The sequence below is a fragment of the Acidovorax sp. JHL-9 genome (assembly GCF_000426205.1).
Classification (GTDB): domain Bacteria; phylum Pseudomonadota; class Gammaproteobacteria; order Burkholderiales; family Burkholderiaceae_C; genus Acidovorax; species Acidovorax soli.
This window is the reverse complement of sequence record NZ_AUEX01000017.1, coordinates 31,210-85,235: the sequence shown is the minus strand read 5'-3', so window position 1 is coordinate 85,235 and position 54,026 is coordinate 31,210. Positions and strand designations below refer to the sequence as shown.

The following is a 54,026-nucleotide window of genomic DNA, read 5'->3' as shown; positions in this document are numbered from 1 at the left end:
CCCTTTGGTCATGCGGGCTTGCCTGGAGGAGATGGTGCGGGGGTGAGGTCTTTTTAGGCTCTGGTGCTTGTTTATCAGGCGCTGTCAGCTATTGTTTTGATGGTTTGTGGTGTGCCTTGGTTGAGGTCGGAGGCCGGGTTTCGGCCCGGCGGCCGCCTCACTTTCTTTTGCTTCGCCAAAAGAAAGTAAGCAAAGAAAAGGCGACCCACAGCCTGCGACCCCTTCGGGGCAGACCTGCGTCGGTGCGGTGGCGGGGTGCGCCGTGGAACTCGCTACGCGCTGGCGCGCTGCGCTCGGACAGCCACGGCGAGTCAGATAACGAGGCATGCGCGCTGCGACGCGCATGCTCACCCCGCAACCGCCCCGCCGCAGGCGCAGCCAGATGGGGTGGAGAAAAAACATCCAAACAACCCACGGGCCATCGCTGCGCTCGGCCCCAATCTCGCGGGCGCAAGCGCCTCGCGCCACGCGCTGCACAGGCAGGGCCGAGCGCAGCGATGGCCCGTGTGGATGTTTGGCTTTCCCTCCCCTTCTGGCTGCGCCTGCGGCGCACAGGGGATGGCGGATCAGGGCTCGCGATTGTTTGAGCGCCGTAGGCGTGAGTTCGAGCGAGACCCCGCCAGCACCGAGCACCGCAGGTTGCCCCGCAGCGCAGCGAAGGGGTCGCAGACAGCAGGGTCGCCTTTCTTTTGGGTACTTTTCTTTGGCGAAGCAAAGAAAAGTACCTCGCCCGCCGGGGCGAGACCCGGCCCCCGCCCTCAACCAAGGCCCCCCACCCCTTCCCTCTCATCCGCCGCAAACTCCCGCTTCCCCCGCAGCCGCTCATAAATCGGCGCAAAGTCCCCCGCCGTCATGTCAAACAACTGCTCAAAGCTGTCGATCACAAAGTACGTCTGCTGGTACGTGTCAATCTTGTAGCGCGTGCGCATCGTGCGCTCCAGTTGCAGGGGCAGGCGCTGGGGTTCGGGGCTTTGTACCGCATACGCCAGTTCGCCCGATGAACTGAGAATGCCTGCCCCATACGCCCGCAGCCCACCCGCCTCGCGGATCAGGCCGAACTCGATCGTGTACCAGTACAGGCGGCTGAGCATTTCGCAGGCGCCCAGTTGCTGCGCCTTCAGGCCACCCTGGCCGTAGCGCTGCACGTAGTCGGCAAACACCGGGTTGAACAGGAGCGGCACGTGGCCGAACAGGTCGTGAAAGATGTCGGGCTCGACGATGTAGTCGAACTCGGCGGGCGTGCGGATCCAGTCCGTCACCGGGAATTGGCGGTTCGCCAGCAGGGTGAAGAACGGCACTTCGGGAATCAGCCCTGGCACGGCCACGATCTCCCAGCGCGTGGCGCGGTACAGGCGCTCGTTGATTTCCTCGAAGCGCGGGATATGGTCCTTGATGCCCAGCGAGGGCAGGGCCGCTACGAAGGCCTCGCTGGCCAGGCCGGGCAGCAGGGCCGACTGGCGCTCGTACAGGCGCCGGTAGGTGTCGTGGTCGGCGGCGGTATAGGCCGCGAAGTTCTGCGGGCAGGTGTAGTCGGCGGCGGCGCGCGTGTAGTCGCCGCGCGGAGGGCGCGCGCTGGCGCCATAGACGACGGGTTCGGTGGCCATGGCCGGCTCCCGTTCAGTCTTTCCTGCCTTCGAGCACGCCGCGCCGGATCTGGTCGAGCTCGATGCTTTCGAACAGCGCCTTGAAGTTGCCGTTGCCAAAGCCATCGTCGCCCTTGCGCTGGATGAACTCGAAGAAGATCGGGCCCAGCTGGTTCTCGCTGAAGATCTGCAGCAGCAGCTTGTCGGCCACGCCATCGATGAGGATCTTGCGCTGGTGCAGCGCTTCCACCGGCTCGCCGTGGCCGGGGATGCGTTTTTCGACCAGCTCGTAGTAGGTGTCGGGCGTATCGAGCAGGCGCACGCCGCTGGCGCGCAACGCATCGACCGTGTCGTAGAGGTTGTCCGAGCCCATGGCGATGTGCTGGATGCCCTCGCCTTTGTACATGTCCAGGTATTCCTGGATCTGGCCGGCCTTTTCCTTGCCCTCTTCGTTGATGGGGATGCGGATCTTGCCGCAGGGACTGGTCATGGCCCGGCTCTTGACGCCCGTGACCTGGCCCTCGATGTCGAAGTATTTGATTTCTCGGAAGTTGAACACGCGCTCGTAGAAGTCGGCCCATTCGTTCATGCGGCCACGGTGCACGTTGTGCGTGAGGTGGTCGATGTAGGTGAGGCCGTGGCCAACGGGGTTCAGGGCCTCGTTGGCCGACACGCCGGGCAGGGGCTCGAAGTCCACGTCAAAGAAACCGATGTTGCCGATGTCGCCGGGCTGGGCGCCGTTCTTGCCGCGCCAGCGGTCCACCAGGTAGATCAGGCTGTCGCCCACGCCCTTGATGGCGGGGATGTTCAGCTCGCCCGGGCCGGCCACGCCCGCGTAGCCCCAGGCGCCCAGGCCCAGCGCGCGCTCGTAGGCGGCCTTGGTGTCGTGCACGCGAAAGGCAATGGCGCAGACGCTGGGGCCGTGCAGGCGGGCAAAGCGCTGGGCAAAGCTGTCGGGCTCGGCGTTGATGATGAAGTTGATCTCACCCTGGCGGTACAGCAGCACGTTCTTGTGGCGGTGGCGCGCCACCGGCTTGAAGCCCATGCCCTCGAACACCTTGCCCATGGCTTGCGGATCGGGCGCCGCGAATTCGATGAATTCGAACCCGTCCGTGCCCATGGGGTTCTCCCAGGCGGCGGTGTCCTGCGTGGCTTGTTGCGGCAATGCTGCGTTCATGTTGTCTCCGGCCAGAAATGTGGAATGCTGTGCACTGTAGGCGCGCAAGCCCTCATGTTTCTGGCGAATTGAAGACGCAGTGGCGTGCTGTTTGCAGGAATCATGCGCCAAATCAATATTTGACGAATGAAGGATGTTGATAATTTCGCGCCGTTTTTTGGAGCTATTCGCCGGCTTTGGCGACGTGCCGCAGCGGTGGGTTGCAGTCCGCGCAGGGCCGGGGCGTGCGCCGCCTCTTCGCCGCAATGGGCATTGCGGGTGTTCGTTCGTAGAATCCTGCGCAATGAACGATGCCAACGCACTCGACAAGCTGGACAGGGCCATCCTGCGCCGCCTGCAGGACAACGGGCGCGAAACCTACGACGTGATTGGCGAGCAGGTGGGCTTGTCGCCGAGTGCCGTGCTGCGGCGCGTGAAGCGCCTGGAGGACAGCGGCGTGATCGCCCGCTATGTGGCCCTGGTCCGGCCCGAGGCCGTGGGGCTGGGGCTCACGGCCTACCTCAATGTGCGCCTCGAAAAACACACCGAAAGCCACAAGCGCAACCCCATGGACCTGTTCCGCGCCAGCGTGCAGACCTGGCCCGAAGTGGTGGAGTGCGCGGCGCTCACCGGCGAGATGGATTACCTGCTGCGGGTGGTGGTGGCCGATATGGCGCACTACAGCCGTTTCATCATGGACACGCTGCTCAAACACCCCAGCGTGCAGGACTGCAAGACCAGCTTTGTGCTCGACCGGGTCAAGGCCACCACCGCCGTGCCGGTGTGAGTCCCGGGGCGCTCGGGGCGGGTTTTTTTGTAACAGTGGCTATCAATTCAATAGCTTATGGCGCATTGTCTGTGTTGGATATCACGGTTTTTGTCCTGATTGGATGCTTGTCTCTATTTTGTTGCAGCGCAGCAAAAGTGCTGGAATAAATGAGGGAAAACCCTTAAATTCCATACCATGATCGCAACCAAAGATTGGCTCAGGGCTTCGTGGGACGCCAGCAAAGAAATGCTGGCGCCCTTTGCCGGCCCTTCGCTGGATGATGCCCCCCCATCCACTCCGCTGATGGTGCCCATCCGTTCGCTGGGCCCGTCCTACCGCGAGCGCATCACGCAGCATCTGCTGCGGCTGGAGCCGCCCGACCGCTACCTGCGCTTTGGCTATGCCGCCACGGACGAGCAGATCCGCCGCTACACCGAGCGGCTCGATTTCGACCGTGACGAAATCTTTGGCATCTACAACCGCCGTCTGGAACTCATCGCCATGGCCCATCTGGCGTTTGCCGAGCACCCCGAGCACAAGCAATGTGCCGAGTTTGGCGTGTCGGTGCTCAAGCAGGCACGGGGCCGGGGGTTTGGCGCACGTCTGTTTGACCGCGCCATCATGCATGCCCGCAACGCGGGGGTGAGCATGGTGTTCATCCATGCGCTGACGGAAAACACCGCCATGCTCAAGATCGCTCGCAATGCGGGCGCCACGGTGCAGCGCGACGGCTCCGAATCCGAGGCCTACCTGCAGATTCCGCCCGCCAGCCTGGACACGCGCATGACCGAAATCGTCGAGCAGCAATTCGCCGAGATGGACTACCGCCTCAAGCGCCAGGCCAAGCAGTTCTGGGACTTCCTGGCCGGGGTGCAGGAAGTGCGCAAGGGCGTGCAGCACGGACGCCACCAGTCGGCCGAATAGGGCCGTTGCCCGCCTGCGGCGCGGGCGGTGTCATGACAATCCGCTATCCTAGGGGTCTGTTCAACTACCGCACGTCCTGCACTCCAAGACAGTGTCTGACCCGCACCCCCAGCGCTTGCCCGAAAAGGAAGACAAGCGCACTTTCCTGCAAAAGGTGGCCGAGTTCATCCATCCCGGACCGGACTCCACCGAAGAACTCATCGAGACGTTGGCCGAGGCCGAGGACAACGAAGTCATCGGCGCCGACTCCCGCGTGATGCTGGAGCGTGTCATCCGCATGGCCGACATGACGGCCGGCGACGTGATGGTGGCCGCCCCCCGCATGGACCTCGTCAACATCGATGCGCCCTTTGACGAGTTGCTGCGCCTGGTGATCAACACCGCGCACTCGCGTTTTCCGGTGTACCAGGGCGAGCGGGAAAACATCATCGGCATCCTCATGGCCAAGGACCTGCTCAAGCTGCAGCGGGCGCCCGAGCTGAACATCCGCGCCCTGCTGCGCCCGGCTGCCTTCGTGCCGGAAAGCAAGGGCCTGAACGACCTGCTGCGCGAGTTCCGCGGCAACCGCAACCACCTGGCCATCGTGATCGACGAGTTCGGCCGGGTGGCGGGCCTGATCACCATCGAAGACGTGCTGGAACAGATCGTGGGCGAGATCGAAGACGAGTTCGATATTCCCGAGGACGAGGGCGACATCTTCGGCCTTGCCGACCATACCTACCGCGTGAGCGGCGACACCCCCATCGAACGCGTGGCCGAAGCCTTTGGTATCACCCTGCAAGGCAGTGATCCCGAGGAAAGCTTTGACACCGTGGGCGGCCTGATCGCCCACGAAATGGGGCATGTGCCCAAGCGGGGCGAACACCTGCAGCTGTGCGGCCTGCACTTTGTGGTGCTGCACACCAAGGGCGGCGCCGTGCGCTGGTTCAAGGTGTCGCGCATCGACGAAGACAGTCCCCCCGGCTGATGGTCCGGCTGCAACGCCTGCCGGGTGCTGCGCTTGCGGGGCAGGCCTGCCTGGCCGCTGCGGCGGGCGTGGCGCAGGCCCTGTCCCTGGCCCTGCCGTGGAGCGGCGAGCCGCAATGGTGGTTGCAGATCCTGTCGCTGGCCGTGCTGGCGTGGCTGGTGCGGGCACCAGCGCCCTGGCGCCGTGCGGCGGGCCTGGGCTGGGTGTTTGCCACGGCCTGGATGGCGGCCACCTTCTGGTGGCTGTTCATTTCCATGCACCACTACGGTGGCCTGGCGGCGCCACTGGCGGTGGTGGCCGTGCTGGGGCTGGCGGGCTTTCTGGGTGCCTACTATGCGGCGGTTCTGGCGCTTTTTGCGCGTCTGGCACCAACCCATCGTGCGCTGGCAGCTATTGTTTTCGGAGCGATCTGGATGCTGGCGGAGCTGGCACGCGGCACGCTGTGGACGGGCTTTCCGTGGGGCGCCGGCGGCTATGCCCATGTGCAGGGGCCCCTGAGCGCGCTGGCACGTACCGTGGGCGTGTACGGCGTCGGTTGCGTGGCTGCGGTGCTGGCCATGCTGCTGGCGCAGGCGCGCCCCGGCGATCTCCTGCGCCTGCGTGCCTGGGCGCTGGTGGCGTTGGGTGCGCTGGTGCTGGTGGGCGCAGGCCTGCAGCGTCAATGCGCCATTGAGTTGTGCCACACACCGACGGCGCCGCAGTCCGCCCCGATCAGCCTGGCGCTGCTGCAGGGCAATATCCCGCAGGACGAAAAATTCCAGCCCGGCAGCGGCGTGCCGTTGGCCCTGCAGTGGTATGCCGATGCATTGCTCAATGCCAGGGCATCCCTCGTCGTGGCGCCCGAAACCGCCATTCCGCTCTTGCCGCAGCAACTCATGCCGGGCTATCTGGAGGGCTTGGCGACGCATTTTGACCAGGGAACGCAGGCGGCGCTGTTGGGGATTCCGCTGGGTGATCCGGAGCGGGGCTACACCAATTCGGTGCTGGGCCTGCAGACCACCCAGCCATCGCCGTACCAGTACGACAAGCACCACCTGGTGCCGTTCGGGGAGTTTATTCCGCCGTTTTTCCGGTGGTTCACGGCCATGATGAACATCCCGCTGGGCGACTTCAACCGGGGCGCCATCGGGCAGCCGTCCTTTGCCTGGGCGGGCCAGCGCATTGCCCCCAACATCTGCTACGAGGACTTGTTTGGCGAAGAGCTGGGCGCGCGTTTTGCCGATCCGGCCAGTGCACCCACGCTGTTTGTCAATTTCAGCAATATTGGCTGGTTCGGCAACACCGTCGCCATCGACCAGCATCTGCAGATCAGCCGCATGCGCGCGCTGGAGTTCGAGCGCCCCATGGTGCGCGCAACCAACACCGGGGCCACCGCCATCATTGATCACCGGGGCGTGGTCACCCATGCGCTGGCGCGCCACACCCGTGGCGTGCTGATCGGCGAGGTGCAAGGGCGCGGGCTCAACGCACAGCAGGGCTGGGGCATTACGCCGTATGCCTGGTGGGTGGCACGCTGGGGTCTGGCGCCTTTGTGGGTGGCGGGTGTCTTCGTGGTCGTCGGGGCGGCGTTCACGCGGCGTCGGCAACGCTAAACATACAGCACGGCACGCGGCCGTGCGGCATGGCAGGCATTGATTCAGGTCATGTCGCGGGGTGCTGTCGCGGTCGGCCAGCGGGTCAATCGGCAGGTCTGCGGGCGATCGGCCTGGATGTGCCTTGATAATGGAGCCCTGCAACCGGTAGCAGGGGTTGCGAACGGTGAATATTTGAAGCGGCACGGCCGCGGTTCTGGAGCACGACTGAAAATGGCAGATTCCTTTTCCTACGAACAACTGATTGCCTCGGGCGAGGGCCGGCTGTTCGGCGCTGACAGCGGGCGTCTGCCGCTGCCACCCATGCTGATGTTTGATCGCATCACCCACATCGACAGCGATGGCGGCGCGCACGGGCTGGGAAAAATCCGGGCCGAGCTCGATGTGCGTCCTGATCTGTGGTTTTTTGCCTGCCACTTCCAGGGCGACCCGGTCATGCCCGGTTGCCTGGGGCTCGACGCCATGTGGCAGCTCATCGGTTTTTACCTGACCTGGCTGCAGCTGCCAGGCCGTGGCCGTGCGCTGGGTGCGGGTGAGGTCAAGTTCACGGGCGAAGTGGGCCCTGACGTCAAGCTGGTGACCTACGAAATCGACATCAAGCGCGTCATCAAGCGCAAGCTCGTCATGGCGATTGGCGATGCCCGCCTGCTGGCCGATGGCAAGGAAATCTATGTGGCCAACGACCTGCGCGTGGGCCTGTTCAAGAAGGACGAAGCGGCAAAAGACGGAGCGCCGCAAGGAGAGGCAGCATGAAACGCGTGGTGATCACGGGCACGGGCATCGTCTCGTGCATTGGCAACGACATGGCCACCGTCACAGAGGCCCTGCGTGAAAGCCGCTCGGGCATTCGCGCCATGCCGCAGTTCGCCGAGCTGGGCATGCGCAGCCGCGTGGCAGGCGTTCCCCAGATCGACCTGGAAGCGCTGATCGACCGCAAGCAGCTGCGCTTCATGGGCGATGCAGCGGCCTATGCCCACATCTCGCTGGCCAACGCCATTGCCGAGTCGGGCCTCACGCCCGAGCAGGTGTCGCATCCGCGCACCGGCCTCATCATGGGCTCGGGCGGCGGTTCGCCCGCCAACCAGATCGAGGCGGCCGATATTTTGCGCAGCAAGGGCATCCGTCGCGTGGGGCCTTACCAGGTCACCCGCTGCATGAGCTCCACCGTGTCTGCCTGCCTGTCCACCAACTTCGGCATCAAGGGCATCAACTACTCCATCACCTCGGCCTGCAGCACCTCGGCGCATTGCATCGGCGCGGCCGCCCAGCAGATCGCCTGGGGCATGCAGGACGTGATGTTTGCCGGCGGTGGCGAAGAAGTCACCTGGGGCATGGGCCTGCTGTTTGACGCCATGGGCGCCATGTCCAGTGCCTACAACGACACGCCCGAGAAAGCCTCGCGCGCCTACGACGCCAACCGCGACGGCTTCGTGCTGTCGGGCGGTGGCGGTGCCGTGGTGCTGGAAAGCCTGGACCATGCCCTGGCGCGCGGCGCCACCATCCTGGGCGAAGTCATTGGTTTTGGCGCCACGTCCGATGGCGCCGACATGGTGGCCCCCTCGGGCGACGGTGCCATCGCCTGCATGCGCCAGGCCATTGCCGGCGTGAGCGAGCCCATCGACTACATCAACACCCACGGCACCTCCACGCCCGTGGGCGATGTGCCCGAGCTGCGTGCCATCCGCGAGGTGTTTGGAGACGCCATTCCACGCTTTTCGTCCACCAAGTCGCTCACCGGCCACTCGCTGGGCGCCACGGGTGTGCAGGAGGCGATCTACTGCCTGTTGATGCTGCAGCAGGGCTTCATCGCCGGCTCGGCCAACATCGAGACACTGGAGCCCGCCGCCGAGGGCATGCCCCTGGTGCGCGAGACGGTGGATGCGCCGATTCGCACCGCGCTGTCCAACAGCTTCGGTTTCGGTGGCACCAACGCCAGCCTGGTGCTGCGCCGCTGGGACGGCCAGTAAGACGCCCTGCGGGGGCAGGAATGCGGGCGCCAGGCCCATGAAAAAGAGAGCCTCGGGCTCTCTTTTTCATGCCCGTTGCCTCCACCGTTTCTCTGGGGCCTTCAGGGCACAGCCTGTGCTTGGGCTGCGGCACGGGCCGCCACGGCCTCGGCGCTCTCGCCCACCAGTTGCGCATAGAGCTGGGGGTCGGTTGCGGCTTCGCTGCCAAAGAACAGGAGGCGGCTGTCGGCCGTGAGGCCCAGCGCCTGGCGCGTCGCATCGCTCTGGCAGGCCGCCACGGCCGCCGCCACACCGGCCACGGCGGATTCGCCCGCGACGATCACCGGGTCGTTGCCGAGCGGGCGGGCCAGCAGGCGCATGGCCTCGACGGCAGCCTGGTCGTTGATCACGCAAAAACCGTCGGTGCCGTGTTCCAGGATCTCCCAGGCCAGGTGCGACACCTCGCCGCAGGCCAGGCCCGCCATCAGCGTGTCGAGGTCGCCGGTGATGGCGGTGAGCCGACCCGCCTTGGCGCTTTGCGCCAGGCAGTCGGCACGGTCGGGTTCCACCACCACGAACACCGGGCGCTCGCTGCCGTCCCGCTCCCAGAAATAGCCGCACACCGCCGCGGCCAGGCCGCCCACGCCGGCCTGCACAAAGAGGTGCGTGGGGCGCTGCGCGAGCTGTTGCGCGGCTTCCTGCACCATCAGCTGGTAGCCCTGCATCACGTCGCGCGGCACGTCCATGTAGCCGGGGTACGAAGTGTCGGAGATGACGAAGCGGCCATGCAGCCTGGCGTCGGCATCGGCCTGGCGCACGGCGTCGTCGTAGTTGCCGGGCGTGCGCACCACCTCGGCGCCATAGCGGGCGATGGCGGCCTTGCGGCCTTCGCTCACCGTGGCGTGGATGTAGATCACGCAGCGGCAGCCCAACAATTGCGCGCCCCAGGCCACGGACCGGCCATGGTTGCCGTCGGTGGCGCAGGTGACGGTGATGCCGGCGCACAGCGCGCGCAGTTCGGGTGTCCGCAGGTCCTGCGTGGAAAGCGGGCGGGCCAGGCGGGCGCCCAGCTCGCGGCACAGCAGGCGCGCCACCGCGTAGGCGCCGCCCAGGGCCTTGAAGCTGCCCAGGCCGAAGCGGCTGCCCTCGTCCTTGTAGTGCACGGCGGCCACGCCCAGGGCCTGCGCCAGCGCGGGCAGGCTGTGCAGCGGCGTGACTGCATAGCCCTGCCAGCTGGTCAGCTCGCGCTCGGCCTGCGCCAGTGCCGGTGCGTCCAGGATGGCGCTGCGGCGCTCGCCATACGGGGCCTGGCGGTCGGCTGCAGGGTTGGCCAGGCATTCAGCGGTGAGGGCGGGGGGTGGTGGCATGGGGGATCTTTCTGTCAAACCAAAGATAAGGCTCAGGGCATTTGGCATCGCCACGCGGCGCGGCCTTGAAGCGGCAGAGCCAGTGCAGCCCTCCCCATCAAACAGTCCAGCGCGCACGCCGGCGCCGCAATGCCCAGGAGGGCGCTGGAGACGTGTGCCGCATGCGCCATGGTGGTGCCATTCCAGAATTTACAGGGGTTGCAGGGCCGGCGGCGACGGTCGCGGCATATCGCTGTGCTGCACCTTAAAATCACCGTTTGCGCAGCGCGGACTGCCACTCTTTTTCATAGCCGCAGGCCCGGCCTGTGGCAAGCCAGAATCGATCCATGCTGACCTTCCAACAAATCATTCTCAAGCTGCAGACCTACTGGGACGCCCAGGGTTGCGCGCTGTTGCAACCTTATGACATGGAAGTGGGCGCCGGGACATCGCACACCGCTACGTTTTTGCGCGCCATCGGCCCCGAGCCCTGGAAGGCCGCCTACGTGCAGCCCAGCCGCCGCCCCAAGGACGGCCGCTACGGCGAGAATCCCAACCGCCTGCAGCACTACTACCAGTTCCAGGTGGTGCTGAAGCCCGCACCGGCCAACATCCTGGAGCTGTACCTGGGCTCGCTGGAAGCGCTCGGCTTCGATCTGAAGAAAAACGACATCCGCTTTGTCGAGGACGACTGGGAAAACCCCACGCTCGGCGCCTGGGGCCTGGGCTGGGAGGTCTGGCTCAACGGCATGGAGGTGACCCAGTTCACCTACTTCCAGCAGGTCGGCGGCATTGACTGCAAGCCCGCCACCGGCGAGATCACCTACGGCCTGGAACGCCTGGCCATGTACCTGCAGGGCGTGGACAACGTCTACAACCTGACCTGGACCGAAGGCGCCGACGGCAGCAAGCTGAGCTACGGCGACGTGTACAAGCAAAACGAGATCGAGCAGTCCACCTACAACTTCGAGCACAGCGACGCCGACTTCCTGTTCACCGCATTCAACGCGCACGAGAAGCAGGCCCAGCACCTCATGGAGCAGCAGCTGGCCCTGCCTGCCTACGAGCAGGTGCTCAAGGGCGCGCACAGCTTCAATCTGCTCGATGCGCGCGGCGCCATCAGCGTGACCGAGCGCGCCGCCTACATCGGCCGCATCCGCAACCTGGCCCGTGCCGTGGCCAAGAGCTATCTGGACAGCCGTGCGCGCCTGGGCTTCCCCATGGCGCCCAAGGAGTGGGCCGCCGAGGTGCTGGCCGACCTGGCCCGGGCCGAGCAGCAGCAACAGCACAAGAAGGCCGCCTGAAGGCGCAGCGCGGAGCACTGAAACCACCATGACCCACCCGAATCTTCTCGTCGAACTGTTTGTCGAAGAACTGCCCCCCAAGGCCCTGCAGAAACTGGGCGACGCCTTTGCCGGCGTGCTGCTGGAGCAGCTCCAGGCCCAGGGCCTGGCGGCTGCCGGCTCGCGCCTGACCGCCTATGCCTCGCCGCGCCGTCTGGCCGCGCACATCACCGAAGTGGCCGCCAGCGCGGCCGACAAGGCCGTGTCGCAAAAGCTCATGCCCGTGGCCGTGGGGCTGGGCGCCGACGGCCAGGCCACACCGGCGCTGCTCAAGAAACTGGCTGCGCTGGGCGCCGATGCGTCTGCCGTGGCAAGCCTGGAGCGTGTGCACGACGGCAAGGCCGACGTGCTGTTCTACAACAGCACCGCCAAGGGCGCGACGCTGGCCGAAGGCCTGCAAAAGGCGCTGGACGAGGCCATTGCCAGGCTGCCCATCCCCAAGGTGATGCGCTACCAGCTGCAGGACGGCTGGAGCAGCGTGCACTTCGTGCGCCCCGCGCACGGCCTGGTGGCGCTGCACGGCACCGAGGTGCTGCTGTCGGTGCAGGCGCTGGGCCTGGCCGCGGGCAACGCCACGCACGGCCATCGCTTCGAGGCTGCGGTGGACCCGGTGGTCATCACCAGCGCCGACAGCTATGCCCAGCAGCTGGCCAGCCAGGGCGCCGTGATCGCCAGCTTTGCCGAACGCAGGGCCGAGATCGCCCGCCAGCTTGCCGCCGCCGCCGCGAAGGTAGGCAACGGCGCGCGCCCGATTGACGACGACGCGCTGCTCGACGAAGTCACTGCGCTGGTCGAGCGGCCCAACGTACTCACCTGCTCGTTCGAGAAAGAGTTTCTCGACGTGCCGCAGGAATGCCTCATCCTCACGATGAAGGCCAACCAGAAGTACTTTCCGCTGCTCGACGCCGCTGGCAAGCTCACCCACCAGTTTCTGGTGGTCAGCAACATCACGCCCGCCGATGCCAGCCTGGTCATCGGCGGCAACGAGCGCGTGGTGCGCCCGCGCCTGGCCGATGCCAAGTTCTTCTTCGACCAGGACCGCAAGAAAACCCTGGCTTCGCGCGTGGAAGGCCTGGGCAAGGTGGTTTACCACAACAAGCTGGGCACGCAGGGCGAGCGCGTGGAACGCGTGCGCTCCATCGCCAAGGCCATCGCAACGCAGCTGGGCGACGCCGCCCTGGTCGCCGATGCCGACCAGGCCGCGCTGCTGGCCAAGACCGACCTCGTGACCGACATGGTCGGCGAGTTCCCCGAGCTGCAGGGCACCATGGGCCGCTACTACGCGCTCAATGACGGCCTGGGCGAAACCATTGCCGACGCCATCGAAGACCACTACAAGCCCCGCTTTGCCGGCGATGCGCTGCCGCGCAACACCGCGGGCGTGGTGGTGGCCCTGGCCGACAAGCTCGAAACACTGGTCGGCATGTTCGGCATCGGCAACCTGCCCACGGGCGACCGCGACCCGTTCGCGCTGCGCCGCCACGCGCTGGGCGTGCTCCGCATGCTGGTCGAAAAGGACCTGCCGCTCGACCTGCACGCCCTGCTGGCCAGCGCCGTGCCTGCCTTTGGCGACAAGATCACCGATGCCTCGGCCGCGCTGGCCGACTTCATCTACGACCGCCTTGCCGGCAGCCTGCGCGAGCAGGGCTACAGCGCGCAGGAGGTCGATGCCGTGCTGGCCCTGCGCCCGCAGCGCCTGGCGCAGGTGCCCCAGTTCCTGGCCGCCGTGCGCGCCTTTGCCGCGCTGCCCGAAAGCCCGGCCCTGGCCGCGGCCAACAAGCGCGTGGGCAACATCCTCAAGAAGGCCGAGCTCGAAAGCCCGGTGGACGCCCACGTCAACCCCGCCCTGCTGCAGGAGCAGGCCGAGCAGGACCTGTTCGCCGCCCTGCAGCGCTTTGTGCCCGAAGCCAATGCGCGGTTCGCAGCCGGCGACTACACCGCCAGCCTGCAGACCCTGGCCGTGCTGCGTGCGCCGGTGGATGCCTTCTTTGACGATGTGATGGTCAACGCCGAGCAGCTCGACCTGCGCCTCAATCGCCAGGGCCTGCTCAAGACGCTGCACGAAGCCATGAACCGCGTGGCCGATCTGTCGCGCCTGGCCGTGTGAGCCTGGTGCTGATAGGCTGGCGGCTCTCACAAGGGAAACCCACCCCATGAAACTCGTCATCCTCGACCGCGACGGCACGCTCAACCCGCAGGGCGATGATTTCATCACCTCGCCGGATGAGTGGAGCGCCCAGCCGGGCGCGCTGGAGGCCGTGGCCCGGCTCAACCATGGCGGCTGGCGGGTGGTGGTGGCCACCAACCAACCCGGGCTGGGCCGGGGCTTGTTCGACGTGGTGTCGCTCAACGCCATCCACGCCAAGATGCTGCGGCAGGTGGCTGCGGTGGGCGGGCGCATCGACGCGGTGTTTTACTGCCCGCACGCGCCCGATGAGGCCTGCCATTGCCGCGCGCCGGCGCCCGGTTTGCTCGAACAGATCTGCGATCGCTATGGCGTGGAGCCTTTCGATGTGCAGGTGGTGGGCAGTTGCGCGGAGCATCTGCAGGCGGGGGCCGCGCTGGGTGCGCAGGTGCATCTGGTGTGCACGGGCCGGTCGGCCCATTGGCAGCCCGGACAGGCCTTGCCCATCGACTTTCCCGCCACGACGCAGGTGCATGCCAGCCTGGGGGCGTTTGCCGAACAACTGCTGCCTGCGGCGCCTGCGCCGTCCCCAACACCTGCGCCGCCCCTGGCGGCTTGATCCTGCTCATTTGATCGCTTGCAGCGCCTGTCTGGCAAGCGCCATCTTCCGAAAACACTTGCAAAACATATGGCCCTGATCCGTTCCATCCTCCACATGCTCTGGATGGGCATCACCGTGGTGCCCTACACGCTGGCCATCCTGCTGGTGCGCATGCTGGGCGCCAGCAGCCGCACGCGTTACCGCATCGCGCGGGCCTGGCTCAAGCTCAGTGTGGATTCGGCGCGCGTGATCATGGGCATCCGCACCCGCATCACCGGCATGGAGCACCTGCCCGCCGCGGAAAACCAGGGCGTGGTGCTGCTGGTCAAGCACCAGTCCACCTATGAGACCTTCCTCATGCCGGCCATCATGCCGCGCCCGCTGGCCTATGTGTTCAAGAAGGAGCTGCTGCGCGTGCCCTTCTTCGGCTGGTCCATCGGCAGCCTGGACATGATCCACATCGACCGTGGCCAGAGCGCGCGCGCCTTCGTCAAGGTGGTGCAGCAGGGCCGGGCGCTGCTGGCCCAGGGCACCTGGGTCATCATGTTTCCCGAGGGCACCCGGATAGAACGGGGGCAGGCGGGGCAGTACAAGAGCGGCGGCACGCGGCTGGCCATTGATACCGGGGTGCCCGTGGTGCCCGTGGCCGTCACCTCGGCCCGGGTCTGGCCGCGCAAGGCCTTCATCAAGCGCCCCGGGGTGGTGGATGTGTCGATCGGCCAGCCCATCCCCAGCGTGGGCCGCAAGCCCGACGAGCTGATGCAGGAGGTCGAGGCCTGGATCGAATCCGAAATGCGCCGCCTCGACCCGGAGGCTTACCCCGAGGCCGTTTCTTCCAATCCGTGAGGGCGCCATGATGCAGCGGCTGGTGCAGCTGGCGCTCGATCTGTTCGACCCTCCTGGTGCGGATCGCCAGGCGGATGAGGCGCCTGTGGTGCCAGAGCCTCCCGCGCAAGAAATCAAGCCAAGAAGGCCATTAGCGCCGGTGGGTGCTGCGCCAGATGCGCCTGAGAGCGTAGCGATTGATCCGTGCCCGGTGCCTCCTGACGCAGCGGCCCTGCCGTCGCTGCTGTCCCCCGCCGAGTTCCGCCACCCACGGGCCAACCGCGAGGTGCTGCTGGGCGATGCCGTGGTGGCCTATGCGCTGCAGCGCGTGCGCCGGCGCAGCATCGGCTTCACGGTGGGGGCCGATGGCCTGGCCGTGCGGGCGCCCACCTGGGTCACCCTGCCGGCCGTGGATGCGGCGCTGCGCGAAAAATCGGGCTGGATCCTGCGCAAGCTCGATGAAGCCCGCGCGCGCCAGCAGCGCAGCGAGGGGGGGCGCATCGTCTGGGCCCACGGAGCGCAGCTGCCCTATCTGGGCGAACCCCTCACCGTGGTGCTGGACCCCACCCACGGCTTCACCGGCAAGGGCGGCGCCCTGCACGCCGGCAGTGAAGGCGCCGGGGGGGCGCACCTGCGCATCGGCCTGTCCCACAGCGCCAGCCCGGCGCAGATCCGCGATGCCGTGCAGGCCTGGCTGATGCGCGATGCGCGCCGCCATTTCACCGACCGGCTCGACCACTTTGCGCCGCTGCTCGGTGTGCGCTGGACCAGCCTGCGCCTGTCGAGCGCCCAGACCCGCTGGGGCAGCGCCAAGGCCGATGGCTCCATCCGCCTGAACTGGCGCCTGCTGCACTACCGCCCGGCCATCATCGACTATGTGGTGGCGCACGAGCTGGCCCACCTGCGCGTGATGGATCACAGCCCACGCTTCTGGGGCACCGTGGCCACGGTGGTGCCCGACTACCCGGTGCTGCGCCACGCCCTGCGCGAACAGCCGGCACCGCTGTGGGAATAAGGGCAACGCTGAACAAGTCCCTCGCGTGCCGCGCATCCCTGTTTTGGGCGGTCTGCGGCGCTGCAAATGCTCGCAATAGCGATGGCTATTGCTGTGCTTTGCGCCTTGCAGCCCATCCCAAACCAGGGCGCGCGCCATCGCGGGGACTTATTCAGCGTCGCCCAAGCGCGCAGAGGCACTCTGGCCGCGTTTGAAAGCCAGGGCGGCTGGCGGCAAAATGACAGTTCGTTCCGCATGGATCTCACCGTCAGGATGCCCACCATGATTCCCCTGCAGCTGTTCGACCCTGCTTCCAGCACCTACACCTACATCCTGCACGACCCCGCCACCCGCGATGCCCTCATCATCGACCCGGTGGACGAGCAGCTCGACCGCGACCTGGCAGTGCTGCAGGCGCACCACCTCACGCTGCGCTGGGCCGTGGAAACCCATGCGCACGCCGACCACATCACCAGCGCCGGCCGCCTGGCCGAGCACACCGGGGCGCACACGGCGGTGCCCGCGGGCTGCGGCATCGGCACGGCAGCGGTGCAGCTGCTCGACGGCGAGACGCTGGCCTTCGGTGGCGAAACCCTGAGCGCGCTGCACACCCCCGGCCACACGGCGGGCGGCATGTCGTACCGGTGGCGCAACCATGTCTTTACTGGCGACACCTTGCTCATCAACGGCTGCGGCCGCACGGATTTCCAGTCGGGCAGCGCGGCCGACCTGTACCAAAGCATCACCGGCGTGCTGTTTGCGTTGCCGCCGGAAACCACTGTCTGGCCCGGCCACGATTACCACGGGCGCAGCCACTCCACCATCGCCGCCGAAAAGGCCGGCAATGCCCGCGTGGCCGGCCGCAGCCAGGCCGAGTTTGTGGCGCTGATGGAGTCGCTGCACCTGCCGCGCCCGCGCCGCATCGACGAAGCCGTGCCCGCCAACCTGCATTCGGGCCTGCGGCACGACGCCGATGGCGCCACCCTGCAGGCACCGCGCACGGCCGAGGGCTATGCGGGCGATGTGTCAGCCCAGCTGGCCTGGCAATGGGTGCAGAGCGGGCAGGCCGTGCTGATCGATGTGCGCAGCGATGCCGAGCGCGAATGGGTGGGGCAGGTGCCCGGCGCCATTGCCGTGGCCTGGAAGCAATGGCCCGGCATGGCGATGAATGCCGATTTCGACGCCCAGCTGCGCGCCGCCGTGCCCGAGGGCGGCCGCGCCGTGCTGCTGTGCCGCAGCGGCGTGCGCTCGGTGGCTGCCGCGCGGCGCGCCACCGAGCTGGGCATCACCGCCTACAACATCCTCGAAGGCTTCGAGGGCGACCCCGATGGCCATGCGCAGCGCGGCAAGAGGGGCGGCTGGCGTTTTCAGGGCCTGCCGTGGAAGCAGGGTTGAGGTGGCCAAAAAAATAGCCGCCAGCGCTTGCATGTGAAGCGCTGCCAGCTGATTTCTCAAATTCGGCTTGCTCCCGCGCCGCATCCATCGGCAGCGCTTGAGCTACCACTGCCCACACCAGTGCACCAGTGCACCCGTGGAACCGGCTTTGCCGGGCCACCGGGTGCGTCCCCCTCGGGGGAAGGCGCCGCAGGCGACTCAGGGGGCTACTTGACTGCCGGAATGCGCAGCTTCTGCCCGGGGTAGATCTTGTCGGGGTGCGTCAGCATGGGCTTGTTGGCCTCGAAGATCTGGGGGTACTTGCCGGCATCGCCGTAAAACTTCTTGGCGATGGCCGAGAGCGTGTCGCCGCGCACCACGTCGTGGTACTGGCCTTCGGGCTCGGGGTTGGTGACGTCCATCTGGTTGTCCACGCTGGTCACGTTGGCCACGTTGCCGCAGCACAGGGTGATCTTTTCCTTGACCGATTGCGTGGGTGCCGTGCCTTTCACGGTGACCTTGCCCTGCGTTCCATCAAAGGCCACCTGCACGTTGCTGGCGCCCAGGTTCTGGGATGCGATGTAGGTCTCGATGGCCTTGGCGGCATTGGCGTTGAGTTCGTCCGTGGCGGCCGGGCTGCCCGGTGCCGCCTGCGCGTCCTTGCCGCCAAAAAGTTTCTCGCCGGCTTCCTTGATGAAACTGAATAAACCCATGTCGATTCTCCTGTGGTTGCAGAGTGGGGGGAGGGGCCACTGTATCCCCGCGACTGCCGTGCGGCATGTCGGACAAATGCCCGATCTCGCGCGCAGTGCCTGCGCAGTGCGGCACCTGCCGTGGTGCCCAAAGGGGCGGGTGAAAAACTCTGGATAATCCGCCGCATGACATTCTTGGCCATCGACGTCGGCAACACGCGTCTCAAATGGGCGCTGTACGACGCCCACCGTCCGGGTGCTGCCTTGCTGGCGCATGGCGCCGAATTCCTCGACCATATCGACCGCCTGGCAGAAGGCTCGTGGGCGCAGCTGCCCGCACCGGCCAAAATGCTGGGCTGCGTGGTGGCGGGCGACGCCGTCAAGCGCCGCGTGCAGGACCAGATGGAGCTGTGGGATGTGGCGGCGCAATGGGTGGTGTCGTCGGCGCAAGAGGCGGGCGTCACCAATGGCTACGACTACCCCTCGCGCCTGGGCTCGGACCGCTGGGTGGCCATGATCGGGGCGCGCCACCATGTGCTCGCGCAAGGCCCGGCGCGCCCCCTCGTGGTGGTGATGGTGGGCACGGCGGTCACCGTGGAATGCATCGACACCGAAGGGCGTTTTCTGGGCGGCCTGATCCTGCCGGGCCACGGCATCATGCTGCGCGCCCTGGAGGCCGGCACCGCCGGGCTGCATGTGCCCACGGGCGACGTGCGCCTTTTCCCTACCAACACCAGCGATGCACTGACCAGCGGCGGCACCTATGCCATTGCCGGGGCGGTCGAGCGCATGGTGCAGCATGTCATGGCCCACTGCGGCGCCGAACCCGCCTGTGTGATGACCGGCGGTGCGGGCTGGAAGATGGCGCCCAGCATGACGCGGCCGTTCGAACTGGTGGACAACCTGATCTTTGACGGCCTGCTGGAGATCGCCGCGCGGCGTTTCGGCTGACCTTGGGCGCAGCCGTGAGGCCGCAAGGTCAGTTTTCCTGCAGCTCAATGCGCGCCATTTCCACGTCCAGGCGCTCTCTGGCATCCAGGGGCTCGGTGGCTGCCGCCTTTTCATAGAGCTGCGTGGCTTCCTGCATTCTGGGGTCGCCTTCCAGCATCACCAGCGCATTGGCATATTCGATCATGCCGATGGCGGAGCCGGGGTGGATCCGCAAGGCTTGCTGAAACAGCTGCAGGCCCACGTCCTTCCTGGCGCCATAGGTCATGCCGCCAATCAGCGGGCCCACCTTGTCGATCACCTCTGCATGGAATGTGCCCAGCGCAATGTGGGCATCGGCATGCCGGGGTGCCAGTGCAATCGCCTTCTCCAGCGCATGCTTGACCCTGCCGCCCAGCCCTTGCGCCAGCGCCTTGGCCACGCTGATGCCCTGGCTGTAGCGGCCCAGGGCGTAGGCCTGCCAGTACCAGGCATTGGCGTTTTCGGGCTCCTGTGCCGCCTGGGCCTCGGCGCGCCCGGCGACCTGCATGAACAGATCGAGGCGGGCTTTTTCCCCGGGCTCCAGGTAGTTGGCATACACCGCGGTGGCCTTGTTGGCGACCGTGATGCCAGCCCCGCCGGCACGCAGGCCCGCCGCCGCGGCCTGCTCGAATTCGCCGTTGTGATAAAGCGCCCAGGCCTGCAGCACGGCGGCATCCTGGGGGCAGGGCTCGGCATCGTCGCAGTGCAGGCGGCTCCACTGCGCTTTGACGCTGGCCGCATCCAGGCGGTAGCCACCAGCATGGGGGAAAGGGGTCCATGGGGCCATGGTGTGTCTCCTCGGGTTGGGGATGGTGTGCGGTGGTCAGCCGGTGGCCGGTGCGTAGGCGCCCACGATCTGCTGCAGATGCGCCCGCTGCGCACTCTCCAGATAGGGCAGGAGCAGGTTCAGCACATGGTGCGCACCCCGCAGCAACGCTGCCTGTGCGCTCTCGGGCTCCAGCGCGCGGCGCGGATCCTGCACGTATTCGAAGCTCAGCCAGTAGGTCAGCACCACCACCATGCTGGTGGCGGTGGCCTGCCGATCGCTGGCATCGATGCGCAAGGCGTCTGCGCGGCCCATGCCATCGAGCATGGCCCGCACCGCGCGGGTCTTTTCTTTCAGGATGGCCTGGAAATGCGTTTCCAGCCGGCGGTTCTTGGACAGCAGGTCGTTCAGGTCGCGGTACAGAAAGCGGTATTGCCAGATGATTTCAAACAACGTGTGCATGAAGAACCAGGCGTCTTCCACATTGCGCACGTTGTCGCTGGCACCCAGCAGGTCGTTCAGCGACTGTTCATACCGGTCAAACAGCGCGTTGATGAGCGCGTCCTTGGCCGGGTAGTGGTAATAAAGGTTGCCGGGGCTGATGCGCAGCTCGGCCGAGATGAGGGTGGTGGACACGTTGGGCTCGCCAAACCGGTTGAACAGCTCCAGGGCCACCTCCAGGATGCGTTCGGCGGTGCGGCGCGGCGCTTTCTTCACCATGGATGCGTGCCCCTTCGTGTCGTTGTTTGTGCCGTGGTTGCTTGCTTTCGCAGGCCTACTCTACCCCAGTCGTTTTGCTGCAATGCAGCACGAAGACGCAGTACCGGTGCGGCTTGCAAAGGCATCCGCATCGTTGGCCTGGCCTGGCCTGGCGTGCCGTGGCACGGGCAGCGCAAAAAAGAAGCGACCGCATGCGGGGCATGCCGGTCGCTTTCATGGCCGGGGCAAGGCTCAGGAGGCGGCGGGGGTGTCGTCGGCAGCCGTCGTGGCCTTGGGCGCCGCCGCTGCGGGGGATTTTGCCGGGGCCTTCCTGGCCGGCGCGGCTTTCAGGGCGGGCCTGGCCGCTGCCTTGCGCGCAGCGGTCTTGGTGGGCGCGGGCTTGGCGGCCCTGGCTGGCGCCTTGGCCGCGGTCGTCGCGGCGGCGGCCTTGCCTGCAGCCTGGGTCAGTGCCTCGATGCGTGCATGCAGGGCCTCGATATCACGGGCCGAGGGCACGCCCAGTTTGGAAAGGGCCTTGGCCACACGCTCTTCAAAGAGGTTCTCCAGCTTGTCCCACTGGCCCTGGGCCTTGGAGCCGATGTCGCTGGCCATGGTGGTCATGCGGCTGGTGGCTTCGGTGATCTTTTCCTCGGCCACGGCCTGCGTCTTGCGCTGGATGGTCAGGCCCTCCTTGACCAGGGCCTCAAACACCTTGCCGCCTTCTTCCTGCGCCTTCGAAAAAGCGCCCAGGCCCGCCAGCCAGATCTGCTGCGCCGAATCCTTGACGGTGCTGGACAGCTGGGCATCGCTCTGCTTCTTGTTGCCGCTGGTCTTCTGCATCTTCTTGGCCATGGAACCTCCAATAAGGGGAAAGAATAAAGTGTAGAGGATGGCGGCACGGACAGCGTCCCCCCCTGTGCAGCACCTGGTTACGTGACAATCCGAAGCGGGTGAGATAATTTTTGGCTTTGCCAGCAGGCAGTATCTTTGGGGCACATCATGATTCTCGTTACCGGCGCCGCCGGCTTCATCGGCGCCAATTTCGTTCTCGACTGGCTGGCGCAATCGCAGGAACCCGTCGTCAACCTCGACAAACTGACCTACGCCGGCAACCTCGAAACCCTGGCCTCGGTGCAAGACGATGAGCGGCACACTTTTGTACAGGGCGACATCGGCGACAGCGCCCTGGTGGCCCGCCTGCTGGCCGAGCACCAGCCGCGCGCCGTCATCAACTTTGCCGCCGAAAGCCATGTGGACCGCTCCATCCACAGCCCCGAAGACTTCATCCAGACCAATGTGGTCGGCACCTTCCGCCTGCTCGAAGCGGTGCGCGCCTACTGGAGCAGTTTGCCCGCCGAAGGCAAAGCGGCCTTTCGCCTGCTGCATGTCTCCACCGACGAGGTCTATGGCTCGCTGGCTGCGGGCGACGCGGCATTTACCGAGCAGCACCGCTACGAGCCCAACAGCCCGTACTCGGCCAGCAAGGCCGCCAGCGACCACCTGGTGCGCGCCTACCACCACACCTACGGCCTGCCGGTGCTCACCACCAACTGCAGCAACAACTACGGCCCCTACCACTTCCCCGAAAAACTCATCCCGCTGATGATCGTCAACGCCCTGGCCGGCAAGCCACTGCCGGTGTACGGCGATGGCATGCAGGTGCGCGACTGGCTCTACGTCAAAGACCACTGCAGCGCCATCCGCCGCGTGCTGGACGCAGGCAAGCTGGGAGAGGTCTACAACATCGGCGGCTGGAACGAAAAGCCCAACATCGAGATTGTCCAGACCGTGTGCGCCTTGCTCGACGAATTGCGCCCCAAGGCGGACGGCAGCAGCTACAGCACGCAAATCAGCTACGTCAAAGACCGGCCCGGCCACGACCGGCGCTACGCCATCGACGCCAGCAAGATCGAGCGCGAGCTGGGTTGGAAGCCTGCCGAAACCTTTGACACCGGCATCCGCAAGACCGTGCAGTGGTATCTGGCCCACCCCGAGTGGGTGGCCAACGTGCAAAGCGGCGCCTACCGCGACTGGCTGCAAACCCAATACGCGGGCACGGTTGCGGCATGAAAATCCTTCTGCTCGGCAAAAACGGCCAGGTTGGCTGGGAACTGCAGCGCAGCCTGGCCCCGCTGGGCGAATTGGTCGCGCTCGACCGCCACAGCACGGACTTTTGCGGCGACCTCTCCAACCTGCAAGGTTTGGCTGAAACGGTGCGCGCGGTCCGCCCCGACGTCATCGTCAACGCCGCCGCCCACACTGCCGTGGACAAAGCCGAAAGCGAGCCCGACCTGGCCCGCACCCTCAACGCCACCGCCCCTGGCGTGCTGGCGCAAGAGGCGCACCAACTGGGCGCCTGGCTGGTGCACTACTCCACCGACTATGTGTTTGACGGCAGCGGCAGCCAGCCCTGGAAAGAAACCGACGCACCAGCACCGCTCAACATCTATGGCCAGACCAAGCTGGAAGGCGAGCAACTGATTGCCAAGCACTGCCCCAAGCACCTGATCTTCAGGACCAGCTGGGTCTATGCCGCACGCGGCGGCAATTTCGCCAAGACCATGCTGCGCCTGGCGCAGGAGCGCGAGCGGCTGACCGTGATCGACGACCAATGGGGGGCCCCCACGGGCGCCGAGTTGCTGGCTGATGTCACGGCACATGCTATCCGGCAGGTGATGCACGGCGACGCCCGCTCCGGCAAGGATGCCGGCATCTACCACCTGGTGGCCAGCGGTGAAACCACCTGGCATGCCTATGCCAATCACGTCATAGCCCAGGCGCAGAAACGACAGCCTGCTATCGCAATAAAAGCAAAAGAGGTCGCCCCGGTTCCCACCAGTGCCTTCCCGACGCCGGCGGCGCGTCCGCACAACTCGCGGCTGAACACCTCGAAGCTGCAGACGGTGTTCGGGCTCACCCTGCCACCTTGGCAGCAAGGCGTCGACCGCATGCTGGCCGAAATTCTCTGAACACAACAAAGCACCACATGACTTCACGCAAGGGCATCATCCTCGCCGGCGGCTCCGGCACCCGGCTGCACCCGGCCACCCTGGCCATCAGCAAGCAGCTGCTGCCGGTGTACGACAAGCCCATGATCTACTACCCGCTCAGCACCCTCATGCTGGCCGGCATCCGCGACGTGCTCATCATCAGCACACCGCAAGACACCCCGCGCTTTGAGCAGCTGCTGGGCGACGGCAGCCAGTGGGGCATGAACCTGCAATACGCCGTGCAGCCCAGCCCCGACGGCCTGGCGCAGGCCTTCATCATTGGCGACAAGTTTGTCGGCAACCACCCCAGTGCGCTGGTGCTGGGCGACAACATCTTCCACGGCCACGACTTCGTGCAACTGCTGACCGATGCCGATGCACAAACCAGTGGCGCCACCGTGTTTGCCTACCATGTGCAAGACCCCGAACGCTATGGCGTCGTGGCCTTTGACGCCAACGGCAAGGCCAGCAGCATCGAAGAAAAGCCCAAGACGCCCCAGAGCAACTACGCCGTCACCGGCCTGTACTTCTACGACAACCAGGTGGTGGACATCGCCAAGGCCGTCAAGCCCAGTGCGCGCGGCGAGCTGGAAATCACCGCCGTCAACCAGGCCTACCTGGACAAAGACCAGCTCAGCGTGCAAATCATGCAGCGCGGCTACGCCTGGCTGGACACCGGCACACACGAAAGCCTGCTCGAAGCCAGCCAGTTCATCGCCACGCTGGAGCACCGCCAGGGCCTGAAGATCGCTTGCCCCGAAGAGATCGCCTGGCGCAACGGCTTCATCAGCGCCGAGCAGTTTGAAAAACTGGCCCAGCCCCTGCTGAAGAACGGCTATGGGCAATACATGCAGCGCCTGCTGAAAGAAAAGAACAAAGCATGAAAGTCACCCCGACCGCCATCCCCGACGTGCTGGTCATCGAACCCAAGGTGTTTGGCGACGCGCGCGGCTTCTTCTATGAAAGCTTCAACCAGAAAGCCTTCAATGAGGCCACCGGCACCAACCACCAGTTCGTTCAGGACAACCACAGCCGCAGCGCCAAGGGCGTGCTGCGCGGGTTGCATTACCAAATCCAGCAGCCCCAGGGCAAACTGGTGCGCGTGGTGCGCGGAGCGGTGTTTGACGTGGCGGTGGATATTCGCAAGAGTTCACCCACATTTGGCAAGTGGGTAGGGATTGAACTGACCGAAGACAACCACAAGCAGTTTTGGGTGCCTCCGGGGTTTGCGCATGGTTTTTTAGTGATCAGCGACTCGGCGGATTTTTTGTATAAAACCACTGACTATTACGCGCCTGAGCATGAACGCTGCATTGCATGGAATGATCTGAATATTAATATTCAGTGGCCTCTTGTGAAAAATGGAATATCCGCGCCGAAGATGTCTGAAAAAGATAGCAATGGTAGTTCACTTGCTAGAATTTTTGATTGAATAATGTCTTTAAAAAGAAATGCGCTGTGGAATCTTGTTGGTTCCGGATCGCCAATGTTGGTTGGTGTAATCACGATACCCTATCTAATATCCTCTTTGGGGGTGGAAGCATTTGGGGTGCTGACCCTTGTTTGGGCATTAATAGGGTATTTTAGTTTATTTGATTTTGGTCTTGGCCGTGCGCTTACGCAGCAGATAGCAACAAAGCAATCGCTAGGTTTGATAAGTGATATTCCTAGAGTTATCAAGACGGGACTTGTCTTTACTGCTCTAACAGGGCTTCTTGGCGGGGGCGTATTATTTGGATTGGCTCCGAAACTTAGTCAATCTTGGTTAAATGTAAGTGCTGATTTGCAAAATGATACGCTAAATTCTTTGCTGATTGCTGCCTTCGGTATACCTTTTACTACTTTGACAACAGGGCTCCGGGGGGTGCTGGAGGGTTTTGAGGATTTTAAAATAGTAAATATTTTAAGGATAATTCTAGGAGTCGCAAATTTTGGACTTCCAGTACTGGCTATTTTACTTTTTGGCCAATCGCTTGAATATGCTGTAGCTAGTTTGATAATCGCAAGATTATTGGTTTTTATGTTTCATTTGGTGCTTGTAAATAAAAAAATAGGCGATAAATGGATGCGAATTAGATTGTCAGTTGGTGACTTTAAGGGTGTTGCGGGTTTTGGTTTCTGGATGACGGTTTCCAATGTAATTAGCCCTCTTATGGTGACGGCTGATCGATTTTTTATTTCTGCGGTAGTCGGCGCTGTCTCTGTTGCATATTATACCGTTCCTTTTGAGGTGTTGGTTAGAATATTAATAATACCAGGGGCATTGACTGTTGCATTATTTCCGAAAATAACGGCGCTGATTAATATTGACGCTGCTGCGGCGAAATATTTATATTTGAAATCGTTGAGAATTGTTGCTGTAGTTCTCGCTCCTATCGTGTTGATCACGATTGCTTGTTCTCATTTTGGTTTGTCGATTTGGATAGGTGAGGATTTTGCTGATAAATCATGGCTAGTGATGGCGATATTGGTGTTTGGTATTGGTTTTAATGGTATGGCGCAGGTTCCGTATGCTGCAATACAGGCGGCAGGTAATGTTAGAATAACTGCCTTAATACATGTGTTTGAATTAATTTTTTATATACCATTGTTATTTGCTTCTTTGAAGATGTTTGGAATCAACGGCGCAGCATGTGCTTGGGTGATTCGCGTCCTTGTTGATTTTTTGATACTGCAGCATTTTGCCGGAAATATATTCAAAAAACCTATATATGAACACGCAGCGTAGAATTGCTATTGGTTTTGTTGTTTATAAACCTGGGGGTAGTTTCCTCGAACGATTGAAGAGTGCTGCTGCCAATGGATTTCAAGCCTATGTTTTTGATAATTCACCCGATGAATCAAGAATTGCAGAGTATTGCTTGAATAATAAATGCGTAAAGTATTTGACGGTGGGTAAAAATGTGGGGTTGGGTTATGGTTTGGCCGCAATTTGCGCACAGGCGTATTATGAAGATAATTTGGCGTTAATATTTTTTGATCAAGATACTGTATTCAGCTTGGAGACGCTTGATTTTATTAATAATTATCATGCAAATCACAGAGATTTGGAAAATGCATACAGCGTGATTGCATTTTTTTCTGCTGAAAATAAAAGCATAAAAAGTTTTCAAGATGTCAGTGTGGTAATCAATAGCGGCAGCTTATTTTTCTTGAGGAGTTTAAAGGAAATCGGTTGGCATAATCACAAATATTTCGTGGATGGTGTCGATTATGAATTTTGTTTGAGATCAAAAAATAACGGATTTAAAATTGGCAGATTTGCAGGTGTTCCTGGATTTGATCATTCCGTTGAGCAGGCCGATAAGAAGTACAAAATTTTTAAAAAAACTTATGCTTTTAGAGCGTACCCAATAGTCCGTATCATGGATACGTTAAAAGCAAATTGCAAGTTGATATTATTGTCTCTATTTACCTTGAATTTTAAATACACTGCAATTTTTGTGAAATTCTTCATGGCCTTCATGTTTGCTCAGTTGGCGTCGAGAGTTTTAAAATCAGCTGAATAATGACTGTATGATGAATATCTTTAAAGAAAACAACTGTGCCGTATTTACGGTTTGTAATTTGGCGTATTTACCGAAAGCACTTGTGCTTGCGGAATCCTTGCTGAGAGTCGATGGTGAATTGTTGAATATATATATATTTGACAAAAAGATTGATGTTGATTTGCCTGAATCAATCGCTAAGTTTATTTGGATAGAAGACCTGTTTGTGTCAAATCTATATCAAATGGCTTTTAAATATGATATCACCGAATTTAGTACAAGCCTGAAGCCGTATATTGCTCTTGAAATATTGGAAAACTACGAAAAAGTTATATTTCTGGATCCTGATACATGTCTTTTTGATTCGCTGAAACCCGTGCTGCAGGATCTGGAGGCAAAGCCAATTATTTTGACGCCGCATTACGTGCACCCGCACTCTGATCAATTGCCAGATAGTGATATAGGGATGATGCGTTTTGGTTCATTTAATCTAGGGTTTTTTGCCGTAAGAAAAACGAATCAAGGATTGGATTTCCTGCGATGGTGGAGTGATCGTTGTATTCGTTTCGGTTACTTTGAAACTCAGTTTGGTCTATCTACAGATCAGAAATGGGTAAGTATTGCACCTTGTTTTTTTTCTGACTTGTATGTGTCTTTTAATTTGGGATACAACGTGGCTTTCTGGAATATTCAGGAAAGAATGTTGGAAAAGTTGCCTGATGGGAAATATTTGGTGAATGGTGAATTTCCGCTGATATTTTTTCATTTTAGTTCTTTTGATGAAGCTAATCCAGATCGACTAACAAAACGGCCGCTTTCAGAGACTAATCGCCATAGAAAAGACTTGGTTGATCTATGTTTTTTATATAAATCAGCTCTTGATGCGAAAAAAATCCCTGCGTCAAAAATTAAATATGGGTTTGATTATATGTCAAATGGTGATTATATTTCGCCGACTCTTCGAAGAGCGTACGCATGTATCTCTAAAGAACTCCCGGCTGATCATGATCCATTTGATTCAAACGGGCCTGTGGGGAAATTTGCAAAATTAAATAATTTGCTGGAAAAAAATAATACGCCATACAAGGCGAATAGTTTTGGTGATGTACCTAATCATCGCAGAGAATTTTTAATTATAAATTTCTTCATGCGACTGATATTGCGTCTTCTTGGTCCTAATAAATTTTCAAACTTTTCAAGACTTTTGGTTTATCTGTCAAGTTTTAGACAAAACCGAGATCTCTGGAAGCTCTAAAGACTATAGATCCGGCACGAATTATCCGTGAACTTTAAGACGCGATATGGATCTCACCTTGCATGGAAAAAGACGACGCAAGAAAGCAGACGAGACAAGTGCATCACGAGAGGCGCAAGCAGGTTATTCGTCTGCACCGCAAGGGGATGCCGGTGATGCAAATCGTTGAGCACAGTGGCCTGAGTTGGTATGCCGTGAATGCTGCGATCAAGCGCTACCTTGCAGAAGGCGCTGGCGCACTCAAGCCCGCTGCGCGAGGAAGGAAAGTCGGCAGTGGACGCAGTTTGAGCGAAGAGCAGGAAGCGTCGATACGGCAAATCATCTGCGACAAACGACCGGAACAACTGAAGATGGCCTTTGCGCTGTGGAACCGGGCCGCCGTGATGCAACTGATCGAACATGAATACGGGATCAAACTGTCGGTACGGGGCGTTGGCAACTACCTCAAGCGCTGGGGATTCACACCGCAAAAGCCGATCAAGAAGGCCTACGAGCAGCGTCCCGAAGCCGTCCAGGCTTGGCTTGATGAGGAATACCCCGAAATTGAGAAACGCGCCAAAGCAGAAGGAGCAGAGATTCACTGGGGTGACGAGACTGCCATCGTGAACACCGATGTGCGTGGGCGGTGTTACGCGCCCAAAGGCCAGACGCCAGTCACCTTTGCGGTCGGCGGCACACACCAGAAGCTATCGATGATCGCGACCGTGACGAACCTGGGCAAAACGCGCTGGATGATCATTGATGAGGCATTCAACTCGGACAAGCTGATTGAGTTTCTGAAGGCACTGGTCAAGGACGCCACGAAGAAAGTGTTCCTGATCCTGGATAACTTGCGGGTGCATCACAGCAAGCCGGTCAAGGCTTGGGCCGCAGAGCAGAAAGACAAGATTGAGCTGTTCTATCTGCCCAGCTACAGCCCGGAGCTCAACCCGGAAGAACGGCTCAATGCCGATCTGAAGCAGGCGATCTACACCAAGGCTCCGGTGCGCACCAAGGCCAAGTTGAAAGCCGCAGCAAGCGAGCACATGCAGACGCTTGAAAAATCACCCGACCGGGTGAAAAAGTTCTTCCAGGATGCACGGGTGAAATATGCCGCTTGATTCACGGATAAAGCTGGCCGGATCAATAATTTGGGCCTCGCATTTTGTTTCTGTGAGGGGTAGTGTGTAAATAAGATTTATTGATGCGTTTGGAGTTTGTGTTGGTTTATGTGCATTGCAGACAGATGTGAACATCATGGAAATGACTCTATCTGAAATTTTCGAAAAATTGTTTGCAATTCTTATTAGCGTAATAATTTTTGCCCAAGCGTACTTGGCGCGGAGAATGGTTGGAACGTGGATCTTTCCGGCATGTTTGTTTTCTTTGATTTGGTTTTTTTTGACATTTTTCCCGTTGATTTTTTTGTTTAGCGTTCCTGTGGATTCGCGGGGTATGGTTTTTATATTGCTCTGCCTGTGTTCATTTTCTTTGAGTGCTGTCCCGTTTAATTGGGTGAAAGCATTTGAGGATAATTGTAATAAAAATCGGCAGGACTCTTTGCGATTAAGTAGCAACCTGATGCGATGGTTTTTATTTATTTTTAGCCTTGTCGCGGTTATCGCCACGGTTGCTCAGGCCTATTCAAATGGATTCGAATTGAGTTCAATGGTGTTGAATGTTTTGGAATCTAGTGGCGAGTATGCGGCTATGAGAGGGCGGGGTGAGCTAGATTATAATAACTGGGCGCGCTTGGGTGTTGTTTCTACATATGCTGCGGCTGTGGTTGGTGGTTTGGTTGTTTATAACGAAAGTGGAAGATTAAGGAAGGGTGTTTTGATATTTTTTGCGTTGATTCCTTCTTTGTTTGTGATGTTGACGCAATCTGCAAAATTAACATTCTTTCTCTCCTTGGGCTTCTTTTTTTCTGCAGTGCTTATTCAAAAAATTTTCAACAATAAGTTGGAGTTAATGAGCATAAAGTCTGCAATTCGATGGATTTTATTGGGCGCTCTCTTGTTGCCGTTTTTTGCCGTTTCTCTTTTGTCCAGAGATTTTTCGTCAATCGAGGCTGGAGAGGGTGTTCTTGAGAGGCTTCTTACCTCTTTTTTTTCCTATGCATTTGCGCATGTTTATGCTTTTTCGGATTGGTTTTCTTATTATTTTGATGGTGCGTCGCAGCGCAATTATGTAGATAATTTTTATTCTTTTGGGAATTATACGTTTCAATCGGTTTTTCAATTATTTTCCGATGGTATAGATTTCCCTCCGGGTATCTATGATGAGTATTTTTCCTTTGATGAGATTATGACATCGAATTTGTATACGATATTCCGTGGGCTCATTTATGATTTTGGCGGTGTTGGATCTATAGTTTTTTTGTTTTTGGGTGGATTGGTGGTGCATGCATTTTTCTATCGACTTCTTAGTTCGAGGCGTCCGTGGGTTGCATGCACTGTATTTATGATTTCAGTAGTTTGCTTTCAAGCGTCATATATTATTAGCTTGCTAATGGCTAGGTATATGTATTTATTGTTTGTGGTTTTGATTTTGATGTTTTGTATTAATGATGTGTTTTTAAGGAGGGTGAATAAAAATAATGCAATGCCATGATTTGCCTTGTGTTTTTGCTTTGCTGGGTGTTTGTTGGGGTTGACTTTGTTTGTAATGTAGACATTGAAGATATTAAATGTTTGAAAATAAAATTCTATTGATTACCGGCGGTACAGGTTCCTTTGGTAATGCTGTTTTACAGCGAGTTTTCTCTTCAAATTTACGCGAAATCCGCATCTTCAGTCGAGATGAGAAAAAGCAGGATGACATGCGCAAGCGTTATGCGCATCCCAAACTGAAGTTCTACATCGGGGACGTGCGCGACGAGCGCAGCGTTGAGCAAGCCATGCGTGGGGTGGACTATGTGTTTCATGCGGCCGCGCTCAAGCAGGTGCCGTCGTGCGAATTTCATCCAATGCAAGCCGTGCGTACCAATGTGCTGGGCACGGAAAATGTCCTGGAAGCAGCAATCAATGCCGGCGTGAAACGAGTGGTGTGCCTTAGCACCGACAAAGCCGTCTATCCCATCAACGCCATGGGCATTAGCAAGGCCCTGATGGAAAAGGTGATGGTGGCGGCTAGCCGCAACCTGGAGGGCACGGGCACGGTGATCTGCGGCACGCGTTACGGCAATGTAATGGCCTCGCGCGGCTCGGTGATTCCACTGTTCGTCGATCAAGTGTTTGCGGGCAAACCCATCACCGTGACCGACCCGGCCATGACGCGTTTCATGATGACGCTGGCCGATGCGGTGGACCTGGTGCTGTATGCGTTCGAGCATGGCAATAACGGCGACATCTTCGTGCAGAAGGCGCCTGCGGCCACGGTGGGAGTGCTGACACAAGCGATTCTGGAACTGATGGGCAAACCCGGACACGAAGTGCGAAGCATTGGTACGCGCCATGGCGAAAAGCTGTATGAAGCGCTGCTGAGCCGCGAAGAGATGGCGTGCGCCGAAGACATGGGCGACTATTACCGCGTGCCTCCGGATGGGCGTGACCTGAACTACGCCAAGTTCGTTGAAGAAGGCGAACAGCGCTTGACCCAGAGTGCGCACGGTGAGGATTACAACTCGCACAACACTGAACGTCTGGATGTGGAGGGGATGAAACGGCTGTTGTTGAAGCTGGATTTCATGCAACGCATTGCTCGCGGTGAACACGCCGTCGCTGAGGAGTAACGCCATGCGCGTGTTGATCACTGGGGCCAACGGCTTTGTCGGCAAGAACCTGCAGTTGCATCTAGCCGAACGCAAGAGCGTGGAGGTGGTGTGCTTTACCCGCGACTCGAAAGAGTCGGAGTTGCCCGCTTTGCTGCAAGGGGTGGACTTTGTGTTTCACCTGGCAGGAGTGAACCGCCCGCAAGATCCGGGCGAGTTCACCACGGGCAATGCGGACCTGACGCGCGCGCTCTGTCAGGCGGTAGGCGCCGCGGCCGAGGCCACGGGCAAGAAGATCCCGGTGGTGTACACCTCGTCCACCCAGGCGGCGCGAGACAACCCTTACGGGCAGAGCAAGCGGCAGGCCGAAGAGGCGCTGCGCGAGATGGCGCACCGCCATCAGGTGCCGGTGCATGTGTTCCGCCTGCCCAATGTGTTTGGCAAGTGGTGCAAGCCCAACTACAACTCGGCGGTGGCCACGTTCTGCCACAACATCGCCCGCGATCTGCCCATCCAGATCAACGACCCGGCGGTGCCGGTGACGCTGGTCTATGTGGACGATGTGGTGGGGCGTTTCATCCAACTGATGGATGGCGCGGAGACGGCGATGGATGCGGAAGGCTTCGCCACCGTAACGCCGCAGTACACCGCCACCGTGGGCGAGCTGGCCCGCCAGATTCAGGCTTTCAAGGACAGCCGCGGCACGCTGATGACGGATCGCGTGGGCATGGGCCTGGTGCGTGCGCTGTATGCCACCTATGTGAGCTACCTGCCGGTGGATTCTTTCACCTACACCGTGCCGCAGCATGGCGACCCGCGCGGCGTGTTCGTGGAGATGCTCAAGACGCCCGATTGCGGCCAGTTCTCGTTCTTCACCGCGCACCCGGGGATCACGCGGGGCGGCCACTACCACCACACCAAGACTGAAAAATTCCTCGTGATCAAGGGGCAGGCCCGCTTCAAGTTCCGGCACATGCAGACCGGCGAGACGCACGAGCTGGTGACGGCCGGCGAGAAGGCCGAGATCGTGGAAACGGTGCCCGGCTGGACCCATGACATCACCAACATCGGTACGGACGAGATGATCGTCATGCTCTGGGCGAACGAGGTTTTTGACCGCGCGCGGCCGGATACGTTTGCGTGCCCGCTCTGAACCCGAAATCCCATGAAAAAACTCAAAGTCATGACCGTGGTCGGCACTCGGCCCGAGATCATTCGCCTCTCGCGCGTGCTGGCGCGGCTCGATGAGCATTGCGAACATGTGCTGGTGCATACCGGTCAGAACTACGACTACGAACTCAACCAGATCTTTTTTGACGACCTGGGCATCCGCAAGCCGGACCACTTCTTGAACGCTGCGGGCGGCAGCGCAGCGGAGACCATCGGCAAGATCATCGCGGCGGTGGACGGCGTGCTGGTGGCTGAAAAGCCCGATGCCCTGCTGGTGCTGGGCGACACCAACAGCTGCCTGTCGGTGATCCCGGCGAAGCGGCGCAAGGTGCCGATCTTCCACATGGAGGCGGGCAACCGCTGTTTCGACCTGCGCGTGCCGGAGGAAACTAACCGCCGCATCGTGGACCATACGGCGGACATCAACCTGACCTACAGCTCCATCGCACGCGAGTACCTGCTGCGCGAGGGACTACCGCCGGACATGGTGATCAAGACCGGCAGCCCCATGGCGGAGGTGTTGGCACATTACCGCCCGGGCATCGATGCATCGGGCGTGCTGGGCCGGTTGGGACTGACTAAGGGCCAGTTTTTTGTGGTCAGCGCGCACCGAGAGGAAAACATCGACTCCGACCTGAACTTTGGCAAGCTGGTGCAGGTGCTCAACACCGTGGCCGAGCACTACAACCTGCCGGTGATTGTTTCCACCCACCCGCGCACGCAAAAGAGGGTGGAAGCCATGGGTGCAGTGTTTCACGCCAATGTGCGGTTGCTGAAACCGCTAGGCTTTACCGACTACAACAAGCTGCAGCTTTCGGCCACGGCGGCGCTGTCGGATAGCGGCACCATCAACGAAGAGTCGTCCATCCTGAACTTCCCGGCGCTGAATTTGCGCGAAGCGCATGAGCGGCCCGAGGGCATGGAAGAGGCCGCCGTGATGATGGTGGGGCTGGAGGTGGAGCGTGTCATGCAAGGCTTGGCCATTCTGAAAAACCAACCGCGAGGCCCTGTGCGCCTGCTGCGCCAGGTGGCGGACTACAGCATGCCCAATGTCTCCGACAAGGTGCTGCGCATCATTCACAGCTATACGGACTATGTGAACCGTGTGGTGTGGAAGAAGTACTGACGCATGGCCACACGCATCCTGCTGCTGACGCAATGGTTCGATCCCGAGCCCACCTTCAAGGGCTTGGTGTTCGCGCGCGAACTGGTTCGCCAGGGCTTTGAGGTGGAAGTCCTGACGGGTTTTCCTAATTACCCCGGTGGCAAGGTGTACCCTGGCTACCGCATCAAGTGGCTTCAGCGCGAGTTGATTGATGGCGTAAGGGTTACACGCGTGCCCCTGTATCCCAACCATGACCAGTCAGCCATCAAGCGGGTGCTGAACTACGCCAGCTTTGCCGCGTCGTCCCTGGTGTACGGCTTGTTCATGGCCCGCAGGCCAGATGTAATCTATGCCTATCACCCGCCGTTGACGGTTGGCATGACCGCCAGTTTGATCCGCCTGTTCCGCCGTGTTCCGGTGGTGTATGACATTCAGGACATGTGGCCTGACACCCTGCGTGCTACCGGCATGCTCAATAACCCGCGTGCCTTGGGCATCGTGGCTGCGGTGTGCCAGTGGGTTTACCGCCGCGTGGACCACATCGTGGTTTTGTCGCCCGGCTTCAAGCGCCTGTTGGCGCAGCGCGGGGTAGCTGAGGCCAAGGTGGAGGTGATCTACAACTGGGCTGACGAGGCGGCGCTGGCCGCACCGCAGGGGCAGTTGCCTGAGGTTTTTCCGGGCGCGGATCAGTTTCGGATCCTGTTCGCCGGCAACATGGGCAAGGCCCAGGCGCTGAATGCCGTGCTGCAGGCGGCTGCGCTGCTGCAGGCACGTGGATCGCATGTCTGCTGGGTGATGCTGGGCGGCGGTGTGGAGGTGGACCGACTCAAGCAACGGGCGGCGGAACTGCAGCTTCGCAATGTAGTCTTCCTGCCACCCGTGCCCATGTCTGAGGTGGGCACGCTGCTGAATGCGGCCGATGCCTTGCTGGTGCATTTGCGCAAGGATCCGCTGTTTCAGATCACCATCCCGTCTAAGACCCAGGCCTACATGGCCGTTGGTAAACCGCTCTTGATGGCGGTGGATGGTGATGCGGCCGATTTGGTCATCCAGTCCGGCGGCGGCGTGGTTGCCGAGTCTGAGAATGCAGAAGCCTTGGCAATTGCGGCGGACGCGATGGCTGCACTTTCCCCCAGCCAGCTCAAAGAGATGGGCCGCAAGGCTCAGGGCTATTACAGAGAGCATTTGTCACTACCGGTGGGGGTGGCCAGGTTTGGGGTCATCTTCAACAGACTCGTGTCAAGCCGGAAATCGAACCGCTAGCATCACACACGACAAGAACCCGAATGAAACGACTCTTTGACTTCGTCATCGCCCTGCTGGCGTTGCTTTTACTCGCCCTGCCTCTGCTCAGCCTCATCTGGCTGGTGCGCAACAAGCTCGGTAGTCCCGCCTTCTTCCGCCAGACCCGCCCCGGCCAGCACGGCAAGCCGTTCCAGATGGTCAAGTTCCGCACCATGACGGATGCACGTGGGCCAAACGGCGAGTTGCTGCCCGACGCCGAGCGGCTGACGCCGTTCGGCCGCTTCCTGCGCGCCAGCAGCCTGGATGAGCTGCCCGAACTGTGGAACGTGCTCAAGGGCGACATGAGTCTGGTCGGCCCGCGTCCGTTGTTGATGGAGTACCTGCCGCTGTACTCGCCAGAACAGGCGCGCCGCCACGAAGTGCGCCCTGGCATCACCGGCTGGGCGCAGGTGAATGGCCGCAACGCGATCAGCTGGGACGACAAGTTCAGGCTGGACGTGTGGTACGTGGATCACCGCTCGCTGTGGTTGGACATCAAGATCCTGTGGCTGACAGTGAAGAAGGTGCTGGTGCGCGAGGGCATCAGTGCTGCGGGCGAGGCGACGATGCCAGTTTTCAAGGGATCCAACCTAACTAAAGCTGAAGAATGAAAAACGTTTTACTTCTGTCTGCCGGGCGACGCGTCGAACTTGCCCAGTCTTTTTTGGCTGAGATCGCCGAACGGAATTTGGACTCTAGACTCCTGGCGACGGAGATGAGGCCTGAAACTTCCGCAGCGTGCCAGATCGTGCACACAGCCATTAAAACCCCTCGGGTTACAGATCCCTCTTACGTTGATTTTCTGCTTTCGACCTGCCTTAGGGAAGGTATAGGCTTGGTCGTGCCTACTATTGATACTGAACTTCTACTGCTATCGCAGCATCGGCAGATGTTTGCCGATGAGGGTATTCACGTCATCATTTCGGATGAGTCACTGGTAAGAATCTGCCGCGACAAGCGTTTGACTGCAAACTTGTTCACGGATATCAGTATTGATACCCCAAAAATATTTGCACGCGATGCGATCAAATTCCCTTGCTTTGCCAAGCCCTATGACGGTAGTTGCAGCATTGGTGCTTCTATCGTTAGCACGCCAGCAATGCTTTCAGATGCAATGTTGGCAGACGAAAAGATGATGTTTATGGAGCTCATTGATGCCAGCCATCAAGAATATACCGTGGACGCTTACTATGATCGCCGGGGCCAGTTGCGTTGCTTCGTACCCCGGCAGCGCTTAGAAACACGGGCTGGCGAAGTCAGCAAGGGTGTCACGCGTCGAAATCACGTCTACCACTACTTGCGCGACAAGTTGACCCGAATTCAAGGTGCACGCGGATGCATCACGCTGCAACTGTTTAGCAATCAAGAGACGGGACGATTTGCGGCACTTGAGATAAACCCGCGCTTCGGTGGCGGTTATCCGCTCACTTATGGTGCGGGGGCCAAATATCCTGGTTGGCTAATTGACGAGTATTTGCTCGGTCATGATCTGCCGTTCAAGGAGGCTTGGGAAGCCGATCTATTGATGTTGCGTTATGACGCTAAGGTTCTAGTGCATGGCTATAACTGAATTTCCTGAGACTGTCGTCGTTCTGGATTTGGACGATACTCTATACAAGGAGGCTGATTATCACGCTTCGGGCTTTGCCGAGGTATGTCGTTGGATTGAGCAGCTTTATGGTAAATCGCTAGCATTGGATTTGCTTGCACTCCAGAAAGCTGGTGAGCCGGATCTGCTTGCAGGTCTTTGCCGTGTAGCTGGGTTGCCGATTTCAGTTAAAGAATCACTTTTATGGGTCTATCGTCTGCATGAGCCTGCAATTCGATTGACCCCATTTGTGCAGGATTTTCTGGAGAGGTTGCAGACGAAGTGCAATCTGGCGATTATCACTGACGGTCGCTCCATTAGCCAGCGCCAGAAAATCAAGGCTTTGGGGCTATCACGTTTTCCGGCGTATATATCAGAAGACTACGGTGCTGACAAGCCTTCGCCATTGCGCTTTGAACTTATCATGCGCCACATGCCTGCATCGCGCCACGTCTACGTTGGTGATAATCCAAAAAAAGATTTCCTGGCTCCGAATTGTTTGGGCTGGACTACCCTAGGGTTACGCGACGATGGTCGCAATATCCATAGCCAGAATTTGACTGGGCTCCGGTCCGAGCAGTTACCACAGGTTTGGATCGATTCGCTCGATGAAATATTGAATTACCTATGCTGAACACTATGTTTTCTCCTTGGCCCAGTTTCACTGCCGAAGAGGCCGACGCCGTGCGCGCTGTCGTCCTCTCCAACAAGGTCAATTACTGGACCGGCACAGAATGTCGCGAGTTTGAAAAAGAGTTTGCGGCTTGGTGCGGTACGCAGCATGCCGTGGCCTTGAGCAACGGCACGCTGGCGCTGGATGTGGCGCTGAAGGCGTTGGGCATTGGTCCGGGCGATGAGGTGGTGGTGACGCCGCGCACCTTCATCGCCAGTGTGTCTTGCGTGGTGAACGCTGGGGCCACGCCGGTGTTTGCCGATGTCGAGGCGGACAGCGGAAACCTGTCGGCTGCCACGATATCCAAGGTGTTGACGCCGCGCACCCGTGCGGTGATCTGCGTGCACTTGGCTGGCTGGCCCTGCGACATGGACCCGATCATGGCGCTGGCGCAAGAGCGCGGGCTGAAGGTGATCGAGGACTGCGCACAGGCGCACGGGGCGCTCTACAAGGGCCGCAGCGTGGGCAGCATCGGCCATGTGGGCGCCTGGAGTTTTTGCCAGGACAAGATCATGACCACCGGCGGCGAAGGCGGCATGGTCACCACCAGCGACGAAGCGCTGTGGCGTGCGATGTGGGCCTACAAGGACCACGGCAAGAGCTACGAGGCGGTGTACGAGCGCCAGCACCCGCCGGGTTTTCGCTGGCTGCACGAGAGCTTTGGCACCAACTGGCGCATGTTGGAAATGCAGGCCGTCATCGGCCGCATCCAGTTGCGCCGCATGGCGGACTGGACGGCCCGCCGTACCCTGCATGCCGAAGCTATTTGGGCTGCCTGTCGCTCGAATGCAGTGGTGCAGGTGCCCGATTTTTCTGCCATGCCCGCGGGCAGCGTGCATGCCCACTACAAATGCTATGTGCAGGTGCAGCCCGAGCACCTGGCCGACGGCTGGAGCCGTGATCGCATTGTCGAGGCGATCAACGCCCAGGGGGTGCCGTGCTACCAGGGGTCATGTTCGGAGGTTTATTTGGAAAAAGCTTTTGATGGAACCGGTTGGCGCCCGGCCGAGCGCCTGCCGGTTGCACGCCGGCTGGGTGAAACCAGCTTGATGTTTCTGGTGCATCCCACGTTGACCCCCGCAGAAATCTCCAAGACATGCGAAACGGTAGCCGCAGTTTTGAGGCAGGCATGCCGTTGAGTCGATTCGCCACCCCTTTGCTGGCGCTGCCGCGCCCCGCCAAACGGCTGGTGGTGGTTTCGCTCGATTTGGTTTTGACCCTGATGTCGGTCTGGGCCGCTTTTTATTTGCGCATCGACCAGACGGGTCTGCCGCAAGCGCAGCAAAAGTATGTTTACCTGCTGGCGCCCTTGCTGGCGTTTCCCCTGTTTGTGCGCTTTGGGCTGTACCGCGCCATTTTTCGTTACACCGGCATGGCGGCGCTGTTCACTACGGCCAAGGCCGTGGGGGTGTATGCGGTACTGTTTTTTACCGCCCTGGTGGTGTTGCAGTGGGACGGGGTGCCGCGCAGCATGGGCCTGATTCAGCCGCTGATCTTTTTGCTGCTGATTGGGGGCAGCCGGGCGATTGCGCGCTATTGGCTGGCGGGTGCCCCCCGCAAGGCGCGCCATGCCCAGGGCCGCTTGCTGATCTACGGGGCCGGCGATGCGGGGGTCCAGACAGCGTACGCGTTGGGCCTGGCGCACCAGTTTGTGCTGCTGGGTTTTATCGACGATGACCAGGCCAAGGCGGGGCGCAGCATCAACGGCGTTGACGTCATTGCGCCTGACGAGGTGGCCGATGCCGTGGAGCGCATGGGCGTTACCGATATCTTGCTGGCCATGCCGTCGCTCGACCGTGCGCGCCGCAATGAAATCGTTGCCATGTTGCGTGGGCTGCATGTGCACGTGCGCAGCCTGCCCGGCATGGGCGACCTGGCATCGGGCCGGGTGACGGTTCAGGATTTTCAGGAGCTCGATGTCGAAGACCTTTTGGGGCGCCCGCCCGTACCGCCCGATTCGACCTTGCTGGCCAAGAACCTGGCCCACAAGGTCGTGCTGGTGACTGGTGCTGGCGGCAGCATCGGCAGCGAGCTGTGCCGCCAGATCATTCAAGAGAAACCGCGCCAGCTGGTGCTGGTGGAGCACAACGAGTTTGGCCTGTACTCCATCCACCGCGAGCTGGAGGGTCTGTGCACCGAGCATGCGTTGCGGGTGGAGCTGGTTCCGCTGCTGGCCAGCGTGGGCAATTTTGGGCGCCTGAAGGAAATTTGCCACCTGTACCGGCCCGCCACCGTGTACCACGCGGCCGCCTACAAGCATGTGCCGCTGGTGGAGAGCAATCCGTCCGAGGGGGTATTGAACAATGTGTTCGGCACCCTGAACATGGCCCGCGCGGCCATGGAAAGCGAAGTAGCCCACTTTGTGCTGGTGTCCACCGACAAGGCCGTGCGCCCCACCAATGTGATGGGGGCCACCAAGCGCATGGCCGAACTGGTGCTGCAGGCGTTGTCGGCCAGCGGCTCGGTGGTGTTTCACCTGCCCGACGGATCGCTCAGCCCCGAGGTTCGCAACCGCACCCTGTTTTCCATGGTGCGCTTCGGCAATGTGCTGGGCAGCAGCGGCAGCGTGGTGCCCCTGTTTCGCAAACAATTGCGCGATGGCGGCCCGTTGACGGTGACGCACGCGGAGGTCACCCGGTACTTCATGACCATTCCCGAGGCCGCTCAGCTGGTGCTGCAGGCCGGCGCCATGGCGCGCGGCGGTGATGTGTTTTTGCTGGACATGGGACAGCCGGTCAAGATCATGGACTTGGCACGGCGCATGGTGGAGCTGTCGGGCATGACGGTGTGCGACGAAGACCACCCTGGCGGCGACATCGAAATCCGCATCACCGGACTGCGGCCCGGAGAGAAGCTCTATGAGGAACTGCTCATTAGCGATAATCCCGAAGGCACCGCCCACGCGCGCATCATGAAGGCGCACGAAGACTTCCTGCCCTGGCCGCAACTGGCACCGGTACTGGTGGAAATGCGGCACGCCGCCATACAGAGCGATCAGGAAACCATGAGAAACATCCTGCTGCAGCTGGTGCATGGATACAGCCCCGAGTCCTTGCGGGCGTCCACCACGGAGAAAGCGAACGGGTAGGCCCCGCCACGGCGCCTCACCTGTACATCGGGTCAACTGAATATTTTGGAGTGAAGAATGCGTAAAAAAGTCGTGGCCGTGTTGGCTGCCATGGTGGTGGGTGCGGGTGTTGGGGCGGCTCTGGGCTACGGCCCGCTGCTGCGCTACAAATCCGAAGGTGTGCTCAGCATGGAAATCGGTACGTCGGAATACAAGCGATTCGCGGAGTTGGCCGTGGACGGGCACACGGTGCAGCAGTATGTCGGCGTGGTGCCGCCGACCGGGCTGGAGCCGTCCCAGGTCGCGCAACTGGTGCGTTACATGCCGCGCGGCGAATGGCTTATGCCGGTGCCCAAGGTCAGCAAGGTGGATGCCAAGCAATTGCCGGATTTTTTGCTGCAGATCGAACAAGAGCGTGAAAGGGCGCTTCTCAGCAAGGATGGCAAGGATGGTAAGGAAGGCAAGGTCTCGGTCTACCTGGGTGTGCAGCTGCGCTATTCGGCACCCGACCCCCACCAGGCCGCCAATGTGGCGGGGTGGCTGGGGGCGTATTTCAAGGACGTGGCCATGCGCGAGACGGTGCGCGACCAGGTTTCCCGCTGGGCGGCGGACAACCGCCAGTTCTCCGACCGCGCGCTGGAGCGCAAGCTTAAGTACCAGTTTGACATCGAGCAGGCGCAAAACCGCGTGGCGGCGTTGAAGAAGGTCATGTCCAGTTATCCCGACGCAGCGCGGCGCGAAAGCCAGCAGGTGGTGGATGTGCGCAAAGACAACGAGAAGTTCATGTCGCCCGTGGCGCAGCTGGTGGGCGCGGAGTCTGAAATGATCGATATCCGTGAAAAACTCCAGCGACTCGACCGCGAAATCGAGCAACAGGCGTTTGCCAAGGCGCTCATCACCGACGCACAGGCAGCGCTGGGCAAGGCGCGCAGTGGCAGCGAGAGCGTACTCCAGCTGGCCGATGTGATCGTGCGGTTTGCCAAAGAGGCCAACACCGAGGCACAGCGGGAAAAACTGTCCTCGCTGGCGGCGGATATGTCGTCCATCAGCGCGCGTTTCCTGTCGCAAGCGCAGTTCATCGCCCAGCCGTCCGTGCCCAGCCGGCCGGAGCGTCCGCGCCCGCTGATGGTCATTGCGCTGGCGGCCGTGCTGGCGGGTGTGCTGGCTGCATTGTGGGCCTGGCGCGATGCGTTGGTGCAGCTGCTGCGCGAGCCCCAGGGTCCCAAGGCCTGACGGGCCCCATGGATGCGGCACAATTTGTGCCTCATTGTTTTCACCGAATGGCCCGCTTCCATGACCGACCCTTCCCCCGATCCCGACCTGTCCCACATCGGCCCGCGCGACAAGGCTGAAATCCTGGCCCAGGCGCTGCCCTATATCCGCAAGTTCCATGGCAAGACCATGGTCATCAAGTACGGCGGCAACGCCATGACCGACCCCGATCTGCAGGCCGATTTTGCCGAAGACGTGGTGCTGCTCAAGCTGGTGGGCATGAACCCGGTGGTGGTGCATGGCGGCGGCCCGCAGATCGAGACGGCGCTGAACCGCCTGGGCAAGAAGGGCCAATTCATCCAGGGCATGCGCGTGACCGACGCCGAAACCATGGAAGTGGTGGAGTGGGTGCTGGCCGGCGAGGTGCAGCAGGATATCGTGGGCCTGATCAACCAGGCCGGCGGCAAGGCCGTGGGCCTGACCGGGCGCGATGGCGGCATGATCCGCGCGCAAAAGCTCAAGATGGTGGACAGCAAGGACCCGAGCATCGAGCACGACGTGGGCCAGGTGGGCGACATCGTGTCCATCGACCCCAGCGTGGTCAAGGCCCTGCAGGACGATGCGTTCATCCCCGTCATCAGCCCGATCGGCTTTGGCGAAAACAACGAGAGCTACAACATCAACGCCGATGTGGTGGCCAGCAAGCTGGCCACGGTGCTGCAGGCCGAAAAGCTCATGCTGCTGACCAATACCCCCGGCGTGCTGGACAAGGCGGGCCAGCTGCTCACCGACCTCACCGCGCGCGAGATCGATGCCCTGTTTGCCGACGGCACCATTTCGGGCGGCATGCTGCCCAAGATTGCGGGGGCGCTGGATGCCGCCCGGGCCGGCGTGAATGCCGTGCACATCATCGACGGCCGCGTGCCGCACGCCATGCTGCTGGAAATCCTGACCGACCAGGCCTACGGCACCATGATCCGTAGTCACTGAGATGCCTCCCCTGAGTCGCTTCGCGCCATCCCCCCCGAGGGGGAAGCCGCCAGCGCGGCGGGGCGGCCCTTGCGCGGCGGCCGCTGGCCTGGGCCGCGCCAGTGTCGCGGGTCGTGGGCCGGGGCCGGGGCCGGGGGCCGTGTGCGGCGCGGTGGAGCATTGACATGCGGCTTTTGCTGGTCGAAGACGACGTCATGGTGGCCAGCGGCATCAAGCTGGGGCTGACCGATGCCGGCTACGCGGTGGACTGGGTGGGCAGTGGCGAGCGCGCCGAAGAGGTGCTGCGCACCGAGTCGTTCGATGCGGCCATCATCGACATCGGCCTGCCCGCCATGGACGGGCTGGAGCTGACCCGTCGCCTGCGCCGCCCCGGCATGGCCAGCCCGGCCATGCCGGTGCTGATTCTCACGGCCCGCGATGCCTTGCACGACCGGGTGCAGGGGCTCGATTGGGGCGCAGACGATTACATGGTCAAGCCCTTCGAATTGCCCGAGCTGCTGGCGCGTTTGCGCGCCCTGCTGCGCCGCTCGCAGGCCGCCACCACGGCGGTGCTGAGCTTTGGCCCGCTGGAGCTGGACACGGCCGGGCGCCGCGCCAGCATTCGGGCCGCCGGTGCCGAGCAGGTGATCGATCTCGGCCCGCGGGAATGGACGGTGCTGGAATACCTGCTCATCCACGCCCCCAAGCCGGCCAGCAAGGACAAGCTGCTGCAGGCACTGACCGGCTGGGACAAGGAAATCACGCCCAACGCCGTCGAGGTCTATGTGTCGCGGCTGCGGGGCAAGCTGGAGCCGCATGGCGTGGCCCTGCGCTCGATTCGCGGGTTTGGCTACCGGCTGGAATTGCACGCGCAGTAAACCTGTGCTCCACCATGCAGCGGCCCCGACTTCGCGCGATGACTTCCGATCTGCGCAACCGGCTGCTGATGCTGCTGGTGCTGCCCCTGCTGGCGTTGGCGCTGGTGGGTGTCTGGCTCGACTACCGCTCGGCGGACGAGGCCGCAGAGCGGCACGACCAGCGCCTGCTGCGCCTGCTGCCGGCGCTGGCCGATTCCGTGCTGGCCCCGCCCATCCGCGACAGCGAACCGCCCTTGCTGCTGCTGGCGCCGCCGGTGGAGGATTTTTTGCGCCAGCACCCAGGCTACGCGGCCTACAGCGTGCGCGACACCTCCGGCCGCCTGTTGCTGGGCGATGCCTGGGTGCAACCTGCCGTGCCCACCACGCAGGCGCCCGAGTTCCACAGCCTGGAATATGGCGGCGTCACCTACCGCGTGGCGGTGCAGCGCGGGCGCACGGGGGCTGGCGAGCTGGTGGTGGCGCTGGCCGATGGGTCCGATCCGCGCCAGCAATGGGCGCAGCAGCTGCTGCTGCGGGTGTTGCTGCCCAACCTGGTGCTGGTGGCGGCGGCGGGGCTGGCCATTCACTGGGCGGTGCGCCGGGCCTTCAAGCCGCTGGTGGACCTGGCCGACGCCGTGGAGCGCCGTTCGCCGCGCGACCTGAGTCCGATTGACGAAGCCGCATCGCCCGCCGAGGTGCGGCCGCTGGTGCGCTCGCTCAACCGCCTGTTCGCCCTGGTGAATGCGCAGGCAGAAGGACAGCGCCGCTTTGTGGCCGATGCGGCCCACCAGCTGCGCACACCGCTGGCCGGCCTGCAGGCCCAGGTGGAGGCATGGGCTATGGTGGCCCGCGCCTCCGTGCCGGCATCCCTGTCGTTGAACTTTGATAAAAAACACCCTCCAGCCCAGGGTGGGCAGGCGCAAGGCGCTATTGTTCTAGGCGTTGAGCAGATCGAAAAGCTGCGCCATGCCACGCGCCGCACCTCGCAGCTGGCGCACCAGTTGCTGGCCCTGTCGCGGGCCGACGCGCGCAGCCTGGATGCCCAGCCGTCCCGGCGCGTGGACCTGAAGGACCTGTGTGAAACCCTGCTCGAATCCTTTCTCGATGCCGCCACCGGCAAGGGGCTGGATCTGGGGCTCGATGTGCAGTCTGCGCACGTCACAGGCCACGACTGGTTGCTGCGCGAGCTGCTCTCCAATCTGGTGGACAACGCCATCAAGTACACGCCGGCTGCCGGAATCGTCACCATTCGCTGCGGCGTGCGCCATGCCATGGGTCTGCCCCGGGTGTTCCTGCAGGTGGAAGACGATGGCCCCGGTGTCCCCGAGGCCGAGCGCGGGCGCGTGATGCAGCGCTTTTACCGCGTGCCCGGCACGGTGGGCGAGGGCACCGGCCTGGGGCTCGCCATTGCCGATGAGATTGCCCGCGTGCACCACGCGGCGCTGGCCCTGGGGGCCGGCGCTCAAGGGCGTGGGCTGGTGGTCACGGTGGTGTTTCCGCCCTAGCCGCCGGTTGCCGGCGCCTGAATGGCTGCGCTGCCGCGCCTGCCGGCACCGTGGAATGCCTGTGCGAGAATCATTTCCATACATGATTTACGCACTTGCCCACCCCATGGATTGCCTGCCTTGCGCGCCCCGGTACGTGGGTTGCGTGCACGGGGCCGGTGCCTCCACTTCTTGTTTGCTGCATGTCTGAACCATCGCCCACCCCTGAGCCAGTCAGCGCTGCCGATGCGGGCGACGGCACCGCTGTGCGCAAGCGGCCCAAGCCCGGCGAGCGCCGGGCGCAGATCCTGCAGGCGCTGGCCGGGATGCTGGAGCAGCCCGGGGCCGAGCGCATCACCACGGCGGCGCTGGCGGCGCGCCTGTCGGTCAGCGAGGCGGCCCTGTACCGCCATTTCGCCAGCAAGGCGCAGATGTTCGAGGGCCTGATCGATTTCATCGAGCAGACCGTGTTCACGCGGGTGGCGCAGATCGTCGGGCGCGACCTGGCCGATGGTGGGCAAGCCATTGAAGGCGGTGCCCACCAGGCGGCGCGCGTGGTGGCGCTGCTGCTGCAGTTTGGCGAGCGCAATCCGGGCCTGGTGCGGGTGATGGTGGGCGATGCGCTGGTGCTGGAGCACGAGCGCCTGCAACAGCGCATGAACCAGTTCTTCGAGCGCATCGAATCCTCGCTGCGCCAGTGCCTGCGCGCGGCAGCGGGCACGGCGAACTCCGCCACGCCCACGGTGGACGCCCAGGTGGCGGCCAGTGTGCTGACGGCCTTCACGCTGGGCCGCTTGCAGCGCTATGCCCGTTCGGGTTTTCGGCGGTTGCCAACCGAGCATCTGGACGCTAGTCTTGCGCTGATGCTGTGACGGCATAGGCCGGCAGCCGCAACTTGGCCGTCTCTGGCGGCCACATCGGACAGTGGCGGCCGGTGGCGTGCGAACAACGCCCGCAAAAATAAGCCCAAATCTTTGGTGGGGCTTTGGACGCAGCATCAAAAATGCTGCAAAATAGCACGAACGTTCGTTTTATTTTGCATATGCCCTTACCTACCAACTCCCGTCAGGCCACCCGTATCGCGCGCGCTGCCGGCGGCACGGGCCGCGCCCTGCAAAAAGGCCAGCAAACCAAGGCCGTCATCGTGGAGGCCGCCCTGGGGCTGGCCACCCACATTGGCCTGGAGGGGCTGTCGATTGGTGCGCTGGCAGACATCACCGGCATGAGCAAGTCGGGTGTCTTTGCCCATTTCGGCTCGCGCGAAGAGCTGCAGATCTCGGTCATCCGCGAATACCACACCCGCTTCGAGCAAGAGGTGTTCTACCCGGCCATGAGCGCACCGCGCGGCGTGCCACGCCTGCGGGCCCTGTTCGACAACTGGATGAAGCGCACTTCGATCGAGATCGATTCGGGCTGCATCTACATCAGCGGCGCCATCGAGTTTGGCGACCGTACCGGGCTGGTGCGCGATGCGCTGGTCAATTCGGTGCGAACCTGGCTGGCTGCCATGCAGCGCGCCATCGAGCATTGCAAGGAGCTGGGCCAGCTGCGCGACGAGGTGAGTCCCGAACAGATGCTGTTTGAAATCCACGGCCTCATCCTGGCGCTGCACTACGAAGCGCGCTTCCTGCAAACCCCGGGGGCCATCGATCGCGCCATCACGGGGTTCAACAACATTCTGGCCCGCTGCAGCCAACCGGCTGCGGCCAAGGGCCGCCCCGTTTCCACCCAAACCCCCAAGGAGTAAACCCATGCCTACCTACACGCCGCCCCTGCGCGACATGCAATTCGTCATGCACGAAGTGCTCAAGGTCAGTGATGAATTGAAGGCGCTGCCGCCGCATGCCGACGTGGATGCGGACACCATCAACGCCGTGCTCGAAGAAGGCGGCAAGTTTGCGGCCGAGGTGGCTTTTCCGATCAACATCAGCGGCGACACCGAAGGCTGCACGCTCGACAAGACCACCCATGAAGTGACCACGCCCCAGGGCTTCAAGGAAGCCTACGCCAAGTACGTCGAAGGCGGCTGGGCGGCACTCTCCTGCCACCCAGAGTACGGTGGCCAGGGCCTGCCGTTCGTGGTGAACCAGTGCTTCTACGAGATGATGAACTCGGCCAACCAGGCCTGGACCATGTACCCCGGCCTCTCGCACGGCGCCTACGAATGCCTGCACGCCCACGGCACCGAAGAGCAAAAGAAGATCTACCTGCCCAAGCTGACCAGCGGCGAGTGGACCGGCACCATGTGCCTGACCGAACCCCACTGCGGCACCGACCTGGGCCTGCTGCGCACCAAGGCCGAACCCCAGCCCGATGGCACCTACAAGATCACCGGCGCCAAGATCTTCATCTCGGCCGGCGAGCACGACATGACCCGCAACATCGTGCACCTGGTGCTGGCCCGCCTGCCCGATGCGCCCGCGGGCAGCAAGGGCATCAGCCTGTTCGTGGTGCCCAAGTTCCAGGTGAATGCCGACGGCAGCCTGGGCGAGCGCAACGCGATTTACTGCGGCGGCCTGGAGCACAAGATGGGCATCCACGGCAACGCCACGGCGCAGATCGTGATCGACGGCGCCACCGGCACCCTGGTGGGCCAGCCGCACAAGGGCCTGGCCGCCATGTTCGTGATGATGAACGCCGCCCGCCTGGGCGTTGGCAACCAGTCGCTGGGTTTGACCGAAGTAGCCTTTCAGAACGCGCTGGCCTACGCCAAGGACCGCATTCAGATGCGCAGCCTCTCGGGCACCAAGGCCAAGGACAAGCCGGCCGACCCCATCATCGTGCACCCCGACGTGCGCAAGATGCTGCTCACCGCCAAGGCCTACGCCGAAGGCGCCCGTGCGCTGCAGTGCTTCTGCGCCGTGCTGCTGGACAAGGAACTGAGCCACCCCGATGAGAAGGTGCGCAAGGACTCCGGCGAAATGCTGGCCCTGCTGACCCCCATCGTCAAGGCCTTCATCACCGACAACGGCTTTGAAGCCACCGTGATGTGCCAGCAGGTCTTTGGCGGCCACGGCTACATCAAGGAATGGGGCATGGAGCAGCATGTGCGCGATGCGCGCATCAACATGATCTACGAAGGCACCAACACCATTCAGTCGCTGGACCTGCTGGGCCGCAAGATCCTGGGCAACAACGGCGCCTCGCTCAAGAAGTTTGGCAAGCTGGTGGGCCAGCTGGTGGAGGAAGAGGGCGTCAACGAAAAGATGGCCGAGTTCATCAACCCCATCGCCTACCTCGGCGACCAGATGACCAAGTTCACCACCGAGATCGGTTTCAAGGGCCTGCAGAACCCTGACGAAGTGGGCGCCGCCGCCGTGGACTACCTGCGCGTGGCCGGCCACCTGGTGTTTGGCTATTTCTTCGCCCGCATGGCCCAGGTGGCACTGCGCGAAATCGCCGCCGGCAACACCGACCCGTTCTATGGCGCCAAGCTGCAGACCGCACGCTTTTACTTCGCCAAGCTGTTCCCCGAGACCGCCACGCTCATGCGTACGGCGCGTGCGGGCAGCCAGGTGCTGATGGACACCGACCTGGCCCTGGCCTGACCGGCAGGTGGGGCGGATTTCAAGCCTTTTTGCAATGGAGCCTCTATGTATAAAGCGGTAGCAGCTATTGTGTTGGTAGCGTCTGCGGTGCCCGCATGGGCGCAGATGACGCCCGAGGGCCTGTGGCGCAACATCGACGACAAGACCGGTGAGGCCAAGGCGGAAATCCGCATCCGTGACAACGGTGGCGCACTGTCTGGCGTGCTCGAAAAGCGCCTGGCCAAGGACGCCAAGCCCGACGAGCTGTGCAAGGAATGCAGCGACGACCGCAAGGACAAGCCGCTGCAGGGCCTGGAGATCATCCGCAACGCCAAGAAGGCCGAGGACAAGGATGTGTGGGAAGGCGGCAAGATTCTCGATCCCGAGAACGGCCGCAACTACACGCTGCGCCTGACGCCCATCGAGGGCGGCAAAAAACTCGAAGTGCGCGGCTCCATCGGCCCCTTTGGTCGCACGCAGACCTGGATCCGGGTGCAGTAAACGCCCACGCTCTTAACCCCCGCTCGCCCTGAGCTTGTCGAAGGGCCTGGATGCAAACCCTCGCCACGGCTTCGACAAGCTCAGCCCGAACGGAATTGAAACTCATCAAAATATGTCCAGATTCCAAGTGAAGAAAGTCGCCGTGCTCGGCGCAGGCGTGATGGGCGCGCAGATTGCAGCGCATCTCGTCAACGTCAAGGTGCCGGTGGTGCTGTTCGACCTTCCCGCCAAGGAAGGCGCCAAGAACGGCATCGTCACCCGCGCCATCGACAACCTCAAGAAGCTCAAGCCCGCACCGCTGGGCGTGGCCGACGACGCCGCCCTGATCGGCCAGGCCAACTACGAAGAGCACCTGGAGCAATTGCGCGACTGCGACCTCATCATCGAGGCCATCGCCGAGCGCATGGACTGGAAGCTCGACCTGTACAAGAAGATCGCGCCATTCGTGGCGCCGCACGCCATCGTGGCGTCCAACACCTCGGGCCTGTCGATCACCAAATTGAGCGAGGCGCTGCCCGAGAACATCAAGCCGCGCTTTTGCGGCATCCACTTCTTCAACCCGCCGCGCTACATGACGCTGGTGGAACTGATCGACACCCCCACCACCGCCCCCGAGGTGCTCGACCAGCTCGAAGCCTTCGTGACCAGCGGCCTGGGCAAGGGCGTGGTGCGCGCGCACGACACGCCCAACTTCATCGCCAACCGCGTGGGCATCGCCGGCATGCTGGCCACCATGAAGGAAGTCGAGAATTTCGGCCTGAGCTTTGATGTGGTGGACGACCTCACGGGCAAGAAGCTGGGCCGTGCCAGCAGCGGCACCTTCCGCACCGCCGACGTGGTGGGGCTGGACACCATGGCCCATGTCATCAAGACGCTGCAGGACAACCTGGACGAGAAGAGCGACCCGTTCTACGCCAGCTTTGAAACGCCCGCCGTGCTGAAAAAGCTGCTGGAGCTGGGCCACCTGGGCCAGAAGACCCAGGCCGGTTTCTACAAGAAGGTCGGTCGCGATGTGCTGCGCTTCGAACTGGAGGCGGAAGACTACGTGCCTGGCGGCCAGAAGGCCGACGAGGTGTACGGCCGCATGCTCAAGAAGCCTGCCGCCCAGCGCCTGAAGCTGCTGCGCAATGCCGAAGGCGCGCAGGGCCAGTTCCTGTGGGCGATCCTGCGCAACAGCTTTCACTATGCGGCCGTGCACCTGGGCACCATTGCCGACAACGCCCGCGACGTGGACCAGGCCATGCGCTGGGGCTTCGGCATGCAGCAGGGCCCGTTCGAGCTGTGGCAGGAAGCCGGCTGGCTCGAAGTGGCGAAGATGATCCAGGAAGACATCGATGCCGGCAAGGCATTGAGCCGTGCGCCGTTGCCCGAGTGGGTCTTCAAGGGCCCCGTGGCCGAGGCCGGTGGCGTGCACACCGCGCAAGGCTCGTGGAGTGCATCCGCTGCCAAATTCGTAGCGCGTCGCGCTTTGCCCGTGTACGCCAGGCAGCATTTTCCTGAAAGACTGCTGGGCGAAGCCTTGCCCGACTACAAGACGGCTGGCAAGACGCTGCACGAAGACGACGCCATCCGCCTGTGGACGCTGGACGGCGATGACCGTCCCTCCGGTAGCGGAGTGCTCATCGCCAGCATCAAGACCAAGATGCACGCCATCAGCCCCGACGTGTGCGAGGGCCTGAACCTGGCGGTCGAGATGGCCGAGAAGGACTTCCAGGGCGTGGTCATCTGGTCGGGCGACGAGCCCTTCAGCGTGGGTGCCGACCTGCAGGCCATGCTGCCCGCCTTCATGATCGCCGGCGTGAGCGCGGTCGAAGGGGCAGAGCACGAAATGCAGCAGACCATGCTGCGCCTGCGTTACGCCAACGTGCCCGTGGTCTCTGCCGTGCGCGGCATGGCGCTGGGCGGTGGCTGCGAGCTAGCCGTGCACTCGGCCCGCCGCGTGGTGCACATGGAAAGCTACATCGGCCTGGTCGAAGTGGGTGTGGGCCTGGTGCCCGGCGCTGGCGGCCTGACCTACATCGCCCGCCGTGCGGCCGAGAACGCCGAGGCCTCGACCGGCAAGGACTTGCTGCCGTTTCTCACCGAAGGCTTCACCGCCGCCGCCATGGCCAAGGTGGGCACCAGCGCGCTCGAATCGCGCAAGCTGGGCTATGTGCTGCACAGCGACGTGATTGTGCCGCACAAGAACGAGCTGCTGTTTGTTGCCATCAACGAAGCCAAGGCCCTGGCCAGCGGCGGCTGGCGTGCGCCGCACAAGCGCCTGTTCCCCGTGGCGGGCCGCAGCGGCATCGCCACCATCAAGGGCTCGCTGGTCAACATGCGCGACGGCGGCTTCATCAGCCAGCACGACTTCCACATCGCCAGCCTGATCGCCGAAGTGGTCTGCGGCGGCGACGTGGATGCCGGCACGCTGGTGAGCGAGGAGTACCTGATGGCGCTGGAGCGCAAGGCCTTCTGCGCGCTCATCGAGCACCCCAAGACGCAGGAGCGCATCCTGGGCATGCTCTCGACGGGCAAACCGGTGAGAAATTGATTGGCCACCATCACCATGAGCGAACACGCCCCCAACCAACTGCAGCGCTCGCTGATGCGCCTGGACGAGGCACCCGCCTTCCTGCGCGGCTTCGTGCAGAACATCATCCTGCGCCGCGCCGTGCCCTTCACCGGAACGGCCGGGGTGCAGTTCGTGTCGCTGACGCCCGAGCGGGTGGAGGTGCGCCTGGCCAACACGCACCGCGTGCAAAACCACATTGGAGGGGTGCATGCCTCGGCCATGAACCTGCTGGCCGAAACGGCCACTGGCATGGTGGTGGGCATGAATGTGCGCGATGACTGCACGCCGCTGGCCAAGGAATTCAGCATGGCGTTCAGGAAGCGCGCCACGGGTGGCCTCAAGGCCGTGGCCACGCTCACGCCCGCGCAGCGTGCCGCCCTGCAGGCCAGCGACAAGGGTGAGGTGGAGGTTGCGGTCACCGTGACCGACGAAGCCGGCGTGGAGCCGGTCGAATGTGTTTTTACGTGGGCCTGGGTTCCAGCCAGCCGCCCCGCCAAGAATTGAAGGAGTTATCCCATGGCCCAACCAATCCAGGAAGCCTACATCGTCGCGGCCACGCGCACGCCCATCGGGCGCTCGCACCGCGGCTTCTTTCGCAACATGCGCCCCGATGATCTGCTGGCCACCACCCTCAAGGCCGCGCTGGCGGCTGCGCCGGGCCTGGACCCTGCAGCGATTGAAGACATCATCTGTGGCTGCGCCATTCCGGAAGCGCAGCAGGGCCTGAACGTGGCGCGCATTGGCGCCGTGCTGGCCGGCCTGCCCACCAGCGTGGGCGGCATCACCGTCAACCGTTTCTGCGCATCGGGCCTGTCGGCCGTGCAGATGGCCGCCGATCGCATCCGCGTGGGTGAGGCCGAGGTGATGATCGCCGCCGGGGTAGAAAGCATGAGCATGGTGCCCATGATGGGCAACAGCCCCAGCCTGTCGCCCAGCATTTTCGAGCGCGAAGGCGATGTGGGCATTGCCTACGGCATGGGCCTCACGGCCGAGAAGGTGGCGCAGCAGTGGAAGGTGAGCCGCGAAGCGCAGGACGCGTTTGCGCTGCAGTCGCACCTGAAGGCCCTGGCTGCGCAAAAGGCCGGCTACTTTGCCGACGAGATCACGCCCATCGAGGTGACCGACCGCACGGCCAACCTCGAAACCGGCGAGTCCATCGCCACCACCCGCACCGTGAGCCTGGACGAAGGCGCGCGGGCCGACACCTCGCTCGAAGGCCTGGCCAGGCTGCGCACGGTATTCGCTGCGCGCGGCTCGGTCACGGCGGGCAACAGCTCGCAGACCAGCGACGGCGCCGGTGCGCTGATCCTGGCCAGCGAAGCGGCCGTGAAGCGCTTTGGCCTCACGCCACTGGCGCGTTTCGTGAGCTACGCGGCCAAGGGCGTGCCACCGCACATCATGGGGATCGGCCCTATCGAAGCCATTCCGGCCGCACTGCGCTATGCAGGCCTCAAGCACCAGGACATCGACTGGTACGAGCTGAACGAAGCCTTTGCGGCGCAGTCGCTGGCGGTGATGAACACGCTGGGGCTGGATCCAGCCAAGGTGAACCCGATGGGGGGCGCGATTGCGCTGGGGCATCCGCTGGGGGCGACGGGGGCGATCCGGTCGGCGACGGTGGTGCATGCGCTCAAGCGGAACAAGTTGAGGTATGGGATGGTGACGATGTGTGTGGGGATGGGGCAGGGGGCTGCGGGGATTTTTGAGGCTGTTTGATTTGATTTGACTTGACTGGCTACATGCCTGAGATGCCTTCCCCACCCGTTCGGGCTGAGCTTGTCGAAGCCAGGCCTGGTGCGCTGGTTTGGGCGGTGTGCGTTGGTTGAGTGCGGAGGCCGGGTCTCGCCCCGGCGGGCAACCTGAAGGGAACCTGAGCGGACATCCCTTCGGGCCATCGCTGCGCTCGGCCCGGGCTGCGCAGCGCGAGGCGCTTGCGCCCG

General features: G+C 62.0%; 49 protein-coding genes and 1 pseudogene. 43 read left to right on the top strand and 7 right to left on the bottom strand.

The genetic code is table 11. The features are described from left to right. Window positions 1-758: 758 nt before the first annotated feature. Together phhA and hppD are read right to left on the bottom strand one after the other, a co-directional pair. Complete coding sequence (gene phhA / locus K225_RS0112560) at window positions 759-1,604, bottom strand: phenylalanine 4-monooxygenase (RefSeq protein ID WP_026436749.1); 846 nt, start codon at window positions 1,602-1,604, stop codon at window positions 759-761. 13 nt (window positions 1,605-1,617) lie between these two features. Continuing rightward, window positions 1,618-2,760, bottom strand: coding sequence for a 4-hydroxyphenylpyruvate dioxygenase (gene hppD, locus K225_RS0112555; protein ID WP_026436748.1), 1,143 nt, complete (start codon window positions 2,758-2,760; stop codon window positions 1,618-1,620). Window positions 2,761-3,043: 283 nt separating this feature from the next. On the opposite strand from hppD, the gene K225_RS0112550 reads away from it, so the two are divergent. The 6 genes from K225_RS0112550 (at window position 3,044) to fabB (ending at window position 8,958) form a co-directional block, all read left to right on the top strand. Then, window positions 3,044-3,526 carry an Lrp/AsnC family transcriptional regulator gene (locus K225_RS0112550; RefSeq protein ID WP_026436747.1) on the top strand — a complete coding sequence of 161 codons (483 nt, stop codon included), beginning with the start codon at window positions 3,044-3,046 and terminating at the stop codon, window positions 3,524-3,526. A 177-nt stretch (window positions 3,527-3,703) separates the two neighbouring features. Beyond that, complete coding sequence (locus K225_RS0112545) at window positions 3,704-4,432, top strand: GNAT family N-acetyltransferase (protein ID WP_026436746.1); 729 nt, start codon at window positions 3,704-3,706, stop codon at window positions 4,430-4,432. 91 nt (window positions 4,433-4,523) lie between these two features. After that, window positions 4,524-5,399, top strand: a complete 876-nt coding sequence (locus K225_RS0112540) for an HlyC/CorC family transporter (RefSeq protein ID WP_026436745.1) — start codon at window positions 4,524-4,526, stop codon at window positions 5,397-5,399. Then, a complete protein-coding gene (lnt, locus tag K225_RS0112535) occupies window positions 5,399-6,991 on the top strand; it encodes an apolipoprotein N-acyltransferase (RefSeq protein ID WP_051248916.1) in 1,593 nt (530 codons plus the stop codon). Before K225_RS0112540 ends, lnt begins: the two co-directional genes overlap by 1 nt. A 213-nt stretch (window positions 6,992-7,204) precedes the next feature. Continuing rightward, entirely contained in the window at window positions 7,205-7,744 is a 540-nt protein-coding gene (gene fabA / locus K225_RS0112530) for a 3-hydroxyacyl-[acyl-carrier-protein] dehydratase FabA (protein ID WP_026436743.1), read from the top strand. Beyond that, window positions 7,741-8,958: a beta-ketoacyl-ACP synthase I gene (fabB, locus tag K225_RS0112525; RefSeq protein ID WP_026436742.1), complete on the top strand. Its 1,218-nt coding sequence runs from the start codon at window positions 7,741-7,743 to the stop codon at window positions 8,956-8,958. Before fabA ends, fabB begins: the two co-directional genes overlap by 4 nt. A gap of 101 nt (window positions 8,959-9,059) precedes the next feature. On the opposite strand, the gene K225_RS0112520 is transcribed toward fabB, so the two are convergent. Beyond that, on the bottom strand, window positions 9,060-10,304 hold the full coding sequence (locus K225_RS0112520) for a diaminopropionate ammonia-lyase (RefSeq protein WP_026436741.1): 1,245 nt from the start codon (window positions 10,302-10,304) through the stop codon (window positions 9,060-9,062). A gap of 326 nt (window positions 10,305-10,630) precedes the next feature. Here K225_RS0112520 and glyQ point away from each other — a divergent pair, with 326 nt between their 5' ends. The 7 genes and pseudogenes from glyQ to K225_RS22580 all read left to right on the top strand — a co-directional run bounded on the left by glyQ (window position 10,631) and on the right by K225_RS22580 (window position 17,566). Beyond that, entirely contained in the window at window positions 10,631-11,587 is a 957-nt protein-coding gene (gene glyQ, locus K225_RS0112515; protein WP_026436740.1) for a glycine--tRNA ligase subunit alpha, read from the top strand. A gap of 28 nt (window positions 11,588-11,615) precedes the next feature. Next, on the top strand, window positions 11,616-13,733 hold the full coding sequence (gene glyS / locus K225_RS0112510; RefSeq protein ID WP_026436739.1) for a glycine--tRNA ligase subunit beta: 2,118 nt from the start codon (window positions 11,616-11,618) through the stop codon (window positions 13,731-13,733). A gap of 46 nt (window positions 13,734-13,779) precedes the next feature. Further along, entirely contained in the window at window positions 13,780-14,370 is a 591-nt protein-coding gene (gene gmhB, locus K225_RS0112505) for a D-glycero-beta-D-manno-heptose 1,7-bisphosphate 7-phosphatase (RefSeq protein ID WP_026436738.1), read from the top strand. A gap of 69 nt (window positions 14,371-14,439) precedes the next feature. Beyond that, on the top strand, window positions 14,440-15,198 hold the full coding sequence (locus tag K225_RS0112500; protein ID WP_026436737.1) for a 1-acyl-sn-glycerol-3-phosphate acyltransferase: 759 nt from the start codon (window positions 14,440-14,442) through the stop codon (window positions 15,196-15,198). A 10-nt stretch (window positions 15,199-15,208) separates the two neighbouring features. Continuing rightward, window positions 15,209-16,192: a M48 family metallopeptidase gene (locus K225_RS0112495; protein ID WP_026436736.1), complete on the top strand. Its 984-nt coding sequence runs from the start codon at window positions 15,209-15,211 to the stop codon at window positions 16,190-16,192. Window positions 16,193-16,453: 261 nt separating this feature from the next. Beyond that, window positions 16,454-17,134 (top strand): annotated as a pseudogene (locus tag K225_RS22585) (MBL fold metallo-hydrolase); the annotation flags it as partial. Next, on the top strand, window positions 17,129-17,566 hold the full coding sequence (locus K225_RS22580) for a rhodanese-like domain-containing protein (RefSeq protein ID WP_238323230.1): 438 nt from the start codon (window positions 17,129-17,131) through the stop codon (window positions 17,564-17,566). The pseudogene K225_RS22585 and the gene K225_RS22580, both read left to right, overlap by 6 nt. A 206-nt stretch (window positions 17,567-17,772) precedes the next feature. Here the strand turns inward: K225_RS22580 and lysM are convergent, their stop codons facing one another. Continuing rightward, entirely contained in the window at window positions 17,773-18,258 is a 486-nt protein-coding gene (gene lysM, locus K225_RS0112485) for a peptidoglycan-binding protein LysM (RefSeq protein ID WP_026436734.1), read from the bottom strand. A gap of 165 nt (window positions 18,259-18,423) precedes the next feature. On the opposite strand from lysM, the gene K225_RS0112480 reads away from it, so the two are divergent. Next, window positions 18,424-19,188, top strand: coding sequence for a type III pantothenate kinase (locus tag K225_RS0112480; protein ID WP_026436733.1), 765 nt, complete (start codon window positions 18,424-18,426; stop codon window positions 19,186-19,188). Window positions 19,189-19,216: 28 nt separating this feature from the next. Here K225_RS0112480 and K225_RS0112475 read toward each other — a convergent pair whose 3' ends face one another. From K225_RS0112475 to K225_RS0112465, 3 genes are all read right to left on the bottom strand, one after another. Continuing rightward, window positions 19,217-19,993: a hypothetical protein gene (locus K225_RS0112475; protein WP_026436732.1), complete on the bottom strand. Its 777-nt coding sequence runs from the start codon at window positions 19,991-19,993 to the stop codon at window positions 19,217-19,219. Window positions 19,994-20,029: 36 nt separating this feature from the next. Further along, on the bottom strand, window positions 20,030-20,692 hold the full coding sequence (locus K225_RS0112470) for a TetR/AcrR family transcriptional regulator (RefSeq protein ID WP_026436731.1): 663 nt from the start codon (window positions 20,690-20,692) through the stop codon (window positions 20,030-20,032). Between the two features lie 231 nt (window positions 20,693-20,923). Continuing rightward, window positions 20,924-21,523: a phasin family protein gene (locus K225_RS0112465; protein WP_026436730.1), complete on the bottom strand. Its 600-nt coding sequence runs from the start codon at window positions 21,521-21,523 to the stop codon at window positions 20,924-20,926. A 147-nt stretch (window positions 21,524-21,670) separates the two neighbouring features. Between K225_RS0112465 and rfbB the strand changes: the two genes are divergently transcribed. The 29 genes from rfbB (at window position 21,671) to K225_RS0112345 (ending at window position 53,802) form a co-directional block, all read left to right on the top strand. Next, window positions 21,671-22,741: a dTDP-glucose 4,6-dehydratase gene (rfbB, locus tag K225_RS0112460; RefSeq protein WP_026436729.1), complete on the top strand. Its 1,071-nt coding sequence runs from the start codon at window positions 21,671-21,673 to the stop codon at window positions 22,739-22,741. Beyond that, window positions 22,738-23,640: a dTDP-4-dehydrorhamnose reductase gene (gene rfbD, locus K225_RS0112455; protein ID WP_026436728.1), complete on the top strand. Its 903-nt coding sequence runs from the start codon at window positions 22,738-22,740 to the stop codon at window positions 23,638-23,640. Before rfbB ends, rfbD begins: the two co-directional genes overlap by 4 nt. Window positions 23,641-23,657: 17 nt before the next feature. After that, window positions 23,658-24,545 (top strand): glucose-1-phosphate thymidylyltransferase RfbA, encoded by an 888-nt coding sequence (gene rfbA / locus K225_RS0112450; RefSeq protein ID WP_026436727.1) that lies wholly within the window; start codon window positions 23,658-23,660, stop codon window positions 24,543-24,545. Then, a complete protein-coding gene (rfbC, locus tag K225_RS0112445) occupies window positions 24,542-25,093 on the top strand; it encodes a dTDP-4-dehydrorhamnose 3,5-epimerase (RefSeq protein ID WP_026436726.1) in 552 nt (183 codons plus the stop codon). The genes rfbA and rfbC overlap by 4 nt, the downstream gene beginning before the upstream one ends. Before the next feature lie 3 nt (window positions 25,094-25,096). After that, on the top strand, window positions 25,097-26,389 hold the full coding sequence (locus tag K225_RS21735; protein ID WP_081679678.1) for a flippase: 1,293 nt from the start codon (window positions 25,097-25,099) through the stop codon (window positions 26,387-26,389). Then, the gene (locus K225_RS22200; protein ID WP_155885266.1) at window positions 26,373-27,170 is read left to right on the top strand and encodes a glycosyltransferase; all 798 of its coding nucleotides are present in this window, start codon (window positions 26,373-26,375) and stop codon (window positions 27,168-27,170) included. The genes K225_RS21735 and K225_RS22200 overlap by 17 nt, the downstream gene beginning before the upstream one ends. 7 nt (window positions 27,171-27,177) lie before the next feature. Next, window positions 27,178-28,404 (top strand): putative nucleotide-diphospho-sugar transferase, encoded by a 1,227-nt coding sequence (locus K225_RS21730; protein WP_081679677.1) that lies wholly within the window; start codon window positions 27,178-27,180, stop codon window positions 28,402-28,404. A 62-nt stretch (window positions 28,405-28,466) separates the two neighbouring features. Next, on the top strand, window positions 28,467-29,504 hold the full coding sequence (locus tag K225_RS0112440; protein WP_026436725.1) for an IS630 family transposase: 1,038 nt from the start codon (window positions 28,467-28,469) through the stop codon (window positions 29,502-29,504). A gap of 136 nt (window positions 29,505-29,640) precedes the next feature. Beyond that, entirely contained in the window at window positions 29,641-30,996 is a 1,356-nt protein-coding gene (locus K225_RS21725) for an O-antigen polymerase (RefSeq protein ID WP_081679676.1), read from the top strand. A 76-nt stretch (window positions 30,997-31,072) separates the two neighbouring features. Then, entirely contained in the window at window positions 31,073-32,116 is a 1,044-nt protein-coding gene (locus tag K225_RS0112435) for a polysaccharide biosynthesis protein (protein WP_026436724.1), read from the top strand. 4 nt (window positions 32,117-32,120) lie between these two features. Beyond that, window positions 32,121-33,248: a capsular polysaccharide biosynthesis protein CapF gene (locus K225_RS0112430; RefSeq protein ID WP_026436723.1), complete on the top strand. Its 1,128-nt coding sequence runs from the start codon at window positions 32,121-32,123 to the stop codon at window positions 33,246-33,248. Between the two features lie 12 nt (window positions 33,249-33,260). Then, window positions 33,261-34,391, top strand: a complete 1,131-nt coding sequence (gene wecB, locus K225_RS0112425) for a non-hydrolyzing UDP-N-acetylglucosamine 2-epimerase (RefSeq protein ID WP_026436722.1) — start codon at window positions 33,261-33,263, stop codon at window positions 34,389-34,391. Window positions 34,392-34,457: 66 nt separating this feature from the next. Continuing rightward, complete coding sequence (locus tag K225_RS0112420) at window positions 34,458-35,633, top strand: glycosyltransferase family 4 protein (protein ID WP_238323229.1); 1,176 nt, start codon at window positions 34,458-34,460, stop codon at window positions 35,631-35,633. A gap of 23 nt (window positions 35,634-35,656) precedes the next feature. Further along, window positions 35,657-36,265, top strand: a complete 609-nt coding sequence (locus tag K225_RS0112415) for a sugar transferase (protein ID WP_026436720.1) — start codon at window positions 35,657-35,659, stop codon at window positions 36,263-36,265. Then, complete coding sequence (locus tag K225_RS0112410) at window positions 36,262-37,224, top strand: ATP-grasp domain-containing protein (protein ID WP_026436719.1); 963 nt, start codon at window positions 36,262-36,264, stop codon at window positions 37,222-37,224. The genes K225_RS0112415 and K225_RS0112410 overlap by 4 nt, the downstream gene beginning before the upstream one ends. Then, on the top strand, window positions 37,211-37,876 hold the full coding sequence (locus tag K225_RS21720; protein ID WP_081679675.1) for an HAD family hydrolase: 666 nt from the start codon (window positions 37,211-37,213) through the stop codon (window positions 37,874-37,876). Before K225_RS0112410 ends, K225_RS21720 begins: the two co-directional genes overlap by 14 nt. Continuing rightward, window positions 37,870-39,054 carry a DegT/DnrJ/EryC1/StrS aminotransferase family protein gene (locus K225_RS0112405; RefSeq protein WP_026436718.1) on the top strand — a complete coding sequence of 395 codons (1,185 nt, stop codon included), beginning with the start codon at window positions 37,870-37,872 and terminating at the stop codon, window positions 39,052-39,054. Before K225_RS21720 ends, K225_RS0112405 begins: the two co-directional genes overlap by 7 nt. Continuing rightward, a complete protein-coding gene (locus K225_RS0112400) occupies window positions 39,045-41,003 on the top strand; it encodes a nucleoside-diphosphate sugar epimerase/dehydratase (protein WP_051248913.1) in 1,959 nt (652 codons plus the stop codon). The genes K225_RS0112405 and K225_RS0112400 overlap by 10 nt, the downstream gene beginning before the upstream one ends. A gap of 57 nt (window positions 41,004-41,060) precedes the next feature. Continuing rightward, window positions 41,061-42,215 carry a hypothetical protein gene (locus K225_RS0112395; protein ID WP_026436716.1) on the top strand — a complete coding sequence of 385 codons (1,155 nt, stop codon included), beginning with the start codon at window positions 41,061-41,063 and terminating at the stop codon, window positions 42,213-42,215. A gap of 60 nt (window positions 42,216-42,275) precedes the next feature. Further along, the gene (argB, locus tag K225_RS0112390; RefSeq protein WP_026436715.1) at window positions 42,276-43,184 is read left to right on the top strand and encodes an acetylglutamate kinase; all 909 of its coding nucleotides are present in this window, start codon (window positions 42,276-42,278) and stop codon (window positions 43,182-43,184) included. A gap of 164 nt (window positions 43,185-43,348) precedes the next feature. Beyond that, window positions 43,349-44,041: a response regulator transcription factor gene (locus K225_RS0112385; RefSeq protein ID WP_026436714.1), complete on the top strand. Its 693-nt coding sequence runs from the start codon at window positions 43,349-43,351 to the stop codon at window positions 44,039-44,041. Between the two features lie 38 nt (window positions 44,042-44,079). Then, window positions 44,080-45,525, top strand: a complete 1,446-nt coding sequence (locus K225_RS0112380; protein ID WP_026436713.1) for a sensor histidine kinase — start codon at window positions 44,080-44,082, stop codon at window positions 45,523-45,525. 182 nt (window positions 45,526-45,707) lie between these two features. Next, window positions 45,708-46,376 carry a nucleoid occlusion factor SlmA gene (gene slmA, locus K225_RS0112375; RefSeq protein ID WP_026436712.1) on the top strand — a complete coding sequence of 223 codons (669 nt, stop codon included), beginning with the start codon at window positions 45,708-45,710 and terminating at the stop codon, window positions 46,374-46,376. Between the two features lie 170 nt (window positions 46,377-46,546). Continuing rightward, window positions 46,547-47,251, top strand: a complete 705-nt coding sequence (locus tag K225_RS0112370; RefSeq protein ID WP_026436711.1) for a TetR/AcrR family transcriptional regulator — start codon at window positions 46,547-46,549, stop codon at window positions 47,249-47,251. Window positions 47,252-47,255: 4 nt separating this feature from the next. After that, window positions 47,256-49,052: an acyl-CoA dehydrogenase C-terminal domain-containing protein gene (locus K225_RS0112365; RefSeq protein ID WP_026436710.1), complete on the top strand. Its 1,797-nt coding sequence runs from the start codon at window positions 47,256-47,258 to the stop codon at window positions 49,050-49,052. Between the two features lie 45 nt (window positions 49,053-49,097). Next, complete coding sequence (locus K225_RS0112360; RefSeq protein ID WP_034712593.1) at window positions 49,098-49,532, top strand: DUF2147 domain-containing protein; 435 nt, start codon at window positions 49,098-49,100, stop codon at window positions 49,530-49,532. Between the two features lie 112 nt (window positions 49,533-49,644). Then, window positions 49,645-52,065: a 3-hydroxyacyl-CoA dehydrogenase/enoyl-CoA hydratase family protein gene (locus K225_RS0112355; RefSeq protein WP_026436708.1), complete on the top strand. Its 2,421-nt coding sequence runs from the start codon at window positions 49,645-49,647 to the stop codon at window positions 52,063-52,065. A gap of 15 nt (window positions 52,066-52,080) precedes the next feature. Then, a complete protein-coding gene (locus tag K225_RS0112350) occupies window positions 52,081-52,590 on the top strand; it encodes a DUF4442 domain-containing protein (RefSeq protein ID WP_026436707.1) in 510 nt (169 codons plus the stop codon). A 12-nt stretch (window positions 52,591-52,602) separates the two neighbouring features. After that, on the top strand, window positions 52,603-53,802 hold the full coding sequence (locus K225_RS0112345; RefSeq protein ID WP_026436706.1) for an acetyl-CoA C-acyltransferase: 1,200 nt from the start codon (window positions 52,603-52,605) through the stop codon (window positions 53,800-53,802). Window positions 53,803-54,026: the final 224 nt, after the last annotated feature.

What these genes read in the sequence shown, in the direction of transcription:
- phhA (WP_026436749.1), bottom strand. Translation starts at nt 1,604, where the DNA reads ATGGCCACCGAACCCGTCGTCTATGGCGCCAGCGCGCGCCCTCCGCGC.
- hppD (WP_026436748.1), bottom strand. Translation starts at nt 2,760, where the DNA reads ATGAACGCAGCATTGCCGCAACAAGCCACGCAGGACACCGCCGCCTGG.
- K225_RS0112550 (WP_026436747.1), top strand. Translation starts at nt 3,044, where the DNA reads ATGAACGATGCCAACGCACTCGACAAGCTGGACAGGGCCATCCTGCGC.
- K225_RS0112545 (WP_026436746.1), top strand. Translation starts at nt 3,704, where the DNA reads ATGATCGCAACCAAAGATTGGCTCAGGGCTTCGTGGGACGCCAGCAAA.
- lnt (WP_051248916.1), top strand. Translation starts at nt 5,399, where the DNA reads ATGGTCCGGCTGCAACGCCTGCCGGGTGCTGCGCTTGCGGGGCAGGCC.
- fabA (WP_026436743.1), top strand. Translation starts at nt 7,205, where the DNA reads ATGGCAGATTCCTTTTCCTACGAACAACTGATTGCCTCGGGCGAGGGC.
- fabB (WP_026436742.1), top strand. Translation starts at nt 7,741, where the DNA reads ATGAAACGCGTGGTGATCACGGGCACGGGCATCGTCTCGTGCATTGGC.
- K225_RS0112520 (WP_026436741.1), bottom strand. Translation starts at nt 10,304, where the DNA reads ATGCCACCACCCCCCGCCCTCACCGCTGAATGCCTGGCCAACCCTGCA.
- glyQ (WP_026436740.1), top strand. Translation starts at nt 10,631, where the DNA reads ATGCTGACCTTCCAACAAATCATTCTCAAGCTGCAGACCTACTGGGAC.
- glyS (WP_026436739.1), top strand. Translation starts at nt 11,616, where the DNA reads ATGACCCACCCGAATCTTCTCGTCGAACTGTTTGTCGAAGAACTGCCC.
- gmhB (WP_026436738.1), top strand. Translation starts at nt 13,780, where the DNA reads ATGAAACTCGTCATCCTCGACCGCGACGGCACGCTCAACCCGCAGGGC.
- K225_RS0112500 (WP_026436737.1), top strand. Translation starts at nt 14,440, where the DNA reads ATGGCCCTGATCCGTTCCATCCTCCACATGCTCTGGATGGGCATCACC.
- K225_RS0112495 (WP_026436736.1), top strand. Translation starts at nt 15,209, where the DNA reads ATGCAGCGGCTGGTGCAGCTGGCGCTCGATCTGTTCGACCCTCCTGGT.
- lysM (WP_026436734.1), bottom strand. Translation starts at nt 18,258, where the DNA reads ATGGGTTTATTCAGTTTCATCAAGGAAGCCGGCGAGAAACTTTTTGGC.
- K225_RS0112480 (WP_026436733.1), top strand. Translation starts at nt 18,424, where the DNA reads ATGACATTCTTGGCCATCGACGTCGGCAACACGCGTCTCAAATGGGCG.
- K225_RS0112475 (WP_026436732.1), bottom strand. Translation starts at nt 19,993, where the DNA reads ATGGCCCCATGGACCCCTTTCCCCCATGCTGGTGGCTACCGCCTGGAT.
- K225_RS0112470 (WP_026436731.1), bottom strand. Translation starts at nt 20,692, where the DNA reads ATGGTGAAGAAAGCGCCGCGCCGCACCGCCGAACGCATCCTGGAGGTG.
- K225_RS0112465 (WP_026436730.1), bottom strand. Translation starts at nt 21,523, where the DNA reads ATGGCCAAGAAGATGCAGAAGACCAGCGGCAACAAGAAGCAGAGCGAT.
- rfbB (WP_026436729.1), top strand. Translation starts at nt 21,671, where the DNA reads ATGATTCTCGTTACCGGCGCCGCCGGCTTCATCGGCGCCAATTTCGTT.
- rfbD (WP_026436728.1), top strand. Translation starts at nt 22,738, where the DNA reads ATGAAAATCCTTCTGCTCGGCAAAAACGGCCAGGTTGGCTGGGAACTG.
- rfbA (WP_026436727.1), top strand. Translation starts at nt 23,658, where the DNA reads ATGACTTCACGCAAGGGCATCATCCTCGCCGGCGGCTCCGGCACCCGG.
- rfbC (WP_026436726.1), top strand. Translation starts at nt 24,542, where the DNA reads ATGAAAGTCACCCCGACCGCCATCCCCGACGTGCTGGTCATCGAACCC.
- K225_RS21735 (WP_081679678.1), top strand. Translation starts at nt 25,097, where the DNA reads ATGTCTTTAAAAAGAAATGCGCTGTGGAATCTTGTTGGTTCCGGATCG.
- K225_RS22200 (WP_155885266.1), top strand. Translation starts at nt 26,373, where the DNA reads ATGAACACGCAGCGTAGAATTGCTATTGGTTTTGTTGTTTATAAACCT.
- K225_RS21730 (WP_081679677.1), top strand. Translation starts at nt 27,178, where the DNA reads ATGATGAATATCTTTAAAGAAAACAACTGTGCCGTATTTACGGTTTGT.
- K225_RS0112440 (WP_026436725.1), top strand. Translation starts at nt 28,467, where the DNA reads ATGGAAAAAGACGACGCAAGAAAGCAGACGAGACAAGTGCATCACGAG.
- K225_RS21725 (WP_081679676.1), top strand. Translation starts at nt 29,641, where the DNA reads ATGGAAATGACTCTATCTGAAATTTTCGAAAAATTGTTTGCAATTCTT.
- K225_RS0112435 (WP_026436724.1), top strand. Translation starts at nt 31,073, where the DNA reads ATGTTTGAAAATAAAATTCTATTGATTACCGGCGGTACAGGTTCCTTT.
- K225_RS0112430 (WP_026436723.1), top strand. Translation starts at nt 32,121, where the DNA reads ATGCGCGTGTTGATCACTGGGGCCAACGGCTTTGTCGGCAAGAACCTG.
- wecB (WP_026436722.1), top strand. Translation starts at nt 33,261, where the DNA reads ATGAAAAAACTCAAAGTCATGACCGTGGTCGGCACTCGGCCCGAGATC.
- K225_RS0112415 (WP_026436720.1), top strand. Translation starts at nt 35,657, where the DNA reads ATGAAACGACTCTTTGACTTCGTCATCGCCCTGCTGGCGTTGCTTTTA.
- K225_RS0112410 (WP_026436719.1), top strand. Translation starts at nt 36,262, where the DNA reads ATGAAAAACGTTTTACTTCTGTCTGCCGGGCGACGCGTCGAACTTGCC.
- K225_RS21720 (WP_081679675.1), top strand. Translation starts at nt 37,211, where the DNA reads ATGGCTATAACTGAATTTCCTGAGACTGTCGTCGTTCTGGATTTGGAC.
- K225_RS0112405 (WP_026436718.1), top strand. Translation starts at nt 37,870, where the DNA reads ATGCTGAACACTATGTTTTCTCCTTGGCCCAGTTTCACTGCCGAAGAG.
- K225_RS0112400 (WP_051248913.1), top strand. Translation starts at nt 39,045, where the DNA reads ATGCCGTTGAGTCGATTCGCCACCCCTTTGCTGGCGCTGCCGCGCCCC.
- K225_RS0112395 (WP_026436716.1), top strand. Translation starts at nt 41,061, where the DNA reads ATGCGTAAAAAAGTCGTGGCCGTGTTGGCTGCCATGGTGGTGGGTGCG.
- argB (WP_026436715.1), top strand. Translation starts at nt 42,276, where the DNA reads ATGACCGACCCTTCCCCCGATCCCGACCTGTCCCACATCGGCCCGCGC.
- K225_RS0112385 (WP_026436714.1), top strand. Translation starts at nt 43,349, where the DNA reads ATGCGGCTTTTGCTGGTCGAAGACGACGTCATGGTGGCCAGCGGCATC.
- K225_RS0112380 (WP_026436713.1), top strand. Translation starts at nt 44,080, where the DNA reads ATGACTTCCGATCTGCGCAACCGGCTGCTGATGCTGCTGGTGCTGCCC.
- slmA (WP_026436712.1), top strand. Translation starts at nt 45,708, where the DNA reads ATGTCTGAACCATCGCCCACCCCTGAGCCAGTCAGCGCTGCCGATGCG.
- K225_RS0112370 (WP_026436711.1), top strand. Translation starts at nt 46,547, where the DNA reads ATGCCCTTACCTACCAACTCCCGTCAGGCCACCCGTATCGCGCGCGCT.
- K225_RS0112365 (WP_026436710.1), top strand. Translation starts at nt 47,256, where the DNA reads ATGCCTACCTACACGCCGCCCCTGCGCGACATGCAATTCGTCATGCAC.
- K225_RS0112360 (WP_034712593.1), top strand. Translation starts at nt 49,098, where the DNA reads ATGTATAAAGCGGTAGCAGCTATTGTGTTGGTAGCGTCTGCGGTGCCC.
- K225_RS0112355 (WP_026436708.1), top strand. Translation starts at nt 49,645, where the DNA reads ATGTCCAGATTCCAAGTGAAGAAAGTCGCCGTGCTCGGCGCAGGCGTG.
- K225_RS0112350 (WP_026436707.1), top strand. Translation starts at nt 52,081, where the DNA reads ATGAGCGAACACGCCCCCAACCAACTGCAGCGCTCGCTGATGCGCCTG.
- K225_RS0112345 (WP_026436706.1), top strand. Translation starts at nt 52,603, where the DNA reads ATGGCCCAACCAATCCAGGAAGCCTACATCGTCGCGGCCACGCGCACG.